We start from the raw sequence: 55,231 nt of genomic DNA, 5'->3' as shown, positions 1-55,231 counted from the left end.
CCTTGAGTCGCGAGCCGTACACGCGGGTGACGTTACTGTCGGAGAGTTCGTCGGGATCGATCAGCAATAGATTCTGTACTCCAAGTCTGGCTATCTGCTCGGCAACCGCTGAACCGGTGCCACCACAGCCAACGACCGCGACTCGAAGGTCGGCCAGCACGCGCTGAACAAGTCCGCCGAATGCCCGGATGTTGCGATCGTAAAGATCGGGAAGCGCCTCTTGTACCGCCTCCTTGTTGGCGAGCAACGCGAGCTGGGGGCCGACGATCCACAATCTGTTGATCGGCGTGACGGTCTTACCATCATCCAGGTTGCCGGTGAAGGTTATTTCGCCGCCTTCGCCGACCGCGACGATGAGGGCACCGTAGTAGTTGCTGCTCGCGCGGTCACGGAATAGGCCGGACAGCGTCCGATCGACTTCCAAGTCATGCCGACTTGGCGAAGGTGAGGCACCGGCACCCGGGTGCGTATGGAACCAGATGGGGACGCAGCCGGACTCCTCGGCAATCGCCAAGGCAGGAACGTAGCCTTCCGACCGAATTAGTAGCTGCCGCGCTTCGCGCCGTTCATAGGCGTCTTCCGGCACCTCCCGCAGCTCGCGTACCAACAGGCGTAGTTCGCCGTTGCGGACCGGGACGGGCCGAGCCAACGCGACACCCCCGGACTCGACGTCCTGGGTGGCCAGAGCACGCAAACGATCGGCGATATCGCCGGGAAGGACAAGGGTGGTCTTCATGAGACAGGCTCCATGACGCAGCGTTCCAACTCCCGGTCAATCAGGGTGACGTAGCTTTCTAGACTGTCGATGCCGGAGCGCCATTGGCCCGGTTCAAGGTGACGGCTCCATCGCTGCCATGTCCTGCCAAGATGATTCTCCATCACCTCCGTCGCTTGGATACGACGGCCGTCTTCCAGGAATAGCTCCGGCGAGAACCACCACATGTCCGGCGCCAGATCGGGGTATCCCGGCTGGAGTCGAACGAGGAGATCGGCACTGGTTTGACTGAGGCCCTGCGGTAGTGCCCATCCTTGGAGCACGAGACACGTCATCGCCCCGTCCGCAGCGATCTCGTGGGGCACGCTGCGGCGCGCAAGGTATTCGATGTCGGGTTCCGGCAGGGTCATCGATCGTCCTCTAGTTTCGGCCAGCCATAGCCTGGCCGGGGTTGATGTGGGCGGGTGCCGTGAACAGCCGCTTGCCGTTGAAGATCTCGACCACGTAGGCGTCGTCGATCTTGCGGTCGGCGTGACCTGGGAGCACCTCGAACAGGTCGCGATCTACCCCGATCGGAGGGGTTGGCAGCCTACGGAGCTGCGCACCGGTCAGCTCTTCCTGCTCAACGCAGTATTCGATCCGGTCGATCTTGATTTTGAACCCCTCAGACTTCTCTTCTTCGGGGATGTGCTGGTCACTCATAGCTTTCCTCCTTGTTAATCAACTGATACCAAGATACCACGATACCGTGATGATTGACAACCCTGGTGTCAGTATGGCAACATGTCCCCATGGAGCCCGCAAAAGCCATGACGATTCGACTGTCCGCCGACCAGGCCGAGCTGCTAGAGACAGTCGCCGCGGTAGACAACCAGCCGGTCTCGGAAGTCATCCGTGCGGCGATCTCAGAACATATAGAGAGTCGCAAACAGGATGAAACGTTTCGGCATGGCCTAAAAGACCGCATAGAACGAGCGCAACGAATGCTGGGCGAAGATCGGTAAGATTTTCTATGCATAAACCCAGCAACGTTTAGCGGTGCCGACAAATGCGCCGTGGCGAAGAACTATTCGCAATATAACACAGAAGGGATAGCTGATGCCGCAAAGTGGCGACGACAAGCCCAAGCCTAGCGACTTCCGACAGTATAGAGCCTATTTGGCCTCAGAAGACTTCGCGATTGGAGGCTACACCCCGGAGCCGACGAGCGACCTCATCGACGAGGAAGTCTGGAATGGGCTTATGACCCTTCCAACGGATGTCGCCTTGCGAACATCAGCTGAGCGCGGCACCGATATGGGGAGCCTCGCGAAAATCAGTCAGGACTGGATATTCGCTGGCCCCATGGCTCCCGACGACCAGCCGATTGTCTTCGACTCTTATCTGATAGCCAGCGAGGAGTTCGATGCTGCAGTGTTTAACGCTCTGCATGGCTTCTATCGCCCTGCCATAGGATGTTTGCGGACTGCTTTCGAGCGCTTCACAATCGCAGCAGGATTAGCTGCGAAAGGGGATACCGCCAGAGCTGCATTGTGGAACGCGGGCACAGACGAAATACCGTTCACTACTGCAAGAAAATGGCTGCCGCCGAGTCAGATTCTCCCGCCCCTTAGTCTTGGGGAGCGTGATGATCTGTTCGGCAGCCATTCCACTAGCTGGAGCCCTGATCTGTACCGGCGATTGAGCAACTTCGAACATGGGCGGGCTGGTCATAACAGCGGAGATCTGTGGTCCAGTAATGGACCGATCTACACCGACGAGGGGCTCGACGCCGTTCGCCAACTGGCAAGCGAGACTGCTGCACACTTGCATTTACTTCTCGCTGCTACATGGCCCAACTACAAGACAGGCGATGCGCTGACGAGTCTGCTCGCCATGGCGTCGTCAGAGTGGTCAGCGCATCTACCGACTATACGTAAAGCGGTGGGTGTATAAGGCGATAAGTTAAATACACAGAGAGCCGCGACATAATGCGCCTCTCTGTGCTTATTGTATTGATCGTTCATTCTTGCTTATTGTTGCTCGATATGATGATTTGGTTAAGATAGATGTAGCTGCTATAAGGGGCGTAGATTCTGGCGATACATTCCTCACTGCGCCCCCTCTTCGAATACCCACACACCGCCTCCATCAGCCGGAAACGCCACGATATCCCTCTCGCCAGCCATCTCTTCGCCGACTGCGGCGTAATCCACGTACACGTACTCCTGCAGCCCTTCCGGCGCGGCTTGCCGAAGCAGGTCCTCTACCTGGAGTGGCTTGAATAGCTGCCTGACGTAGTCAGCCATGCTCTCGAAGTGCCCCTTGTAGGCCCTCTCGAAGCGGTTGAACTGGGTCGGGTCGTCCTCGTAGACGCTCGCCCACGCCGCAAACGCCGGACCGAAGTCGACAATGCCGTTTGCCACCTTGGAGAGCAGTTCGAGGCTGTGGACATCGTCCAGCCCTATGGCACCAGTGCTGACGTCGAAGACACCGAACCCCTCGGCATTCCAGATATAGAACCGATCAGCACCATGTTCTACCGGTTCGCCAAGTACGGCGTACAGCTCGGCGGAGATGTAGTCGGGGTCGCGAGCCATGTCGAGCCAGGTACCCTTCGTGAGTTCGGCCCTCAGCGGAAGGCCGGCAGTGACGTAGATGCGCGGGTAGCGGAGTGGGTCCTGCTCATAGCTCGTTTCGGCCTCACAGTGTTGCGCCTCGTTGTCGGCTGCTGCCTGATCATCCACTGCGCGGTATGCGTTGTGTACGTTCTTGTTTGGAAATTTTTCACTCATATCACCTCCGTTTCGTTCTTGATTGGTAGTCGGCGAGCCGGATAGCAGGGACCGAGGCTCGGTCTGCTACCCGGCTGACGTTGGCGCCGGAAGGCGAGGGGTGCTCAGCCTTCCGTTTGTTCGTCACCTGCCTGTTGGCCACCGCGGCGCTGCCGAGGTCGGCGTCCGCCCTGTGGTTGTTCGGCCGAATCCTCGGCCTCCCCGGCAGGGAGGTCCTCCTCCTGGTTCGGTGGAGGTGGCGGAGAGACAACAAACAGGTTGTCGATGGCTGCCTGCCGAGCCTTGGCCTCTTCTTCGATGGCCGCTCTGGCAGCGCTGGCCCTGGCCATCAGGTCTGGATCATTCTTAGCGGCCTCGATGTAGGCATCGACGGCGGCGAAGCACTCTGCTTTCAGACTGCTGTCGCGCAGCTCGGCAATCCAGGTGAGTTGCGCGTGGCGCGCGGTATCGATCCGGATGGCAAGCGTGACTTCCTTATTGGATGGGTCTGGCATCGCTCCTCCTCGTCAGGGCGAGCGGCTGGTAAGCGCGTTGTGCTTACGGGTACGGCCGCAGGGCACTGACGAGGCGCGCCTCCGGCATTCCAGCCGCTCGGGCGAAGACGGACTGGTATTGATGCCGGAGTACGCGGTGGTTCCGGTGGAACCGTCTTCAGTTAATGACGGGCAGGGGTGGTCTCAATCGTCGAATCGGACGATGTACCGGGCGAAGGGACATCCGAGCGGACATAGCTGCAAACTGTGACGCGTCGTGAAGTATCACGCTCTGCGGCAATGATTTCGCGTTGTAGAACCAACGACACTGCGGACCTGGACACCTATCATATGGGCCGCCAGTGGCTGAGACACACGGTGTGCCAAAACAACTGAATGCTGGGATGCGATCAGATAGAGTGCTCCCCGGTCCTGATCATGTAGTGGAACAGCTGGCGTGTCAGTGAGGTGTGTCAGTGGCAGATGAGACTAAGAACGGCGAATCGGGCGACGACGAGTTGGACCTGCCTGATCTCGGCAGGTCGCCAGAGCCGATGCTCGCTTGGGAACGCGGGCTCGCGATTATCGTCGGCCTTGCAGCAGGGGTACCAGGCGTTTTCGCTGTCTTCATGTCAGGCAATCAGGCGGGGACGGCAGTTCTCCTCATCGCCGCAATTGCGTTTCTGCTGATTGGCGTGCAGAGCACCCCTTTGATCAAGCTCGCATCAGGGAATAACAGCCTTGAACTCGGCCAGCGTCAACGGATCGCCAAGGAAATCTTGAAAAAAGTAGAATCGACAAATAATCCCGCCGAGAAGGGCGCGTACGCTGAAGCTGCTGTTATTGCTGTTCCCGAGCTTGAGCAAAACAATGCGGTGCGCTCGCTCCGATATGAGAAGGCAGTCTCGGACGTCATTCTGACTTTGTCGCGCCAACCTATGGTTTCACCTCAGTAGATGGTGGACGAGATGGTAGACGCGGGGTCGACTTTCTCGTATCGCGCGATGATACGAGGATCATAGCCGAGGTAAAGTATCGTCGCCAAGGGAAATTCACCATGCGGGATCTCCAGCGAGTTCAAGACCAGGCAAAGGCGTATGACCCAGACCTTCCGGTTATCGCAATAACAAATGCGTCACTATCCGCCGAGGTTGAAGAATTCAATCGCTCCATGAGTGAACGCGATCACCCGGAAGCAGAGGTGGTGACATGGGTGGATCCGAGTGATAACGATCTGCTTGTGCGTGCTCTCGGCAGGCTGGGTCGTTAATTTTAGTCATCTTATGACGTATTATCTACATTCTCTATTGATGTCTTCCGGAGGTGCTCATATACTCTGAGAGTAAACGGAGGACTCACAAATGAATAACGCATCAACAGATTACAAAGCACACGCACTCACCGCAGTAAAGACCATCGCTGAGGTGGCGGACTATCTAAGCGGCCTGCAGGACCACGAGGGACATTTGGATGGGGATAACCCGGCTGCCGACAACGAGGTTCGCGCAATAAACGGCGCGCACGCTCTCGTAAGCTATGCTCGCTGGGTAAGCGGCGAAAGCGACTTACCAGTAAAGGTAGTGTTGACTGACCTGCTCGGCGACTTGATGCACCTCGGCGACGCATTTGGCGAAGACACTGACCAGCTCCTCATGGAGGCTGGCGGCCACCACCAGGCAGAGTGGGCTGGCGAACGATAGGGACCCCAAACCATCCGCAACACCCCGGGCTTATCCGCAGGGGTGTTGTTTAAATAAGCGCCCATTAGCTGAGCGCTTCTGTTTCGGTTAATTATTCATGAAACTGGCCCGCGTACATCATCGTACGCGGGCCCTATAGTTTCAGTTCAAGCATCTGCGGAGTCATTAAAAGGCGAGTCCGCTTCGATCGAATGCTGTTCGCGGTCGTGCTGATCCTTGTGCCGAGACAGCAGGATCAGCACAATGGCTCCCGGGAGCTGGAAACCAATGCCGAGTCTAATCACATGGAGTTTTTCGAATCGGGACGTATACTCGCTAGATGATCACCGGCTTCGGCAACCAGGCCCTGTATGCAGCTTGCCGCATACAGACAACGCACTACTACGAACCAGGAGACAAGAACAACCTGGGCAGTGGTACGGGATTCTTAGTAGGCATGGAGAATGGTCGCCATGCGCTCGTGACTAATCGACATGTGGTAGATCGTCCGTGGGAAGACTCAAAGTACGACGGTACAACACTCGCCGAATTTACGATAGACGCATGGTATGGGCCTGGGCCAGAGAAGATGGTCCTGACGCTCGATCCGTCAAAGGTCTGCTATCACCCTGATCAGTCTGTTGACATTGCGGCGATAGATATGTCAGCAACTATCAAAGCCGATTTCCCCAACATTGAGCACGTAGAAATCAATGCTGCGGGCGATACTGCGGCGCTTGAGCTGCACTACAACATCCACCACAGCATGCTTGCCACCGAGGAGCAGTTCGCAACTCAGATCGACACTGGGGAAATTGCATTCTTTCCAGGGTATCCGGAATGGTATGACAGGAAAGGTGGCCGTCCCATCCTGCGCACGGGAGCTATTTTGAGCGATCCACGTCACGACTACCGACGACACGAGGGTGAACCGAGCCATGCTGATGGCAACCACCAAATTCTGTTTGAAGCCTTCTCTACCAGCGGAAATTCTGGCAGCCCTGTGTTCGTTGGTCAGCGAGGCATCAACGTAGGGCCAGGGCTAAGCTACAGCGACGGCTTTCGACCGCCTCTTCTCATCGGCATCAACGCTGGCCACTACAAGGGGAAATTCAAAGGCAACGACGGTCAATCGTATACATACCATGCAGGGCTATCTCGCATGTACAAAGCAACTGCGATAACGGCATTGTTGCAGGAGCTTTAGTCATTATTGACAGCAATTAGCTAACTGCTAGCTTGCTCGGCTCGTTTCTGATGGATCGTCGATGCCGGGCTGTACATGATCTGGAGGATAGTGTTGGCTGGGTTTCAACCGTGGCAATCCACACCCAGCGGGGGGTAGGCCCGTATGGACAGAAAGCCCGCGACAGGGGCGGACAGGGGCCGAAACGGGGCCACCACGCCGTAGCCGTCCCATCCCACGAGATGACCACCGTTCCCGCTCGAACCGCTCGGCTCCATCTGTTTGACTGGATCGGTGGCCTCAACCAGCACCACCACCCGTTTCCGCACCCTCGACGGCCTGCAGTTGGCCGCTACCCTCGTCACTCCGGCCGATCCCCCCAGACAGGCCGCCGTGTTCGTCCACGGTGGTGGCGTCACCCGTGAGGAGGGTGGCTTTTTCACTCGCCTTGCTGCCGGCCTGGCTGACGCTGGCGCTGCGTCGCTGCGCTTCGACCTCCGCGGTCACGGGGAGAGTGAAGGTTCGCAGGAGGAGCTAACGCTTTCCGAGATCCTGAACGACATTCGCGCTGCCTTGGCGTACGTGCGGGATGCCACCGGCGCAAGCGAATTGGCGCTGCTGGGTGCCAGCTTCGGCGGTGGGATCTGTGCCTACTATGCCGCCAAGCGGCCAGCGGAGCTGTCTCGGCTGGTGCTGCTCAATCCCCAGTTCGACTACAAATGGCGCACCATCGACAGCCGGGACTACTGGCATGACGACGTCATCAACGACGAGCGGGCGAAGGAACTGAACGACACCGGCGCCCTCCAGTTCAAGTCCGATTTGAAGCACGGCCGCCCCTTCCTGAACGAGATCTTCTGGCTGAAGCCGAACGAAGTGCTCGGCGAGATCACGACGCCGACACTCGTCGTTCACGGCAACGCCGACACGCTGGTCCCGATCGAGGGCACCAAAGAGGCGATCACGAAGTTCACGGCTCCCGTCGAGCTGGTGGAAGTCGAAGGCTCGCAGCATGGCTTCGCGGTGCACGACGATCCGGAGTATCTGAACCCGAAGAGTCAGGAGTATCAGGCGTTCGTGATCCGAACGGTGGCGACGTGGCTTACGGCCGACCCGATATCACGGTGACAGCATCTCCCTGAGCTGCCGTACCTGCGGACGGTGGTTCCATGAATCGAGCGTGCGCACCACGTCTATAACGACATTCATCGTTCGCTCCGAACGTGTTTCACGTGCCACCGTTACGGACTCGGCGGCGATCTTGGCTGCTTCGTCGGGCTCGCCACTGAGCGCCAGGGCTTTCGCTTTCCGAGCCGCAAAGAAGCCCGCGTCGCGTCGGGATAGCGATCCAGTGGCCAGCGCCTCGGTGAACAACTCGGCGGCGATCTGCGGCTTACCTGCTTCGGTGTAGCAGCAGGCCGAGCGGACCAACAACGTCGTTGTGTTGAAATAACTGACCAGTGCACCGTCATCGACGCCCTGTGCGTCGTCGAGCAGCTGCTGGGCGGTCTCCAGATTGTGTGTTACTTCTCGAATTGGTTCGCCGAACATGGCCAGCCCCAAGGCTTCCTGCTGCACTACCTCGGCACGGACGCACAGTGGCAGGTTCCACGGTCCGTCTTTGGCGGCTTGGGCCAGGGTGAGCAGTGTGCCAGTATCCCTTGTCTCGTAGGCCATTTGGGATTTCTTGAGTAGCACGTAGCCCTGCATCGGCAGGCTGGCCGCGCCTTGCGCCCATTCCATGGCGCGGTCGTAGAAGAAGGTGGCGGTCAACGGATCGTGGAGATCGCGGTACAACCAGCCCGCAAATTCCGCGCCGTCCGCACCAACCGCCAGTAGCTGGCGCTGCACTGCCGGTTGGACGTCTTTCGCATGCCGACGGATCGCCCCGATCACCGCCAAGGTCAGCGGTAATGCTTCGGCCGGGCCGAGAGAACCATCATCAGCCTTGCAGCGGCTGAGCTGGGTGCGGAAGAACTCCACAGCGGGACCGTCGAAATACCGGCGGGCATCCTCCAGTGCTTGGCCGATCCTCTGCAACTCGTCAGCACGGCTCGGCGGCAGCGGACCAGTACCGTCCGCAGCCAGCCACTTCGCTAGGGCCATTGCATCGCTGGGTGTGGTATCCGAGGGCGGAGCTGCCGCCTGCTCGACACTCGGCAACTTGAACCACAGGAGTTCGCCTGGGATGCCAAGTGTTTCGGACCATCGGATCAGTTTGGAGAGCTGTTCGGGCGCCGGACCCTTTTCGATCCGGCTGAGCTGTGCCTGCGTCAGCTCAAGCCAGTTCGCCATCAGTTCCTGCGGCAGTTGTCGCCCGTGGAACGGATGAGACCGGTAGGCATAAATCACCCGCCCCAGGTGCCACGTGCTCAAGGCGTCGCGCATCTGATCGCTTTGCCAGAAGTCTGGCGGAACCGATGGCGGACTATGACGTTGCCCGCGTGACTTGGAATCGCAAGGGCTACACAGGGACTCGGCGTTGTAGCTGTTCAGCCTGGTCCCGCAGCCTGCGCAGTATCGCTGCGCCTCCGGTACCCGCGTCATGGTTGTCCGCTCCCCGGTTGACCTGCATCTTTGCCGCCATTGCCTTGGTCGGGTGACCGTACCACCCGCCCGTGAGCGGGGCTATACGTTCCATACATACCCGGTATACCCCCTTGTCGTGGCCATTTTCGGCGGAAAAACCCACTCTGACCTGGTCAGAAATCGCCGCGAGGAGAGGAGTAGATGCACATGGTATTACGCCTCGTTGTCCCCATTTTCGGCCCGCCAGCAGCAGGCAAGACCACCCTGACAATGCATCTCGGCAACGAGCCGGGACGTCGGGTCTTCCGGCTGCGCGAGCATGTCTCAGAGGAGGTGCTGGCGGCCACCGCGACCAGCAGCGAACGGCTCGGCTGGATCGATGAGTTCACGGTAGGTGAGGCAGTCCGCTCGTATTTCACTGCCGGGCAGCAGGATCCGGATATCCATACCGTCCTGCTCGACAACTTCCCCGGCTCCGCCGCTCAGGTCGACCAACTTCTCACCACACTATGGACACTGACGTCCTGCCGGATTGAGCCAATCGAGGTCGTCACCGACATCCACACGCTGAAACAGCGGGCAAAGAACCGAAAGGTCTGCCACCGGTGCGAACACGATCCGATCCACGATCCGCGCCTGCCGGCAGTACCGACAACTGATGATCCTTGGCAGTGTGCTCGCTGTGGCGGGCTCCTCCATCCGCGGCGAGGGGATTCGCCCCGACTATTCAAGGCCAGGCTGCAGCGCTACCACCAGACGGCAATCGGGATCCGAACGGCCTTCACCGATTCCGGTATTCCCGTTACTCAGCTCGACACCACCAACACCATCGAGGGGGCAGCGAATCTGCTTGCCCCTCTCCTCATTTCGCGGAGTGCATCGCTATGACCACTGTCCCCTTGCCTATGCCGAGTCTCAAGCGTGACGGCTACGGTCACGCTCGGATGCCACGTAATGCCGCTGTGCCTGAGCCGGAGCGAATCGACCGGGTGGCCTATGGCCGTTTCCGCAACGTCTACCTGTACATCACCGAGGCGTGTCAGCTGCGCTGCGAGCACTGCTACATGGGTGAGCGGTTGGACCGGGCACTGAAGATGCCCATCGGCCAAATTGCCGATACGCTCACCACCTGGCGACGCTTGGGTGGCAGCAAGCTGACCATTCTCGGCGGGGAGCCGACGCTTCATCCCTTCTACTGCGACGTGATCCGGTTGAGCAGGCAGCTCGGGTACGAGCATGTCATCACGACGACGAACGCTCAGAAACCGGCGCTCAGGCGGTTCCGGCAGCTCGGCCCGGATGACTTCGCCTATGTGCAGGTCAGCCTGGATGGTGGCAGTCGGTCCACACACGATGCGGTGCGAGGCGCGGGCACGTTTGACGAAGCGATGGAGACGACCCGCGAGCTGGCAGAACGCGGTTTCGATGTGCGGATTATCTGCACCGTGAACAAGGCCAATGAGCGAGACGTGTTGCAGCTCCTCGACATTGCGGATGTGTTGGGTGTCAGCCTAGTGAAGTTCCACGTCTTCTCGACCATCGGCACCGGACATGGAAACCCAGAGATGGCAATGACGCCGCCGGAGTGGGTGAATTTCTGCGACACCCTGAATGACGTTGCGCCGGAATACAAGACACGGGTGTGGTACCAGCCGACGTATGCGCGGCGTGATCAGATGGAGCGCTACGCCGCCGAGGGCTACCAGGGGTGCATTGGCCGGACACTGGATCGGATCTCGATCTTCCCCGATGGGCGGTGCTACGTCTGCTCGTACCTCTTCGATACGGACCTGTACTTCGCGCAGATGGTTGACGGCCAGGTGCAGTTGAACCACGGCGCCAATGAGTTCGAGCTGTTCACCAGCGTGCTCGCCGAAAGCTCCTGTGGCGGTTGCAAAGCTGGTGGCTGCATGGGTGGCTGTCCGGCCGAAGAGGTGGTGATGGGCGAATCCTCGTGTTCGGCCTACGAGGACATCGTGCCGGTCTGCCGCCTGTGGAAATCCAGTGCGAAGCCGGAGGACTGAACCTGATGGACGACATGGACCGTGTGGTCGAAGAACTCTGCTGGCTGGACTGGGACGACATTGACGAAGTGGAGCTGATGTGCCGGGAGGCGCTCAACCAGTTGGCAGCGAACCCGGGCATTGTCCGTGCCCGGCTGCATGACCTGCCGAACAGGCCGGAGCTGATGAGTCTCTGCGAGCACTACGACATCCTGGACAAGATTGTGCTGGCGAGCGAGGACGATCCGGGCGTGCGGGTACGGCTGCATATCTTTCTGCCGGGGTACTTCGACAGGCCGCATAACCACCGCTGGAGCTACGCCAGCACCATCCTGCATGGGCATTACCGGCACTATCTGTTCGGCAACGCTGAACTGGATGAGCAGGTGGAGCCGAGCAAGCTGCCGGTGCTCCACGTCCGGGAGGAACCGGTCGGCACCACCTACGCCCTGCACCACTCAATGGTGCATGCGGTGGTGGCAGAGCCGTTCACCGTGAGCCTGGTGGTCCGCGGCCCCACAGTCAAAGAGAAGTTCCTGGTCATGGACCGGCACACGAACGAGGCGTGGTGGCAGTTCGGAGCGAAGGATGAATCCGAGAGGGAGGCGGAGAAGAAGCAGATGAGCCGGACGCGGTTTGCGGAAGTGACGGGGTGGCTGGAGCAGTGGGGGCTCTTCTGATCGCACGAAATACACCTGCCCACAGCGGAATCCGCTGCGGGCAGGTGTGTGATTGCCTATGCCGTGATCGGCAGCTGGTCGATGTATGTCTTGGCCTCGTCGGCAGTCGCGAACCAGGTAAACGGCTTCTTGGAAACGCCGACCGGCTCGACAGCAAACTGCCCGTGCGAGTAATTCCACGCGACCCGATGTCCCTTGGGCTTCGCCAAGTCGATCAGCTCAAGGGCTGCGGTCGTGATCGGGTCGTACATGAGCGGGATCATCATCCCGGCTCCTCTCTTTAGTTGTTCTTCAGTTATCACGCCGGGCAACTACCTCGGAGCGGCCTTACGGCAAGTCAATGATAGCACAGGCGTTCGAAGTAACCGGCTGGCACTCTGAATGTGGTGGTCAACGGCGCGTTGGCTACGCCGAGCGGGTGGTTGGCTCCGTCATCGCCAGAAGTTCACCCAGGTTCGGCAACGGGGCATTGTGTGGCCGAGCGCATCGTAGCGACCCGCTAGCGGCCCCGAGGCGAAGGCTTTGCTCCATCGGCCATGCGGCCTGCATACCGTAGAGCAGGCCACCGGAGAAAGCGGCTCCGGCGCAGTGGGTATGGCGTACCTTCACCGGAAAAGCCGGTGCCGACACCGATTCGGATCGGCTGAGGGCAACAGCGCCGTGGGCGCCAGCGGTGACGATCACCCAGGTAGCACCAGTCCGGGCCAGCAGTGATCTGGCGAGGGCTGGTGCCGCTGCGTGTTCGGCATCATCGACGTTCGTTTGGATGAGGAGGTGCGGGTAGTTGTGGACGGCCAGAGTGACCGCCTCCGAGAGATCAGAGCCGCCCAGATTGAGCAGCATCGGCACTTCGGCGGCGCTGCCGGCGCCGATCACGCGCAGAACTGCTCGCTCGATAATCTCGTAGCCGTCGACGTAGAGGAACGAGGCGTTGGCTAACGGGGCCAGGTCCGCCTGCTCCAGGCTGGCGACGACGCCGGGTAAGTGCGCGAACCATGTGCGGGTGTGATCGTCGTCGGCAGCTACCACAATCCGTGGTGTGGTGACTTCCGACCTACGGCGGGAAGGCGTCACGTGACGATCTTCGAGCCACCGATAGATGAACCGGCCGTAGTCATCGTCGCCAATGTCATTGGTAATCAGGCGGGTTGGTGCTCCCAGGGAGGCGAGCACCGCCGCCGTCATCGAGCCATCGGCAGCTACCGACCACTCGATCGTCCTCACCTCTGCCCCGTGGTTCGGATGTGGAAATCGGGGCACGTTCCATAATTCCGCCAGCGCCAAGTAGCTGACGCACACCACCGGCCCAGACGGATTCACCATTGCTACCAGCCGTAGATCGAGAAGGATTCGCCTGCCGCAACGTGCGTCATAGCGGCTCGGCAGTAGTCGATCATGTGATCGGGCAGCGTATCCGTCGAAAACCATTGCAGCTCCGTACATTTATCTGGCTCGCGGTTGTCCGGCTCCCCCTTCCAGGAGCGCACAGTAAAGAAGAAGGCCATCCGGCCACCGGATGACGAGTTGTGCATGATGTGGCTGAAGCGCACATCCTCCGGCGCGATGGTCACGCCAATCTCTTCCTCGGCTTCACGGATCAGGGCGTCGATGACGGATTCGTCGGCTTCGAGATGACCACTTGGCAGGTGCCAGGCTCCGTCTTCGAATCCGGTGTTCTGGCGCTGGCCGAAGAGCACTTCGTTGCCGCAACGCAACAAGAGGTGGACATCACCAGTGACTTTGTGGCGGGGTGGTTTGGCTGTGGTAGTCGCGGTTGTCGCTTCGCTCATGTAGATAGTTCCTCCTTCAAATTATACGCCTGACCTGGCCGTTTGCCGATACGATACTGAATCGCCCTGAGCCTAATCGCTTCGTGGCAACCGGACTATGCGCCGAACGTATAACGCGGCAAGTAAAAGCGGTATAGCCCCTGACCAGGCCAAACGCGAATCTGATACTTCGAACGCCCACCGGGCAGGGCCAAACCGCAAGGGAGGCAACCGGAATGCGACCACAACCACGCCACATCCATATCGAAGCTCGTGCGCTGACACTCGATTACCAGGCGTCGGCCGAACAGGCTCAGAACGTCGCGGATGAACTGGCTGCCCTGGAGCTGATCGTCACCGTCGATGACGACGTGGACGCCAGCCTGCCAGCACTTCCATGCGGGGAGCTGTGGAAGTGATAGTGCCGCAACCAGATCCACCTCCGTACAAGACACTTGTGCCAGCCGATGGCGAGTAGGGATGTGACTGACCGCTGCATCAGCGGTCTCGTAGGGCCTGGCGCGCCGACGCCCGAGAGGCGGCAAGGGGGTGAACATGACGCATCATGACAGCAGCCCGACGGCACGTAGTCACATGGGGTCTCGCCAATTGGCAGCGCTGCGCGAGGAGTTGTCGGTTCGCGATCTGGCGATTCTCGAAGATGTCGAGAGGTTTCGTCTGCTCACGACCCGCCACATTCAGCGACTCCATTTCGACCACAGCCGCCACGCGACGCTCGGTGCCGCGACTAAAGCTTGTATGCGGGTTCTCATTCGTCTGAGTGGGACGCACAATCTGGTTGTTGCGCTGAACGAGCAAAAGCGGCGGAGGGGTGGTGCTCGTCGGGGATCGGAGCAACTCATCTGGCAATTGGCCAGCCGTGGCGAGGCGCTGCTTCGGCACGCTCGGGGCGGCGAAGGGCGAAGGCGCTACATGTCGCCATCGCATGAATTCGTCAAGCACACACTGGAAGTGAGCAGTCTGGGGGTCCTTCTCCGAGAGGCGGAGCAACGACGCGAGATTGAAATTGTCGAACTCGCGGTCGAGGGGTTGGCGTACCGGTACTACGTCGGACGTCAGGGCTCACGGCAATCGCTAGAGCCAGACCTGTATGCAATCACTGCGGGGGATGAATACGAGCATCACTGGTTTATCGAGGCAGACTGCGGCACGGAACGAGGGCCACATTTACAACGCAAACTGGACGCCTATCGCTCAGCGGTCGGCCTGTGTCCACAAGGCTGAACAGATGGGCCTCAATGTAGTGGGTGAATACGTCGAACCGGGGCGCTCTGCTACTGAGATCACCAAACGGGTTGAGTTCCAACGGATGCTCGACCGCATACGGCGCGAGCGTGACGTCGACTACGTTGTTGTGTACGAACTGGCCCGATTCGCGCGCAACCGGCTTGACGATGCGATTGTCATGGCTGACCTCAAGAAGCGCGGCGTCACGCTGATCAGCGCGACTGAGTCGATCGATGACAGTCCGGTCGGTCAGTTGATGCACGGCATCCTGGCTGCCTTCAACGAGTACCGTTCCCGCAAGGATGGCGCTGACGTCGCCTTCAAGATGGGGGCGAAAGCCCGGAAGGGTGGCACACTCGGGCAGGCGAAAATCGGGTATTTGAATGTGCTGCTGCAGACCGAAGACGGCCGCAAGATCCGGACGGTTGACATCGACCGTGAGCGTGGACCTTTGGTTCTGCAAGCCTGGAAGCTGTACGCCACAGGCGATTACAGCCTGCTCGACATTGAGCGCATCATGCGCGACCGCGGGCTCCGTACCCGTCGCACGCCAAAGCGCGCCCCCAAACCCGTCACGTCTAAGGAATGGGCACGGTTGTTCCGCAGCAACTACTACGTCGGCATCGTGACGTACAAGGGCGAGGAGATTCCTGGTCGTCACGAGGCGCTCTGAGGTTCTCCCCGGGTGGTGGACACCGAGTTAGCAGGATTGCTGGTCCTGCTGGAAGGATGTCCGTGTGCCTCCTCGTAAGCGTCGGTCGTTCACGGCCGAGTACAAGGTTGAGGCCGCCCACCGGGTGATCGATACCGGTCGCACGATCGCCGAGGTTGCCCGTGAGTTGGGTTTGAACGAGGCCCTTTTGGGTGGGTGGGTCAAAGACGAACGCCGCCGAATAGAGGCAGCCGCGTCCCATGGTGAGAAACCGCTGGATCCGGCCGAACGAGCAGAGCTGCTGCGATTGCGCAGGCAAGTCGCTGAGCAGGACAAGGACATCGCGTTCCTTAAAAAAGCCAGCGCGTACTTTGCGGCGATGCAGCAGAATCGGAACGGTTCGAGCTGATGGTGAAGTACGCGGCCTCCGAGATTCCACGGCCGTTCCGTGTCGAAGTCACCCGCATGGCGCGGCTGCTCGAGGTATCCACGTCCGGCTACTACGAGCACGTGAAGCGAAGTACCACAACAGATTTGATGCCGCGGCAGCAGAGGCGTACCGATCTGGAGGTGAAGATCGTCGAGTCTCACAAGGCATCGGGCGGGACCTACGGATCACCGCGCATCACCGCCGATCTTCGCGAGGGCGGCGAGCAGGTCACGGCCAAGACCGTCGCCAAGATCATGGCTCAGATCGGCCTGCAAGGCGTCAGCCCCCGCACCTTCAAGCAGAGGACCACGATCGGGGACCCGGCCGCCTCGTTCCCGCCCGACCTCGTGGACCGCGAGTTCGACCAGGGGCGCCCGGACGCAGTGTGGACGTCGGATATCACGTATCTGACCTGCGGCGAAGGTGACATGTACTTGTGCGCGGTCAAGGACGAGCACACCAAGAAGGTGCTCGGCTGGACCACCGAGGACCACATGCTCGCCGAGTTCGTCACCGACGCGGTCGACCGGGCCGCCGCAGCGCGCGAGGGTCGGTGCGTCGGCACGATCCTGCATTCGGACCGCGGCAGCCAGTACACCGCCGACGCCACCGCGAAAGCATGTCGGCGGCACGGACTGCGGCGTTCGATGGGCGCGACCGGGATCTGCTGGGACAATGCCGGCGCGGAATCGCTGTGGTCGACGTTCAAACACGAGTGCTACTACCGTCACACCTTCGCCACCAAAGCCGAACTCGTTGCCGCGGTTGACAACTGGATCAATTTCTACAATAGTCAACGGAGACACTCCGTAATCGGCATGCTCAGCCCTGCCCGATACGAGCAGTCGCTAGCTGCGGCGTCTGAAGCCGCTTAATCCCCTGTCCACCATTCGGGGAGAACCTCACTCGTCGACGAAGAGACGTTCAACCGGGTGCAGATGAGGCTCGATGAGCACGGCGTTGCCGGCGAACGGCGGCGAGTGCACCATCACTATCTCAAGGGCAGCTTGTTCTGTGGCAAGGATCGTGTCGACGGGGTGGTTCGGAGGATGATCATCCAGCGCACCCCTGGTCGGCACGGCGGGGACTACTGGTACTTCTTCTGCATCGGCAACCAGAAGAACGCCGGGTGCCACTCACCCCACCTCAACGCCGACCGGATCGAGGAGGCGGTGGTTGAATACTACAAGCGGATCGCTTTCTCGCCCCAGTTCATCGCCGTCATGCAGCTGGCGTTGGACGACATGCTGGCCGAGACCGAAGCCACCCAGCGCCTCTACAAAAAACACCTTCAGGACCAGCTCAAAGACCTGGATACAAAAGAGACCAACCTGCTGTCGTTGGCTGAGGATGGGGCATTGCCCCAGGCCAAGATCCGCTCCCGCTTGACGGACATCAAGCGCGAGCGGGACAAGCTGGAAGCCGAACTCGGCAAGGTCCAGCTCGATCTCTCGGCCAGTGCCGAGTTCCTGACCACCTGCCTGGAGCTCCTACGAAACCCCTATCGCTTGTACAAGGGAGCCAGTGACAACTGAGGCGGCGGTTGAACCAGGCGATCTTCAAGCGACTGTATGTCTTCGAAGACCAGGTCACCGGCCATGAGTTCCAGCCCGTCATCGCCGAGCTGCATGCCATCCAAGCTGGCCACGCAGCACTTGCCCGAGGCGAAGACGAAGCCACCGCGAGAGCGGTAGTTGAAGGAGTGCTTCATCAGCATCTCCCAGAAAAGCAACTCGCCACCCGGTTGGGTGGCGAGCATGCGAAGCATGTATCAGCCCTGGCTTGCGCCGTTTATTTGGGCCATGTTTCTAGTAACGGTCATATGGTGCGCCATCAGGGACTCGAACCCCGAACCCGCTGATTAAGAGTCAGCTGCTCTGCCAATTGAGCTAATGGCGCTTGTGCAGTGACCGGTGCCGGGGCCCTGTCGGCTCCGTTCCGGTGCGGGGAAAACCATAACAGGCGCGCGGTTGGAAAGTGAAATCGGCTGGTCAGGGGGTTGTTTGGGAGTGGTTCGTCGTGTTTGTGGGAGTTGGGGGGATTGTGCTGGCACAATGGGCGACGCGTGGTCTCGACCGATCTCCTGCGGGTGTGGTGGTGAGCAGCGCAGCCGGGGCTGCCCCGGATGTGCCCGAGTGAACGGGTTGGCATATGAGCAGAGTGCGGCACGGGCTCCATAGTGTTGTGGTGGTTTGCGCGGTGGCGCTGGTCGCGGCGGGGTGCGGTGGGCATGCGCGCCCGGTCAATGTGGTCAGTCGGGCGCCTTCGCTGCTCGGGACGGTTATGCCCAAGCTCGTTGTGCCGGTGGCCGATGGGGCGGTGGGGGTGCCGGTGGCCGATCCGTTGCGGGTGCGGGTGGATGACGGGCTGTTCACCGATATCGCGCTGACGAATCCGGACGGGAACCCGGTGCCGGGGAAGCTCGCGCCGGACGGGCGATCCTGGCAGAGCATCGAGCCGCTCGGATTCGGGCGCGCCTACCGGTTGCAGGCGCATGCGATCGGGATCGGCGGCGCGGCGGCGAGCACGGTGAATTTCACCACGATGGCGCCCGAGAATCGCACGCATCCGTTCATGCTGCCGGGGGAGAACGAGGTGGTGGGCATCGGGCAACCGGTGGCGGTGCAGTTCGACGAGAACATCTCGGACCGGCGCGCGGTGCAGAACGCGATCCATGTCACCACGGTGCCGCCGGTGGAGGGCGCCTTCTACTGGGTGAACGCCCGGGAGGTGAGGTGGCGGCCGGAGCATTTCTGGGCGCCGGGCACGCGCGTCACGGTGGATGTGAATACCTACGGTCGCGACCTGGGAGCGGGCTTGGTCGCCGACAGCGGAATCCACTCCGACTTCACCATCGGCGATGCCATGGTCTTCAATGCGGACGACAACACCAAGGTGGTGACCGTCGAGCACAACGGCAAGGTGGTGCGGACGATGCCGACGTCGATGGGCAAGGACTCCTCACCCACCAACAACGGCGTCTACATCATCAGCGACCGCTTCGACCATATGATCATGGACTCCTCCACCTTCGGCGTCGCGGCGACCGGACCCAGCGGGTATCGCACCAGGGTGGAATGGGCCACGCGCATGTCCTACAGCGGTATCTTCATGCACTCCGCGCCGTGGTCGGTCTGGGCGCAGGGCTCGGTCAACACCAGTCACGGCTGCCTCAATCTGAGCCCGACCGACGCCGAATGGGTCTATGAGAACGCCAAGCGCGGCGACATAGCGGTTGTGAAGAACACTGTGGGAGACGTACTTCCGGGCGACGACGGGCTGGGCGACTGGAACATCCCCTGGCCCCAATGGAAGGCGGGCAACGCGGATATCAACCGCTGAGCCGCAGCTCGCACGGGACGGCCCCGAGGGGTGCGGTTTCAGACGCGCGCGGCGACCCGGCCCCGGTGCAGACGTGCGTAGTGGCCGGGCGACTGTCCCTTCCAGGCCCGGAACGCGGTGGTGAACGCCGAGACGCTCGAATAACCCAGCTGATCCGCGACATGCTCCACGGTCAGTCCGCTCACCAGCAGTTCTTCGGCGAGCAAGCCGACAGTCTCGGTGGCCAGTTCGCGAAAAGTGGTGCCCTCGTCGGACAGTCGCCGGCGCAGAGTGCGCACGCTCAGGTCCAGATCGGCGGCGATATGGGTCTGTCCGGCGACGCGGCCGCGGCGGATCAGCAGTTCCCGGACTTGCTCGCTGATCCCGCCCCGGTTTCGGCGGCGCTGCAGCAGATCCGCGCACTGCCGTTCGTAGTATCGTGACGTGGCCGGATTGGCTTGCGGCATGGGCATTTCCAGCGTGCGGGCCTGGCCGACCAGAATGGATTTCTTGGCGCCGTAGACGATATTGTCGACGCCCAGGATCGCGCCGAACATCTCGTAGACCGGGTCCGGCTGAGCGGCCACCTCCACCCGCACGATCGGCAGGCGGATCGGCAGCACGTCCATCTGGATCGTCCAGATCGCCGCGACGTCGCGCTCGACCGCGAACCGGCGGATCTCGGGTGGCACGCCGCGGTCGTGGCGCACCAGCCAGACCTCGTCGCCGTGGTCCTGCATCTCGTGTTCGGCGACGGTGAACGACAGGTCGGCGTAGCGCATGGCGGTCTCGGCGGCCGAGCGCAGGGTTGGGGAGCTGATCGCGGCCAGGCCCAGCACACCCAGGGACGGTGGATGGCACAGCAGCCCGGCCATCATCCCCGTCCCGGGCTCGTCGCCCAGGCCGGAAACCAGGTTGCGCATGAGGGTGTACTCCTGGCCCAGGGTGATCTCGGCCGTCGGGTCGCTCAGCTGATGCTCGCCGATATCGGTGTGCCGCAGGACATCCGGCCGCCGCAGCCCGCGCCCGACGGCGTATTCCACCATCAGCGCGGCATTGGTGGTGGACCGCAGCTGCGCCGCGCGCTGTCGTATCCAGTCACTGCCCACGCTGTGCATGATCTCAAACGAGTCGTTCCGATGAGTGCGTATTCGCGTGGATGATGATCTGTGGATGTGTTACTTTTCGCCTGCGGGCGGAGGGGGGACACAAATCGTGGGTGAAGGCAAGCGCATCGTCGTCGATCACGTTGTCCACGGCTTCGGCGGGCGGCGGGTACTGGACGACATCACGTTCGATGTGGACGGCCATGAATTGGTGTGCATCGTCGGGCAATCCGGTTGCGGCAAGACGACATTGCTGCGCATCATGGCCGGATTGCTGCGCTGCGACTCCGGTGCGGTGCTTCTCGACGGCCGGGCCGTCACCGCACCGTCGGAGCGCACGGCGATGGTGTTCCAGCATTTCGGGCTCTTCCCCTGGAAGACGGTGCGCGCCAACATCGAATACGGACTGCGCAACCGCGGCGTGCGCGATCCGCAACGGGTCGATCGGCTCATCGAGACCATCGGACTGAAGGGCGCCGAGGATCGGTATCCACGCCAACTCTCCGGCGGCATGCAGCAGCGTGTGGGGCTGGCGCGGGCCCTGGCGGTCGAGCCCGAGGTGCTGCTGATGGACGAGCCGTTCGGTGCGCTCGACGCGATCACCCGCGAGCAGCTGCACGATGAGCTGCTGCGCATCTGGGCCGAGAACCGCAGCATCACCGGCATTTTCATCACCCACGACATCGACGAGGCGATCGTGCTGGGCGACCGGATCATCGTCATGGCCGGTGGCGTCGCCGCGCATATCATCGATGTGCCGATCCCGCGACCGCGCACCGCGCAGGACGCGAGGGTCCATCCGGGCTATCCTGAACTCCGCCGAAAAGTTCGGAAGGCGTTGCAGTTTGGCTGATAGTTTGCCCAGCTTACCGTGGTCCGTGCGGCGCATGCTCCTGCGCGCGCTGTCGGTCGTCGCGGTGCTCGGTGTGTGGGAATGGTATGGGCGCCACACCAATCCGATCTTGTTCACCTATCCGACGGCGATCGCGCGGGCGGGCTGGACGATGGCGTTCGGAACGCCGCCGCCGGGCAAGCCGAGCCTGTGGCCCGCGCTCGGTGAGAGCCTCACCGTATTCGCTTGCGGGCTCGGTCTTTCCATCGTCGTCGGGGTGATCGTCGGGCTGGCCATGGGGCGCAGCCGGGTGATCGAGGCGCTGTTCGAGGTCCCGATGGACGCGCTCTACGCGACGCCGACCGTCGCGCTGGTGCCGGTGATCGTGCTGTGGGTCGGATTCGGTGCGACCGCCAAGATCGTGATCATCTTCCTGTTCTCGGTCTTCGCGATCGTGCTGAACACCGCCCGCGGCGTGCGCGAGGCCGACACGCAGCTGATCGAGGTCGCCCGCTCGTATCTGGCCGGTGAGCCGGGACTGTGGCGCGATGTGCTGCTGCCCTCGGCGCTGCCGTATGTGATCACCGGCGTCCGGCTGGCGGTCGGGCGTGCGCTGGTCGGGGTCGTGATCGCCGAATTCTATTCGGCGATATCGGGTCTCGGCTTCGTCATCGTGAGCTACGCGAGTACCTTCCAGACCGCTCAGGTGTTCGTGCCGGTGGTGATCCTGATGTTGTTGGGCGTGGCGTTCACCTGGGCGCTGCGGACGCTGGAGGCGCGCCTGGCGCCGTGGAAAACCGAAACAGGGGAATGAGACACATGAGACGAGTCGCCCTGGCAGTCGCGGTTGCCGCCGCGCTGCTGGCCGCCTGCGGATGCGGCACGACGTCCTCGGCGGCGCCGGGAGCGCCCGCGACCATCACCGTCTCCCTGCCCGGACTGAAACCCGCGTTCGCCCAGTCGGATATCGCCGTCGCGCAGGCGAACGGGTACTTCGCCGAGCAGAAGCTCACCGTCCACGTGCAGGGACTGTCCGCGGGGACCGCGACGCTACAGTCGGTGATCGCGGGCGCCTCCGACATCGGCGGCTCGAGCGCGGAACCAGTGCTGGGAACCGCCGGCGCGGCCGGTCTGGTGATCATCGGCTCGTACGCGGATCGGCTGCCGGTCGTGCTCGAGACGCCTTCGGATATAACGACTCCCGACGGCCTGAAGGGTAAGCGCCTGGGCATCCAGAGCGTCGGCGCCTTCCGCGAGATCATGACCCGCGCGGTCTATCAGACCGCGCACCTGACGTCGGCGGACGTGCACTATGTGAGCGTCCCGGACACCGGCTATGTGAGTTACCTGCTCCAGCACAAGATCGATTCCGCGGTGCTGCAACAGGAACAGTCGATCGACGCCGAATCGCGCGATCCCTCACTGCACGCGCTCATCGATATGTACAAGCTGATGCCGGACTACGTCTACGGCACCTATTTCGTGAAGTCCGGCTGGCTCACCTCGCATCGCGATGTCGCCGTTCGATTCCTCACCGCGGTGACCAAGGCGCATCGGCTGATCTACAGCAATCGCACGCGGGTTGTGCCCGAGATCGTCGCCGCGACAGGCTATCCGCCCGCCGTGGTCGACCAGGCATACACCCGGCTGATCGATCAGGACGGTATCTTCCCGGTCAATCGTGGATTGGACTTCGCGCGATTCGCGTTCACGGTCGAGCAGATGCAGCAGATCGGTGGGCTGCTGCCCAACGGCGCTCCCGATATGAGCAAGGTGATCGACAGCAGTCTCATGGATACGGCCGTGGCGCGTCTCGGCGGCCCGATGAAGGGAGATCCACGATGGCATTGAGCGCGATCGCATCGGGAATGCGCTCGGCGGTCATCTTCGGGCCGAGTGATCTGCGGGTCGTCGAGAAGGCCGTGCCCCGGCCGGGTCCGGGGGAGGTGCTGCTGCGCGTGGAGGCCGCGTCGCTGTGCGGTACGGACCTGAAAATCCGTGCGGGATCGTTCTTTCCGTCCCAGCCCGCGCCGGGTACGTTCACACCCGGCCACGAATACGCGGGCACGGTCGTCGAATTGGGCCCGGCCGTCGAGGAATTCGCGATCGGTGACCGCGTGGTGGTCGAGGCGCACCGGGGGTGCATGCGCTGTCAGAACTGTGTGCGCGGCCGATACACCTCGTGCCTGAACTACGGCCGCGCCGATCTCGGACACCGGGCGATGGGCATGTCGGTGGACGGCGGCTTCGCCGACTACGTGGTCAACCACGTCTCCACGCTCTACCGCCTGCCCGACGTGGTGAGCTTCGAGGACGCGGTCATGATCACCACCGCGGGCACATCCATGTACGCGATCGACACGATGGGCCCTCTGGTGGCCGGGGAGACGGTCGCGGTGATCGGCCCCGGTCCGGTCGGCCTGACGGCCGTGCAGATCCTCTCGGCGCTGGGGGCGGCACGGGTGATCCTGACGGGCACCCGCGATTCGCGCCTGCGCCTGGGCCGCGAGATGGGCGCGGATCTGGTCGTGAACGCCCGTGACACCGATCCGGTGGACGCGGTCCTCGAGGCGACCGGTGGAGTCGGCGTGGACGCGGTCCTGGAATGCTCGGGCGCGAACGAGTCTGTGGACCAGGCGATTCGGATGTGCAAGCCGGCGGGCCGCATCGTGCTCGTCGGCTACTTCCACGGTCCGGTCACCGCCGATCTGAACCGTGCGGTGAAGACGGGCCTGACCCTGTTCACGATTCGCGGCGAGGGCAACCGTGCCGTGGGCCGTGCGGTCACCCTCGCCGAGCGCGGTCTGCTGCGCCCCGCACCGCTGATCACTCACCGCTTTCCCCTGGAAGGTATCGCCGAGGCCTTCGACACCCTCGAACAACGTCGTGACGACGCGCTCAAGGTGGTGCTCCAGATCGGGTGAGATTCGCCCGACTTGGTGTGGATCTTCCGGCGTGACCAGTGGACGTCGCCGGAGAAATCGGGACGCCTTCATGAAACTGGTCGGGCGCGGAAATTGTTGGTCTCCAAGGCTGCTCGCACGATGGCGCAGAAGATGGGTCTAGCGGACCGGACGCCGGTCGCTGCTGGGTGAGGGGCTTCGGTGAGGTCGGTTCGGGCTGCATGGTGATGAGTTCTGCGACTATGTCGCAACTTTCGTCGCCGTGAATTCTTTCCAGTGCGAGAGTCCGTGAATGGAATCGGTCGGACTGATAGTTCGCAAATTGGAAAGACGGCAGAATTAGGCTCTGCGGCTGGGTAATTCGCGTGTTCGGGCGACGAGTGACTGGCAGCATCGGGTGTTATGGACCCAGAGGAGATTCAACGAGTTACCGGCATACCCGTCGTCAGCCTGGCCATCGGTGACGCGGTCGATCCGGCGCGCAACGCCGCGGCCAAGGCGATATTCGAACGCGAGGTGGTGCGTGCCCAGGGCCCCGAGCGCGCGCAGATGGCCACCTTCCTCGCGACTATCTATGACCAGGAGGGTGACGCGGCGAGTGCGCTGCGTCTGCTGGAACAGGCGTGCCAGGACAGTCCCGCCGAACTCAGGCATCCCGCGATGCTCGGCCATGCCCAGGTCCGGCTCAATGCCGGTGACACCGCCGGGGCGCTGATCGAGTTCGACGAGCTGCTGGCCTATGTCGATGCGCAGCCGGATTACCTGCGCGACTTGAAACTTCCCGCGCTGTGCGCCGAGATGCTGCGCAAGTGCGATCCCGAGCGAGCGCTGCTGTGGGTCGAATCCGGGCTGCGGCTGTTGCTACGGATGGGCGGGGATCTGAACGATGCCCGGGAGCTTTATCACCACTACCGCGCCGTCGTCGCGGCCTGTGCGGGCAAGCGGGTCGACCAGAAACTGGTGGCGCAGGTCGATTGGTTCCTGAACGAGATTACGGCAGAAGCAGATTCGGACCCGATTGGTCGAGCCGTCCTGGGGTACTTCCCGCCCGCTGTATTCGATATCCCCGAGGACCGGGAGATCGCTGAGGCCGTCGGCTTCACCGACGCGGACAGCCAGCGGATCGCCATCGAGCGCTGTTACCGAATGCAGATATCACCCGGCATCACCAAATACATCGCCTCGATCGATACCTCGGGGCTCCGCGCCTACGCGCGCCGAAACGATATGGACCCCTGTTCCGGTGCCGTGGTGAAGCTGTATGCGGCCCAGTTGGTCCGCGACAACCGTGCCATCCGCTGGCCTCCGGAACGCAACGCCTCCTGCTGGTGCGGCTCCGGTACGAAGTACAAGAAGTGCTGCGGTGCACCGCATCTCCTCGACCCGGAGGAGACCGCGTTGCGCGAGTTCCAGATCCGAACCGGCGAGGGTTGGCGCTATTCGTAATCGCGGTTCCCGCACAAACAGAGAGGAAAAGCGCAGTGGCAAAGACGAATTGTGATCAATCGCTCGGGCGCGTGTCGTATGGCTCCATCCCGCACCTGCCCTCATCGCGTCTGGGTCCATCGGACCGCAGCCTGGGTGGTGGTCAGGTGCGCATCGCGACCGAACGTGCCCGGGATCGATTCGATGTGGTGATCGCGCAAGAGAAGCTGGACGGCGCGAATGTCTCGGTCGTGAAGGTGGCCGGTGAACTGGTCGCCTTAACCCGGGGTGGCCGTCGAGCCGCGGCCAGCCCGATGGTGCAATTCCAATGGTTCGCCGCCTGGGTACGCGACAACCAGCAGCGTTTCGACGCCCTTCTGGAGGACGGGGAACGCGCGTGCGGTGAATGGCTGGCGCAAGCCCACGGCACCCGCTATCAACTGATACACGAACCATTCGTCCTGTTCGACCTCATGCGCGGCACCACCCGCGCCACCGTGAACGAGGTCCGCTGCCGCTCAATGGATTTCACGATGCCTTGCACCATCCACGAGGGCGCCCCGGTCGACGTCGACACCGTCCGCTCGACACTCCACCCCTCCGGCCACGGCGCCCTGGACCCCGTGGAGGGCGCCGTCTGGCGCATCGAAAGGCATCACCCGAAACTCGGCAACAACGTCGATTTCCTGTGCAAATGGGTCCGCCCGGACAAGATCGACGGCCACTACATGCCGGAGTTCAACCCCGAACACACTGCGCCGGTGTGGAATTGGAAACCAAATTGCCCCCTCGTAACCAGTCCGAGAGAACAAAGCTTGCGGGGCAATCGACTCGGGAGTGTGCGATGATCTCAACTCCCTTGGATCGTCGCTACGTTCTGTCGCAGGCCGTGAGGGCAATGTGCCGCACATCGACAGCCTGCTATGCCGCGAATCGTTAGGCGTCGTGAGCTCGGGCTGTTGCAGCGATCCATCGACCGGGTCGTGGTCGGTGGGCGCGCCGGTCGGCCCGGGCGGGCGATTCTCATGCGTGGACGGCGGCGAGTCGGCAAGTCGCGGCTTGCGGAGGAGTTCGTCGAACAGGCGGATCTGCCGTTCCTGTACTTCACCGCCTCGGCACAGCGCTCGGTCGAGCTGGACCTGCGTCAGTTCGTCGAGGCGGGCATCGCCTCGACGCTCCCGGGCGCCGAGAAGTTCGCCGGTCAGCATCCGGGCGGTTGGGACGCGGCGCTGACCTTGCTTGCGTCCGCCGTTCCCGACGATCGGCCGAGTGTCGTGATCATCGATGAGATGCCCTACCTCATCGACAACGATCCCGGTTTCGAAGGCAGTCTGCAGAAGGTATTCGACCGGGAGTTGTCGCGTAAGCCGATGCTGCTGCTGTGTATCGGATCCGACCTCGCGATGATGGAAGCGCTCAACGAATACGGTCGGCCGTTCCATCAGCGGGCGAGCGAGATGGTTGTGCCGCCGCTGAATCCCGCTGATATCGCGGAGATGTTGGAGCTGCCCGCGGCCGAGGCGTTCGACGCGTTCCTGGTTTCCGGTGGCTTGCCGCTCGTTCTGGACGAGTGGCCGCGCGCCGCCACCACAGCCGAATACCTGGCCGACGCGATCACCGACCCGACGTCGGCAATGCTGATCAGCGGGGAACGGGCGCTTGCGGCGGAGTTTCCGCGGGACGCGCAGGCTCGCTCGGTGCTCGGCGCCATCGGGTCCGGCGAACGCACCCATGCGCTGATCGGCAGAGCCGTCGACCTCCCGGCGGCCAGCCTCGGTCGGGCGCTGCGCCTGCTCACCGGCAAACGCATCGTCGAGGTGTTGACGCCGATCTCGACCAAGCCGTCGCGGGAAACCCGCTATATCGTCGCGGATCCGCACTTGCGGTTCTGGTTGGCGTTCATCGGCCCGTATCTACCGGAGATCGAGCGGGGCCGAGGCGATCTCACACTCGCCCGGATTCGGCGTGGCTGGGCCTCGTGGCGCGGTCGTGCGGTCGAATCGATCGTGCGCGAATCCCTGCGGCGCATGCCGGATTCGCTTCCGCAGGACACTCAGGTGATCGGCGGATACTGGACGCGCACCAACGATCCGGAGATCGATATCGTCTGTGCGGACCGCGAACCCGTGGCGAAGAAGATCACCGCCGTCGGGTCCATCAAATGGCATGACAACAGGCTTTTCGACAGCCACGATCTGACCAGACTGCATTTGCACCGCGCCCAGCTACCTGGCGCGGACGAGCACACGCAGCTCCTGGCGGTATCCCGGGCCGGCGTCAGCGTGTCCGGTGTCACCGGATACACCCCCGACGACCTGATCGCCGCATGGAGGTGAGCGAGCGGTCCTGGGCGTCGATCACCCGCTGGCGCAAGGCGAAGTCTCCCAGCGCTGCCGCCGGACGAATTCGGTCTGCCGTCGCGAGTCGACCATGCGATACGTCGCAGAACCGCTACGTAACCTGCCGTAAATCGCCCCAGGCTGGTGACACGCCGATCCCGTCGATTACTGCTGTGGCCCCAGAACCGGTAGTTGTAGAGGCATGACCGGGTCGGAGATGGGCACCGCATGACACTCGTCGATCTGTCGGTGCCGATCACGACCGGGATGCCTGTTTATCCGGGGGATCCCGAGGTTGCGATCGGTCCGGCGCTGACTGTCGCCACCGACGGGGTGAACGTGTTGCGCCTGCACATGGGGTCGCAGTCGGGGACGCACGTGGATGCGCCGTTCCATATCGACGATGCCTTGCCGAGGCTGGATGAGCTTCCACTGGAACGCTTCTGGGGTCCGGCAACTGTGGTGGACGCCCGTGGGCTCCCGCCCCGCAGCCCCATCGGCCCCGAGCGTGTAGCAGGCGCCACCGGGATCGTGCTGATCGCCACCGGTTGGTCGGAGCACTGGGGTACCGAGACGTACCTGTCGCACCCGTATCTCACCCCGGAGGCGGCGTCCGTGCTGGTCGAGGCCGGAGTCCGGACAGTCGGCATCGACGCCCTGAGCGTCGACCCCACCCCGGTGGGCGAGGACCTACCCGCCCACCGAATCCTGTGCGGCGCGCACTCGGTGATCGCCGAGAACCTCACGAACCTGTCCCTGCTGATCGGACGCGGTCCCGTGGAGGTGTCGCTGCTCCCGATCCGGCTCGCAGGGGCCGACGGAGCTCCCGTGCGCGCCGTCGCCCGCATCCTCGCTCCGTAAACCGAACCGGTTTCCTCGCCGAGGGGACCGTCGGTTTCACGGCCGGGTTTGCCCAGTCCTTCGTCGTCGAAACCGGAAGCGCCGCAGCCCCACTCGGTATTGGCGACCGGCTCTCCCCGAAGGATCGAATGGGATGCTGCCTACTGCTGACTCACAGCCGGATGTGCTCCCAAAGGATCGACACGGGTACTGCCATGAGCCGGTCACCGAAGGATAGCGACTCGGTACCGAGGTTGCAGACGATGCCGGTGACGAATTTGTCGCCGAGTTTGTCGCGCAGCCAGGCGAGGTGCCGGAAATCAGTTGTCGACGCCGACGCCGACGCCTTGACCTCGATGCCCACGACTCGACCATCGCGGCCTTCGATGATGATGTCGATCTCCCTGCCATCCCGATCGCGGAAGTAATGGACGGCCAGGCCGCGGTCCTGGTGCGCCAGCAGTTTGACCAGTTCTGTGACGACGAAGGTCTCGAGCAGCGCGCCGACGGCCTTGTGACCTGGTTCTCGCATCGAATCGGCGTTGACACCCAACAGGTGTGCGGCGACACCGACATCGGTGAGATAGGTTTTCGACACCTTGGCGGCCTTGGTGGTGACGCTCGTCGACCATGCCGGAATCTGGATCGTCAGGAAAACCGTGTTCAGATACGACAGGTAGTCGCGAACGGTCGCCTGGTTCATCTCCACCGTTCGAGCGAGATCCGTTGCGACAACCAGACTTCCGGCACGGGCCGCCAGTAACCGCAGCAGTTGCGGCACCACCGCGCCGTGTCGGATGTTGGCGAACTGCCGCACGTCTCGCTGGATCACAGTTTGCAGATAGCCCTCGAACCACGCGCCGCGAATGGCGGCGGGGAGGCGAATCACCTCGGGGAAACCGCCTTCGACCAGTAGCTGTAGATAATCCTCGCGTGTCCACGACGATGGCGCGGACTCCAGCAGTGTCCTCGGGGAATCGACGAGAACCGAGGCGAGGTCGGTGGAGACGCCTACACGTTCGGCAACCGCAAGCGGCCACAGTTCGACGAACACCGCGCGCCCGGCAAGCGATTCCGACAGCGTGGGGATTGTGAGGAAACGCGTCGATCCGGACAGCACGAAGTGACCGGGCGAGTTGTCCTGGTCGACCAGGTACTTGATCGCAAGGACGAGTGGATCCCCACCTCGCTGCACCTCATCGATGATGATCGGTCGGTCGCCGTACCGAGCGAACTCGCGGGGATCCGCCAGGGCGGCGGCCAAGGTCTGGTCGTTGTCCAACGACCGCAGCGACCCGCCTCGCTGCTCCTGCAGCATCGTTAGCAGCGTCGTCTTGCCCGCCTGCCGGGGGCCGTTGACGATGACAATCCGCAACGCCCCGACCAGCAGGTCCAGTCGATGAAGCGCGAATCGCGGCACGAGCATGTCGGACATAACCTCATTCTAACAACGTTTTTGTCGGTCTTGTAACCGCGCTTCTGTCGAAGTTGCACCCACGTTTCTGTCGACTATTCACCGACGCTGATGTAGGAGGCGCGCCGATCAACCCGTCGACTGGCCAGCGGTGACCGGGTTGAGCAGCAGCTATCGGTGTTCAATATTGAACACGGTTCGGGGTTGACTTCAGGTCGACATCAAGTTGTTGGATTGCTGGATGAGTGTGTTCAGTGCGTCGACTGTCCGGAGTCCGAGGGAGAGGGTGGTGGCCTCGCGGTATGTGTTGTTGCGAACATTCCGGCGGGATGGGGTGGGGGTCGATACGCCGATCTGGTTTCGGGTTGACGGGGATGTTCTGGTTTTTCGGACCAAGCGGGGGCCGAAGACGCGGCGGTTGGCGAATCGGGCGGATGTGGAGTTTCGGCTGTGCGATTATCGCGGGCGGATCGTCGCCGATGGTCCGGTGATGTACGGGCGTGCCACGATTTTGGATGGTGCGGCAGCCGATGCGGCGGACCGTGCTCTGCGGCGGCGGTATGGGTGGTTTCAGTGGAAGATCGTGCCGCTCATCGCTATTCCGGGTGTGACGAGCGTTTTCAGTGTGTTGTCGTGGCGGGACAAGATCCGACTGGCGAGCACGGGTGGGACGTGGCCGGAGGCGGCGCTGGTCCGGGTGGAGCTCGGGCCGACTTCGAACGATTCTGGATCCCAATGACATTCGTCAGTGACGAGGACCTGGCGTAAGCGCTCGCTCTGTATCCAGGGGTGGAGAGCGTCTCCACCCGGCGAGCGATCTCCACCCGGAAATACGGTGGTCGGAGCATGCCTGTGGCGGGTGCGCGAACATACCGTTCCTCACATGTCTTCCATCACGCCCGATCCGGCGAAGTCTCCCGAAACACCTTCCGGCACAAAGCAGAACAATCCTGCGGTGCGGTCCATGATCACCATGCTGTTCTACGATGTCGGTCTGTCGGTGATCGCCTACTTCATCGCCGAAATGCTCGGGGCCAATACCTATATCTCCCTGTTGGCCGGCACCCTCGTCGCCGGCGTGCGGATGGCCTGGGTGGGGCTGCGGGAACGCAAATTGGATCCGTTCGCACTGTTCCTGCTGATCCTGTTCGGTGCGGGCCTGGTACTGAGCTTTCTCACCGGTGACGCTCGGTTCCTGCTCGCCAAGGACTGCGCGACAACCTGCACCGCGGGACTGATTTTCGTCGGCAGTTGCGTCATTCGTCGTCCGCTGGCCTTCTACGCGGCCCAGCGCTTCGCCCGCTCGTCGGGGGAGGAAGGCGCCGCGCGCTTCGAGGCGTTCGCGCAGACCCCCGAGTTCCGGGCCCGCTGGTATCGCGTATCCCTGGTCTGGGGTATCGGGCTGCTGATCGACGCCGCGCTGCGCATCACCGTGGCCTACACGCTCCCGATCAAGACCGCGGCCAACATCTGCCAGATACTGATGATCGTGGTGCTGGCGCTGCTGACCCTGTGGACCGTCTACTCGGCCCGTAAGGAGTCGCAGCCCAGCACACCGCCTGCTGTGATGTGAAGTCGCTCAGGTAGATTCGCGACGGTGAGCGAGATCGGCAGGACCAAGCGTTCGGCCGGGACCGCCTCACCGTCGACCGTTCGTCGTCGCTACGGCGATGCGTACGCAGCGGAGTTTGCGAATGGGGGCGGGGACCCACCTCTAGGTGACCGAGGGCTTGATTCCGTCACCAGAGAAGATCACTCCGCCGGTATCCGGCTGCTCCACCACCGCTCCCGCCCCGGCTGAATCTACCGACGAAGGGGCAGGCGGCCAATGCCTGATTCCGGGAAGGGGCCGCTGAAGGCTGCCGGATCAGCAGTTCGACGCGGCCGTGCCCGGCACCGCGATCAGGTGAGGTGGTCGTAATCTCCTCGGACCCAGGCAATATAGCGGTCGGCGGAGTGCTGGATCGCGGTGCGAGCGTTCGAATCTATTGTGTTGCCGAAGTTGTCGTAGAGGCGGTCGAATTCGAATTCGGTGAGTGTGCGGGTTATCCGGTCGACCACCGCGGCGGACAACGGGATTCGGTTCGGGTAGCTGCGCATGAAGGTGACCGAGTTGCGGTCCGGGTTGGACTGGACCGTGTCGGCGGTGAACAGGGCGCCCGCGCCGTTCGCCCAGTGGGCCACGGCGCTGCCGGGGAAGTGGCCGCCTACCTGGCGGATGGTAATGCCGGGCAGGATGTCGAGGCGGTCCTGCCATGATCGGATCACCGGGTCGGGGCGGGCGATCCACTCCATATCGGCGGCGGCCGCGTAGACGGGGACGCCGCCGAGCATGCGGCTCCACTCGACCTGCGCGCCGTAGTGGTGCGGATGGCTGGCCACGATCGCGGCGACCTCGCCCAGGGCCCGAACCTGGTCGGCGGCATCCTGGTCGACATAACCGGGTACGTCCCACATGAGGATGCCCGCGGGGGTCCGGATCAGATGGGAGCGCTGGCCGATGCCGACCTTCGGTGTCACGGTCAAGCCGAACAGATCCGGCTCGACCTCTTCGACCCGGGCCCGGCGGCCGGACTCGGCCAGTTCCCGGAGCTCGCTCCACAGCTGCCCGGCGGCGGGCACCCACTGCCGCTCGTCGGCGCAGATCCGGCAGGTCTCGGCCGCCGCGTCGTGCTCCACCCCGCAGGTCGCGCAGATCTTCCACACGTTTCAATCATTACCACCGGCGACGCCACAACGCTCGCGATCGCCGGGTCATGCCCCCGAAGTTGACTGCTCCCGGACCCGAGCGCGGGCTGTTACTGTGCGAGACGATGGCCACGATGACCTGCGTCGTGGTGATACCAGAACTGAATTATGTTTCTGGACAACATGATTCGTTTATGTCTAGCGCGCATGAGACGGATCGACCTACCTGGGTGAATACCGTGACAACAAGGGAAGTGGTCACCGATGGATTCATCGGACGTCATGCCGAGCTGGACAGGATACATTCGCTGCTGCGGGCCGGGGCGCGCCTGGTAACCCTGGTCGGCGAAGGGGGAATCGGCAAGACGCGGTTGGCCTCCGAGGCGCTCGGCCGATACCACCGGGCCTTCCGCGTGCCCACGTACTGGGTCCGGTTGGCCCGGCTGAACCGAGCCGCGGACGCGGTCACGGTCGAGGAGGAGATCGCGCGGTCGGCGATCGCCGCCGATTTCTCCGGGCGCTCGGCGCGCGCTGCCTTGATCGACATGCTGACCAGGGTCGATGCCTCCGGGCGGCCCGCGCAAACCGTCCTGGTGATGGACAACTGTGAGCATGTGGTCGCGGGGGTCGGTCAGCAGGTGGGTGAACTGCTGGAGGCGGTGCCGGGATTGACGATCCTGGCGACCAGCCGGCAGCCGCTGGGATGGGTCGACGAATATCGCGTCGCGGTGCCTCCGTTGTCGGGGCCGCAGGCGTTAACGCTGTTCCGGCAACGGGCCGAGCTGAGCGGACACGTCGTGATCGACCCCGCCGGCGTCTCGACAGCGACGGAGATCTGCCGGCATGTCCATAACCACCCGCTGTACGTGCGGCTCGCGGCCGCGCGGCTGGCGCACCGGCCGTTGGCGATGATCCTGACCGATCTGAGCGGCAAATCGGAGACCGACAAACGGATGAGCTGGCCCGGCCCGGCACGGGGAGTCGAGCCCCGCCATCGACGTTTGCGCGATGTCGTCGACTGGTCCTATCAGCTGTGCACCGACAAGGAGCGGCTGCTGTTCGAGCGGCTGTCCGTCTTCGCGCCGGGGGATGACACCTCTGCCGGTGACGGCGGCCCGGTCTCGCAGACAGGAGCGGATCTCGAGGCGATTCGGGATATCTGTTCCGATGACCCCGATTCGGCCGGCGTGGCGGGAATCCGGTTGGCGTTGGACGAGATCGAGTATCTGCTCGACAGGCTGGTCGAGCAGTCGCTGGTGACCTGCGATATCACGTCGACGACGGTCCGGTATTCGCTGGTGGAAACGTTGCGTCTGTTTGCGCGGGAGAGGCTCGCGGAGCGATCGAGCGCTCGACTCGATGAACCGGCCCGACTTGCCGAAAGCCATCAGCGGTACTACCGCGACACTGTCGTCCGGGCGCACGCCGAATGGCTGGGCAGCGAAGAACAGCGGTGGCTCGATTGGGCGCGGGCCGCCTGGCCGAATATTCTCGCCGCCCTCCGGTGGAGCCTTTCGGCGCAGGGGCAGTCCAGGGCCGCCCTGGAGATCGTCGTCGGGCTGATGGCATTGCGTCTGCCGTTCTTCGCGGGGTCGTTACGCGAGATGAGGCAGTGGGTCGAGCGGGCGGTGTCGGCCGACCGGGCGGCGGCCGAGCCGGCGATGTGCCTTCAGGTGGCCGCATTGGCGTTGGACGCGTGGATAGCCCTGTGCCAGGGATGTCACGCCGAAGCCGAGCCCATGCTGGAGAGGTGCGTCGAGCGCATTCATCCCGACCCGGAGACACGTCGCGACTGGCGTCGGCACCCCGAGATCGATATCGGGTTGCCCGCACCCTTCGAATTCGCCTGGGGCACAGAGCTCATGCTCGTGCGGCGCGATCCCGTCGCCATCGCCGTCCTGGATCGGGCGCGAGAAAAATCCGCCCTGCTGGGTGATCACGGCGCCGCGGCGATGTGCGAGATGTTCCAGGCATTGGCCGCCGCCTTCCTCGGATCCACCGAACAGGCTTTGAACATCACCCGGTCCAACTTGGCCCACGCCGAGGCCAGCCGCGCCCAGTGGCTGATTTCCTGGGGGGAGTTGGCCTTGGCGATCGCGCTGCTCAAACACGGTGACCCGCACGAGGCGCTGGCGGTCGGACGGTCGGCGCTGGAATATCAGCTTCCCGTGAATGATCAGTGGGGAGCGACCTGGGCGGTGCACATCCGGACCTGGTCGCTCGCCAGAGTAATCGCCGATTCGCCCGGTGAGCGGCGGGAATTACTCGCCGTAGCGACCGAGGCAGCACATCTCGCAGGCGGGGCGGCCACCCTGCGCGTCCGTCTCGGAGTGAACATCGACGAACTCGGTCCCTTCGCCGACGAGATGCGTTACGCCACCGGTGTCGTCCGGGGGGTGCTCGGAGAGGCGGGCTTCGACAAGGCCGCGCTGGCCGGTTCGCTGCTGCGCCCCGAACGCTTCGAGGCGCAGAGGCTCGCGGCGGGCATCATCTCGATGACGGAGATCCCGCAGGCACATCCGGCCGGGGCAAGCCTCGCGTGGGGCACGCTGACCAGAGCGGAGCGGGAGGTGGCCGTGCTGGCCGCCGCCGGATGGCCGACCACCTCCATCGCGGCGCGGCGCGGGATATCGCCCAGGACCGTCGAGACCCAGCTGGCCGCCGTGTTCCGGAAACTCTCGATCAACAGCCGTGACCGCATCGCGGAATTCGTTCCTGCCGACCGGGTCGACGGGGTGGTCAGGGAGAGGTCCCGCAGGCCCCGGCGACACCGCACGCCATCCGGCTGAGTTGACCCACGCGGCTCACGTCCCGAACGCCTCGATCAGCTCGCGGTGCCTTTTCTCCAGCACCTCGCGCATAGCGGGGTCGGTGAAGACCCACGCTCGGTCCTCGCGGACGCCGTCGAGCGCCATCCGGGCCACGTCGGCCGGATCGAGGGCCTCCGAGATGGCGTAGGACGAGGTGGGGGCGTCCGCCGGGCGGCCCGAGTCCTCGCCGAGGTGCTTCGGGCGCACCTCCCCGGACCGGAGGATATGGGTCGACACCGCGGCGGGGCAGAGGGTGGTCACCCCTACCGGTGTGTCGGCCAGCTCGTTGCGCAGCGTCTCGCTCAGCCCCAGCACGCCGTATTTGGACGCCGAGTAGAGGGCGCTGTGCCGGCTCGGCACCAGGCCGTTGAGCGAGGCGGTGTTGAGGATGTGGCCGGGCCGGTCCGCGGCGAGCATGTCCGGCAGGAACTCCTCGATCCCGTGGATCACGCCCCAGAGGTTGACCCCCAGCACCCAGCGCCAGTCGTCGTGCGTGGCCGTGGCGGCGTGCCGGGGAAGAAAGACGCCGGCGTTGTTGCACAACAGGTCCACCGTGCCGAACCGGGCGCGGGCGACCGCGCCGAGCTGGGCCACGTCCTCGCGGGAGGATACGTCGCAGCGCACCGCGAGGGCTTTCGCCCCGAGGTCCCCGGCCTCCGCGGCGACCTGCTCGGCGGCCTCGCGATCGACGTCCACGGCGACGACGGCGTACCCGGCTCGTGCCAGCTCGAGCACCAGCGCCCGCCCGATCCCGTGCGCGGCCCCGGTGACCAGCGCCGTGCCGCCGTCGAGGGCGGTCACTTCGCGCCCGCCCTCGTGGCGCCCGGTGTCCTCGGAACAGGCGAGGCCGTCTTCACCAGGAAGCCGGTGGACCAGGTGTGCGGAGCGGTAGGTGTCATCAGTTGGACCTCTGTCTTCTCTGAATTAGTTGCAGGACAACAATATTCATCACTCTCCGGCGCGCGGAACACTAGACGGCCACCTCGTCGATGGTCGGCTCCGCAGCCAGATGGTCCTCGTCCGTGTCGCTGATGTTGCCGAAGCGGATGCGGTAGAACACGAGAGTCAGCGCAATGCCGACGATGGGGATGATCGACCACAGCAGCAGGGTGGAGGTGCTGGAATGTGCGGCGAGCAGGGCGCCGCCGATGGCCGGGGCGAGCAGGCCGCCGATGCGCGAGACGCCCGAGGCCCACCCCAGGCCGGTGGCCCGGATCGCGACGGGGTAGGCGTTGGTGGAGATCACCTGCGCGCACGATGTGGCGCCGAGCACGCCCAGGCCGAGGAACACGCTCAGCCACAGGGAGGCCGCGTCGTTCTTCGGGCCGGACAGATTCCACACCATCAGCAGCAGTGCGACGATGGCGACGATCGGACCGATCACGGTGATCCCGATACCGATCCGGGTCTTGTCCATCAGATAGCCCAGGCCGACGCCGCCGATCATGCCGCCGAGCGTGGACAGCGAGCCCGCCAGGAGCGCCACGTTCTCCGGCGCACCACCGCTGGTGAGGAACGTCGGCAGCCAGCTGAAGATGTAGTAGGAGTTGAACAGGCCGCAGAACATCATGATCCAGATGACGATCGTGCGACCCGCCCTACCCTGGCGGAACAGGGCGGCGACCGGCGCACCCGGCACCGCGAGGGGGCCCTCGTAGTGGTCGTGGTGCTGGGTCGGGTCGATCCGCGCGACGATCCGCGCGACGTCCGCGTCCCTGCCCTTCGAGGCGAGGAACTCCACCGACTCGGGCAGGAACGGCCAGGTCAGCAGCAGGATGACGAGCGGGACGACGCCGGCCAGCACCATCAGCATCGCTCCGCCGTAGGCCGAGACGATCCCCGTGGCCAGCAGACCCGTGAACATCCCGCCGCCGGTGATGCCGAGCAGCACGATGGCGCTCACGGTGGACTTGCGGTGAGTCGGCGCGTACTCGGCGGCCAGCGCGAAGATGTTGGGCACGGCGGCGCCGATCCCGACGCCCGCCACGAACCGGCATATCGAGAGTGTCGCGAGCGACGGGACGAAGTAGGTCGCCATCGCACCTACGCTGAACACGATGATCCCGATCCGGATCAACGCCAGCCTGCCGACCCGGTCGGCGATCGGCGCCAGCAGTATCAAGCCGACCATCTGACCGATCAGCTCGACGATGATGGCGATCGAGAACGCCGCCGCGGCGATGCCGAAGTGCTTGGCCAGGGATGGGATCGCATATCCCATGGACAGTGAGTTGATGCCGTCGGCGCATCCCAGCATGACGCAGAGAAAGATCGCCCACTTCTGATAATTCGATAATCCGGCGTTGTCGATGACCGTGATGACACGCATGAACGCGTTCTCCCTCACCGTTGAGACTTGTGTGGATTCGGCGTTCTCGGTGTTCGGTTGTCGAGCCGCCTGTCGGAGGTCCCTGGCAGCCCAGTGGTCCTGAAGCATCATAAGCAAGTTGTGGAGAAGTTGACTCGACTTTGGTGAATTTAGTTGTGCCAGCTAGCGGTGCAGCATCATTGACATGCGCTTGCGGGCTGGTCCCGGCCGTTCGTAAGGGCAGCGTGCGGCTGGATCTATCGTCATGGCCGACCGGGTGATGCGGTGCGCCCGTTACGGTCTCGACCATTACTTATGAAATTGTGTTATATCATTATTGTAATTCGATTGCGGGCCTGCCGGGCCCGCGGGAGCCGGGATCGTTCCGGCAGAGGCGAAGGGAAGATCATGGGTGTGAACGAAGCAGGCGTGCACGACTGGCGAACCCTGCTCGATCCCGAGTTGGTCGCGGCCGCGGCGGCCGCACCGGTCGTGGATCTGTCGGATCCGGTGCGCTTCCGGGAGAACTCCCGCGCCGGCGCGGCGGTCAAGGCGGCGACCGTCGACCTGACCGGGATCGACGTCGTGGACCGGACCGTCGGTCCCGGTGCGGTCGCGGTGCGCGTGTACCGCCCGCAGCAGGTCCCCACCACCCGGCTCCCGGCAGTGTTGCATCTGCACGGCGGCGGATTCGTCAGCGGGGGACCGGATTCCTCGCACGCCAGGATGGTGGAGCTGACCCGTCTGCTGCCGGCCGTCGTGGTGTCGGTGGACTACCGGCTCGCGCCGGAGCATCCGTACCCGGCCCCGCTCGACGACAGCGCCACCGCGCTGCGCTGGCTTGTCGACGCCGCGGACGAACTGGGCGTCGACCCGGAGCGGATCGCCGTCCACGGGATCAGCGCGGGTGGCAACCTCGCCGCCGCGCTCGCCCTGCGGATGCTTCGCGAGGACGGCCCACGGCTGCGGGCACAGTGCCTGATCGTTCCGATCACCGACGACCGGATGGACTCGCCGAGTATGGCCCGCAACACGGACGCGCCGGTGTGGAACCGGGGTATCGGGGTGTTGAGCTGGCGTCACTACCTCGGCGGGACGCAGCCGGCGCCGGTCTACGCGGCGCCGGCCCGCGCAACCCTGGACGAGTTGCGCGGGCTGCCACCGGCATACGTGGCCGTGATGGGTTTGGATCCGCTGCGTGACGAGGGCGTCGCCTACGCCGGGGCCCTAGCCGACGCCGGGGTGCCGGTCGAGCTGCACGAGTTCCCGGGTACCTTCCACGCCTCGTTCTCGATGGCCCCCGACGCCGCGGTGTCCCGGCGGTTCCTCGCCGAGGAGGAAGACGTCCTGCGGCGCGCCTTCAGTTGATGGTGATCCCGGCGTCCACCTTCATCGCCAGCCCCGTGATGTAACGGGCCTCGTCCGAGGCCAGGAACGCCACGGCGTTGGCGATGTCGGTGGGGTCGACCCACGGCACCGGCAGCGCCATCTTGCCCGTCGAGGCCGTCGCGAAGTCCTCCCGGGTCGGCGCGTCCAGATCCGGTCGCCACATCTCGTACATCGTCTGGTGCTGGATCATCGGTGTGTCGACCTGGGTCGGGTTCACCGAGTTCACGCGAATGTTCTCCGCGGCGAACTCGATCGCCAGCGCCTGCATCAGGCCGTGCACCCCGGCCTTGCTGGCCACGTAGTTGGCCGTGTTGCGGGACGCGCGCAGCGCCACGGACGACGACGTCAGGATGATCGAGCCGCCGCGCCCACCGGCCCGGATGTGGGGCGCCGCGACTTTCACCGTCCGCCACACCCCCGACAGGTTGACGTCGATGACGTGCATCCAGTCCTCCTCCTCGATGTCGGCGGCGGGCACGAGCGTGGTCAGCACGCCGGCGTTGGCGACCACGATGTCGAGCCGTCCCAGCTCGGCGACGCCCTGGTCGACGGCCGAGCGCAGTTCCCCGAGCTCCCGCACGTCCGCCTTGGTCGCGATGATCCGCCGATCCTGCTCCTGCACCAGCCGCACAGTCTCGTCCAGGTCCGCTTTGTCCGCGCCCGGATAGTGGGCGTGCAGGATGTCGTCGAGCAAGTCGACGGCGATGATGTCCGCGCCCTCCTGTGCGAGCCGCACCGCGTGCGCCCGCCCCTGTCCGCGCGCCGCGCCCGTGATGAACGCGACCTTGCCCACTAGCCGTCCCACGTTGTTCTCCTTGCTTTTTCGGGTGCCTCTCACGCCTGACCGGTGAGCGAGGCGGGTACGGAGTCGTAGAAATAACCGACTCCCATGGCCGTCGACAGCCGCACGCCGTCGAGGTCTATCCGGTAGCCGGGCAGCAGGTCGAATACGGCCTCCACCTCGAGGCGCAGGAGGGTACGCGCGAGGTGCAGGCCCAGGCACCGGTGCACACCCCAGCCGAAGCCGACACTCCTGGTGGCTTTGCGGCCGAGCTCGACCTCGCGCGGGTTCTCGAACGCCCCGGCGTCCTGGTTCGCGCCCATGGTGACGAACAGGACCCGGTCGCCCTCGCACACCGGAACCCCGCCCAGCTCCGTGTCCTCGGTCGCCGAGCGGGCCAGCGAGGTGACGGGGGAGTAGATCCGGACAATCTCCTCGATCGCACCCGGAATCAGCGAGCGATCGGCCTCGAGCCGCTCCCGGTCCTCCGGGTGGCGGGCCAGATGAACCATGAGCGAGGCGAACGCCCCGGAAGTGGTATGGAAGCCCGCGAGCAGCAGGAATACGACGGTGTCGCTGATCTCCTCGTCCGTCATCACCCGGCCCGGCTCGAACTCGGTGGTGACCAGCGCACTCATCAGGTCGTCCCGCGGGTTCGCCTGCCGGTCGTAGGCCCGTGCGAGGATCTCCTCGCGGATCCAGGAGTTGCCCCGCTGGTTCTCGGCGATCACAGCCGGGTCCTGGCTGGTCTGATTGGCCAGCCCGCGAGCCATCACCCGCAGCAGCTCCACACGCATATCGGACTCCCAGCCCAACAGGCCGAGGGTGACCGCGCCCGGGGAGACGTTGCCCAAGTCCTCGACGAAGTCCCAGTGCCCGCGCTCGGCGAGATCCTTGACGATGTGCTCGATCATCGCCTTGATCGTGGGCTCGAGGCGCTCGATCTCGGACTTGCTGTACCACTTGTTCAGCACTCGGCGGTACAGCCCGTGCTCCGGTGGGTCGAGCGAGACCGGGATATGACGAGTGCCGAACGGCCCGGCCGGAATCGCCGGGCCGGTCGTGGAGGTGAAGCTCTGGTAGCCCGCCAGCCCGTCGACGGCGGGCTCGTGCCCTGTCACCACCCAGAAGCCGCCGTATGCGGTGGACCAGGCCACCGGAGCCTGCGCCCGCAGCTCGTCGAGCACGGCGAAGGGATCGGCGGCGAAGGTGCTCGAGTGGTGATCGAAGTCGGTGATGAGGACCCCGTCTGGAGTGGTCATGGGCGCCTATCTAGTTGTGCTGGACCTAACCGTTTTCCAGCGCTTATTATGCTACTTCCTATCTCATTATGATGTTAGTTTCTATGCTTTTGCATCTCATCGGCGGAACTGCCCTGGTGGCCGGTGTCGAGATCGTGCGAGGCGCAAAGCGGTTGGGCGCGAGCTGTCGAGAACGGCATCAGCCGGCCAGGCGGGTGCCGTCTCTCGCGGCGGACGGTCAGCGCTGAGCGGCGTAGCGGCCCGGTGGGAAGCCGGTGACACGGTGGAAGGCGGTGCTGAACGCGCTCGCCGAGCCGTACCCCACGCTGTGGGCAACCTCATCGATGGTCCGATCACCCTTGCCGAGAGCGTCTTTGGCCAGGGCCATGCGCCATTCCAGTAGATAGCTCATCGGAGTGGCGCCGACCCGATCGGCGAAACGCGCCGCGAAGACCGACCGGGACAGATGCGCGGTTGCCGCGAGGTCGGCAACCGTCCATGCGCGGCGTACGTCACCGTGCACGGCACGCAGCGCGGCGGCGATCGGAGGGTCACTCAGGCCGCTGAGTAGACCTCGACGAGGGGCGCCGAGCCCGGTCGGCCTACCACGCAGCGCCTCGACGAGCATGATCTCGACCAGTCGCGTGAGGACGAAGTCACCTCCGGGGCGGTCCGCGGCGGCCTCATCGCTGATCAGATCCAGCAGGTGCGCGATGCGCCCGATGCCGTCGGTGCCGCGCAGGTGGACCAGATCCGGCGCGAGGTCCAGCACAAGGCTGGAGTTGGCCGCGTCCAGCAGGAAGTTTCCGCCGACGAGACGGACCGGATCCTCGGTGCCCGAGCGGATGGTGATCGTGTTGTCCGGGGAGTCCGCCAGCAGCGCCTCCCCGTCCATCGGACGGATCCGGGGATCGCTGGCGAACGAGAAATCCGATTGTCCGCACAGCAGCAGGAAGTCGCCTGTGCTCAATTCCAGCACCGTGTCACCGCGCAACAGGTAGCAACCACCCTGCGTGACCGTGCCGAAGGTGATGTCGCTATCGGCCGGGAATCGGATGGCCCACCGTCCGGCGCACTCGATCCGCTTCCACAGCACGGCGCGTGGCCGGATCAGGCCGACCAGATCGGTCAATGGATCAGTCATCGGGACGCTCGCTCATTAATTACAGACTATCAATTATAGACAGTCCGGAATCCTGTCAGCAGGCTGGAGGTATGACTGAACAAGAACGTCGCACGGCACTGGTCACAGGGAGTTCGTCCGGCTTCGGCAGGGCGGCCGTCGAACTGTTTCGCACACAGGGCTGGAACGTCGTCGCCACCACGAGACGGCCGGATGCGTGGCAGGAGGATCCGGCCGACGACCTACTGGTCTGTGCCTTGGACATTCGTGACGCCGACTCCGTCGACGCGGCCCTGGCACAGACCGTCCAGCGTTTCGGTCGACTGGACTGCCTGGTCAACAACGCGGGCGCCGGACTCCTCTCGGTCTTCGCGGCCACGCCGATGACTGCTGTACGAGACCTGTTCGAGGTCAACGTCTTCGGCATGATGCGGGTGACACAGAGTGCGCTGCCGTACCTCTCGGCATCCAGTGGACGTGTCGTCAACGTGGCCTCCGGCTCGGGCATAGTCCCCGAACCCCTCATGTCGGTGTACGGGGCGACCAAGTTCGCCGTGGAGGGCTTCACCGAATCACTGCGCTACGAACTGGCCCCGCACGGCGTCGTCGTCAAACTCGTCGAACCCGGCCTGGTCCGGGAGACGAATTTCATCCAGAACACCGTCGAGACCTCCCAATCGGTACCCGTCCCACCCGCCTACGAGCACTACGTGCACCAGGTGATCTCCGGTTACCTGGGCGAGTCGCCCCACCGCCTGGCGACCCCCTCCGCAGTGGCCGAAGCCATCCTCGCCGCAGCCACCGACCACACCACCCAACTGCGCTACCCGGTGGGCGAGGACATCGAGGCATCCGCCCGCATGCGACACGAAACCGACGAAAAGAGCTACAACGCCTGGGCCCTCGCAAAATACGCTGCCGTTCAATAGAACACACCTCTGGTGTCGAAGCACTGCCCGGCATTGCCGGACATTCCGCCTCACAGTCGGTCTCGCCGCACAGGTCGCAGGATGAGCAAGGGCCACAGGTGATCTCGCCGTTCGTGGCACAAAATGCTCCGGGTCGAGGAGGTCGCATGCATCGGGTGTGCCGAGGTCTTAAGACGCTGGAAAGGGTTCGCCAAGAGGCGGGGCAGAGGATCTCCGGTGATCCTCGACGTCCCCGGCGTCGGACGCGTGGAACAGCGCCTCGATGTCACCGCCGTACAGCTCCCGCTCGTTTCCTTCCGGCACACCTACACTTTCGCGGCGAATGGCGCTGTCGTCCTGTCGGATTCGACGCTACGGTTCCGCCACCGCAAGGAAGTCGAAGCGGATCTGGTCGCTCACGGCTTCCGGGTTCGAGACGTCCGCGACGCCCCCGATCGTCCCGGCCGCGAACTCGTGTTCATCGCCGAGAAGACATCCTGACGGCAGCACCGAGGTTCGTACATTCCTTCGAGGCCTACGATCCGATGCTGGTCATCGGCAGCGGGGTAGTCCGCCTGACCAGGCGGTAGGTGCTCGGGAGATGTCACGGACGGCGTGTTGGGATATTCCCAACGCGGGCGCTAGGGTGGGCATATGGACAGTGAGCTGCTAGCAGTCGGCGATCGAATCCGATCCCGTATGCCGTTCGGCATGAGTCAGCGTCAGCTCGCTGTCCGAGTGAACATGAAGACCGACGCGTTGTCGCGCGCTCTCAACGGGCAGCGAGGCTTCTCGTCAGTTGAACTTGCACGGATCGCTGATGAACTTGGCGCCGACCTCTACTGGCTGATAACTGGCGAACCGGATCCGCATCGCGTCAGGGTCGCTGCTCGACACAATTGGGACGCCAGCCAGCATATTCGAATCAATCCTGGGCGACAGAGCGATGAGGAGCTACTCCAGCGTGTGGCCGCCACTTACGAAGCGGCCTTTCCGGAAGGGCCTTCGCCGAGTGCATCTCTGCCTGACAGCGCACCGGTCATGCGGAAGATGCTCGGCGAGCATTTCGTAAGATACTTCGGCGAGGTCGTCGAGGATCGGCTGGGGGTGGATGTCGTCCGCTTGCCGATGTTGTCTACCGACTACTCGCTGAGTATCGGTTCGCGGGCAATCGTTATACTCACGACAACGCCGAATTGGTTCCGGAGCAATTGGTCGTTGACTCATGAGCTGGCACATTTTGCGCTGAAACACCACAATACAGACTCCGAGCCGGGAGAGGGTGATGAGGCGCCCGCAGACCAATTCGCGGCAGAGCTGCTTTTGCCGGAGGATCTGATCAACCAGCAAGATTGGCGGCAGATGGACGAGCCGGGCGTGGCTAAATTTCTCTGGCAAACGGGGGTGTCCACCATGGCTCTGAAGAATCGATTAGCTTCGCTGGAAGTGCGGGTATCGGTGGAAGTGGTTGCCGCTCTGAAGCGGACCACGCCGAACCTGATTCGCGCTAATGCGGATGTGAGAGAACTGATCACACGTCAGCAACAGTCGGCCGCTCGCATCTTTCCGACGGTTCTGGTCGATGCGCTCCAGCGTCGGGTCGAGGCTGGTGCTGCCTCGCCCGAGCACCTCGCGTGGGTGCTGGACGTACCCGTGGACGAGATAGACTTCCCCGAGCCCACCGATGACAGCGACTTCGTAGACGCCTATGAGCGAGTTGTCGCCGCCCGGCCGAGTCATGGTGACCTGGAGGAATGGTTGACCACAAACGGCCAGCCCGCGCAGTGAATTCGACCGGTATCCGCTGGAGCACGATCGCCGAACGTAACGAAGTACGGAAACATCCATTTCGCGATTTCTCGTGTACAGAGCCACGTCCCAAGTCTGCGCAGGGGCGGACGTTGCCGCATCCGAAGCCGTGGGAATGGACCACACAAGGCATACTTCGGCAAAGTTCGCAGTGTTTGAAGGCAGGCAGCCTACTGGTGGTCGGATGGTCCGAATCCAGCAATGAAATACTCGCAATGGCTCACTTGGTTCCGGAAGTGTCAGCTATCGTGTTTTCTGCTCATGTCGCGGCAATCGGTGTGAGCAGGGTCGTGCGTGGCCAGGGTGGGAAGGTCGCCGACCGGACATTGGAAGAGGTGCGCTCCGTTGTTCTCGAGACCGCACGAGACAGCAAGGCGACCGCTGTGCTGGCGACCGCGAATATTCATACGCGAAACTTCCCGAGTCAACGACTCTTCGAGCGCGCCGGCTACGAGCCGAGATCCGTTCCCAGCGGCGAGTACCAACAATGGATTTGCCGTTTGGATGCTAGCTGATCACCGATCTGCCCCCCGCGGGGACGCCGTCGTCGGCGACGACGTCTGGTTCGGTCGCGGCGCGATGGTGATGGCCGGCGTCCGATCGGCCACGGCGCGATCAGCGCTTCCGGCGCCGTGGTCACCAGCGAGGTCCCCGACTACGGCATCGTCGGCGGTAGTAACCCGGCCCGGCTCATCCGCACCCGCTGCAACGACGAGGGCATCGCCCGATTGGTGGCGGTGACCTGGTGGGACTGGCCCGCCGAGCACATCACCGACCATGTCCGCACGATCATGTCCGGCAGCATCACGACCTCGAGGCCGCGGCGCCGGGCGTTCGTCAGTTCCCGTTACCCTCGGCGAAGAGCAGTTCATCGACGCCAACCGCCTCGTCGAACCGGGCGTGGCTGCATCGACACCCAGGACGCCACCGCCCGCAACCTGAGAACAGTCTGCGGGCGCTCATCGAGCCTGGGGGCTGTTTGCGCCGATGTAACGACCGCGAGAGAGGCGGTGGCGCGCCTTGATCGACACGTAACAAAAGCGCGCCTTCCGAGACATTCGAGTGATGTGCACCATAGTTGGGTTTAGCCGTGGTAGGTTGGCAAAAATGCCATGTGACGTGCGGAAATAGGATCTCCGCACTGGCCTGGAAGCGCCATTTTCACCCCATTCCGCCCACATGAACGTTGACGATTGCAAGCCGATTGCTATATCGTCTTGGTAACAAACGTTCACCGGGATGGAGTTCTGGTGTCGGTTAAGTCACGACGGTGACATCGACTCCGCCATTCCCGGTGTGACCATGGCCGGATGTCCCCGGCACTCGTTACAGCGAGTCGGGGCGCAGGCATGGGTAATAGACCAGATTCGTGTCGCTCGACACAGAGAACAAGCCCCCACCGCGCAGGGTCGGTTCTTCCGGTCTTGCCTTGGTTGCGCGGTGCCTGACGCAGGCCGCAGACGGCCATATCACCACAAAACCAGGACCAGTTCGCAGATGACTTCTCTTTCCATTACGGGCTCGCAGTACAACGGAGTGGCAGCGGCAATTGTTCGTGCTGTCGGCGCCATCACCCTCGTCGCTATCGCCGCGATGATCGCGTACAGCTCACCGGGGTCGCAGCAGATCGCGCTCGCGTCGTCCGTCAAGCCGCCGGCGCCGCCCGCCGCGTCGCCGTCGCCGGCGACGCTGCCCGGCGCCAACCCGGCGAATGCGGCGGCGTGGCTGCCGTATATCAACAATGCGATGAATTCGGCGGGTATCGACACACCGCGCCGCGCCGCGGCTTTCCTGGCCGAATTGGGCGAAGAGACCGCCGGCTTCGACACGTTGACCGAGTACGGCAGCGGCAAGGATTACAACGATCGCAAAGATCTCGGCAACACCCAGGCCGGCGACGGCCCGAAATACAAGGGCAGGGGCGGCCTCCAGCTCACCGGGCGTAACAACTACGCCAAGGCGAGCAAGGCGCTGGGTGTCGACTTCGTCGACCAGCCGAGTCTCGTCGCAGATCCGAGATACGCCTTCACCACCGCCGCGTGGTACTGGACGAGCAGAAATCTCAACGCCGCCGCCGATAAAGCCGACCCGCAGAACGCCGCGAGCTTCGACAAGATCTCGCAAATCATCAACGGCGGCACCCACGGGCAGGACGTCCGCCGTAACAACTACGTCCGGATTTGCCAAGCATTGCACTGCTAGCCGAGCTGGGGGCGCATCGTCTCGATCGAACCTGCTATCGACGCAGATCGACGACGACCTTGATGTCGTCGGGGCGTTTGTGCACGGCATCGGGGTATTCGCCCATCCCGACCCGCCGGGTGATCATCCGGCTCAGCCAGTCGTGGTCGGCGCGGGACAACGCCTCGGCAGCCTGCTCGTAGTGGCGGCGGGCGGCGTTGACGCTGCCGAAGGCGACCATGTTGCCGAGAACCATCATCCTGTTGATCGCATCGGTGTCGACCACGGTGGCATCGGCGGAGCTGGCGATACCCGTGAGGCACACGATGGCGTTGGGAGCCAGGATTTCGCTGAGCTGGGCCACGAGCGGGCCGTGGCCGGTGGTTTCGATGACGATGTCGGGAGCGACGCCGACGTCGCGGACGTCACCAGCGTGGAAAGTGGCGCCCAGGTCGTGAATCAGGCCGAGTTTCGGTCCGGTGTCGCTGCGGTCGAATACATGCACATCGAGTCCTCGCTGCACACCCATCAGGGCAGCGCACAGCCCGATCGGTCCGGCGCCGGTCACCAGCACCGTGCCTGGCTGCCAAGGAAATCGGGCGCCGATCCGCTCGGTCTGCTCCCATGCCTTCGCCAGGATGGACGCCGGCTCGATGAGCACTCCGCAGTCCCCGAGCGACGGGTCGAGCCGAATGGCGAACTCCGGCTCGATCCGCCACAATTCGGAACCGAACCCGTTGCGGGCCTTGATACCTCGCTCGGTGTACGCGCCGTTGGCGCAGAAATCCCAGTCGCCGTGGGAACACGGCCCGCAGGGCACCGGGTCGGGTCGGCGCACGATCCCCGCCACGAGATCACCGGGTTGCAGACCGCTGTCGGCGGGAGCGTCGAGCACCTCGCCGAGCGATTCGTGCCCGATCACGAGCCGGTCGGCGCCGGGTGGCAGCCAACCATAACCGTCCTGGACGATGTCGACATCGGTGCCGCAGATACCCAGCAGCCTGCCGCGCACCTGCACCGTCCCTTCCTCCGGGCCGGGCTCGGGGATATCGGCGATCCGCAACTGTTCCGGTTTGCCGGGTACCGCCGTGATGGCTCGCATGAGACGTCCTTCCCGTCGACCATTATCCGTGCGCCCCGACTCCACGTCCGGTATTCAGGGCGCCCGACGGTGGAATCCGGCGTCGAGCGCGACGGTCAGCGGCAGAAATGCCTGACTCACAATGAAATTCGACAGCCAATTGGTGGTCGTAGCGCTCGCTGAGTACCGCGCACTCCGTAGCTGGGGTGAGGGCGCTACTGGTACGGGAGTTGGGCGGGAAGGTCGGTGACGACCCAAGGCGGAACACGGTCCAGCTGTCGTGATACGCGGTTCAACGACTCGGGTCCCTGTCGTCAGCCGACGAAAAGTAATGGCCGTTGTCCAAATCCGCGAACAGGCTGGGCTGAGTGGGCTCCCAGCCGAGGGTCCGCCGCGTGATCAGGTTGGACACCGGGAGATCCAGCGTGACCAGATTCGCGAGGAACCCGAAGTATCCCGGCAGCATCAGTTCGTCCGCGGGAACGCTCACGGCGGGTAGGCCCAGATGGTTGCCAATGGCCTCGGCGATCTCGCGGAACGGGATGCCTCCATCCTCGACCGCGTGCCAATATGTGCCGGCCGCACCCTTCTCCAGCGCCAAGCGGAACAAGGAGGCGGCGTCGCGGACGTGCACGGCGTTCCACAGGTTCCCGCCGTCTCCGGGGTAGCCGGCGAAGCCCTTCTCCTGCGCGAGCGTGATCAGCGTGGGGAGGAAGCCTGCGTGATCGGTCGTGCTGTGCATGATGGTGGGCAGCCGCACGATCGAGGACCGCACTCCCCGCTCGGCGAGGCCGACTACGGCGGATTCCACGACGTTACGAGCCCGCAGAGTGCCCTTGTACTCGTCGCCGCAGGGAAGGGCCGGGTCCTCCTCGGTGGCCGCTCGGCCCAGACTTCCGGGCGAGCCCGTACTCCCCGCCGCGACCAGCGGCTTTCCGGTCCCCGCGAGTGCCTCACCGTACGCGAGCACGACCGGGAGTTCGGCGGCGGCCACGGCGTCGATCCCGCCGGACGGAAGCAGATCTTGCCGGTGCGCGACGTGGATGACGCCGTCGGAGGCCGCGGCCGCCTCCTGGAGCCCGTCGAGATCCTGGAGCTCGCCGCGACGCACCTTCGCGCCGATCGCGGACAGCGCCGCCGCAGCCGTGTCAGACCGGGCCAGGCCGGTGACCTCGTGCCCTGCGGTGATGAGTTCGGGAATGATGTATGAACCGGCATGGCCGGTTCCCCCAGTGACGAAAACGCGCATGCTACTTTCCTTGCGGGGTAGGTGGAGGGCTCGTGCCGTAGACCGACTGGCGAGAGTGGTGGTGCGGGTGCGCTCAGTCGAGAATGCTGACACCGAGGAAGAAATTGGTGTGCCCGACGGAGTTGGCGACAAGGCCAAGCTGCATCAGGGCGACGTTTTCCAGTGCCCGCGCCATGGGCAGCTGCCCGGTGTCCATCGGGCGCAGTCCCAGGCTCTCGATGAACGCCGACACGCGCGCCTTTGCCTGCGCGTCGTCGCCGGCGATGAACACGTCCAATAAGCGACCCTCGGCTGGGCCGGCCGCCAGAACGTGGGAAAACAGGAGGTTGAACGCCTTGACGACATGCGCGCCGTCGGGAGCGGCCTTGGCGATCTCCTGCGCGCCGGAACTACCGTCGGGGGTGACGAAGCCCTTGAAATCGGGGGAGACGGGGTTGGTGATGTCGATGATGATTTTGCCGTGCAGTGCGTCCCCGTACTCGCTGACAACCGCCGCCGCGCCGGCATAGGGCACCGCGAGGATAACGATGTCCCCGGCAGGGGCGGCGTCGGAAGTCCCGACAGTGGCGCCGCCGAGCGTGGCGGCCAATTCCTTGGCTTTGGCTGGGTCGCGGCCGATGATCTCGACGGCGTTGCCGCCGGCGAGCGCCCGTCCGGCTAGGGCGCCGGCCATATTCCCCAGGCCGATAATGCTGATACTGCTCACTGGTGAGCCCGCTTTCTGAAGCTGGATGAGACACCATGTCAAGTACCTTTTAAGACTCCATCGGCCGGAGTGGGCTGTCCAAGACCTGTTTCAGCCGTGGCGATACCCTGGAGGCATCGCCGGACCGGGAGGGCTCATGGATCTGGACCTGCGCAAGTTGCGCTACTTCGTCGCCGTCGCCAGCACGCTGCACTTCGGCCGCGCCGCCGATGAGCTGCACATCGCGCAGCCGGCGCTCAGCCGCCAGATCCGCGCCCTGGAACAGGATCTCGGCGCCCCGCTGCTGACAAGGGACAGCCACGGCGTGGCGCTGACCGACGCCGGCAGACAGCTGTTGACCGAAGCCGGCCCGCTGCTGGCCTCCGCGCACGCGGTCCGCCGCCGGGTGAGCGTGGCCGCGCGCGGCAGCCAGCGGATAACGGTCGGTTTCCGGGCGGGCATCGCGATCGCCCCGGCGGTACGGCTGTTCGCCGCCCAGCACCCGGACGTTCTGGTGGACGTGCAGCGGATCGAGTGGGACGACCAAGCCCCGATGCTGCTCGACGGCCGCATCGACATCGGCTATGTGCGGCTGCCCATCGACGAGACCGGCCTGCGCGTCGCCCCGCTGTACACCGAGCCGCGGGTGGCGGTGCTGCCCATCGGCCACCGTTTGGCCGACCGGGAGCAGATCACCGAGGCCGACCTCGCCGACGAGCCGCTGGTCTGGCCTCCCGACGCGAGCACTCAGCCCACCAGGCGCCCACACCCCAACGCCGGCTACCTGGTGCGCGGGGTAGACGAGACGCTCGAGCATGTCGCGGCCGGCCGAGGCATCTCGTTCCTGGCCCGTTCGGCCACCGTCTTCTACTCACATCCGGACATCAGCTACATACCCGTCCCGGATCTGGCACCCGACCAGGTGTGCCTTGCGATGGCGGCATCGCACACCTCGCCGACGGTCGACGACTTCTTCGCCGCGGCGCAGGCGGCGGTCGAGATCACGGCCGAATGTGGGAATTATGAAATGTGGAAACTTGGAGGCGCCGCCGCTGCACAGCGCGATTGAGCAGTTCGGCTGACAACAGCAGCGCCATGATGTCACCGCCCCTCGACTGTGATTCGGCTGAACTTCGGTACGACGACGACCTCGAAGCCGCACTCCGACAGGGCGCGGACAGCTGTCTCGATGTTGACTCGTTCCCCTCGTTCCAGCCTCGATACAGTCATGCGAGTGACGCCGAGCCGTTCGGCGAGATCGGTCTGTTGCAGCTTGCGCTCCTCTCGCGCCCATCTGACGGCTTGGCCGAACTCCGTAGCAGTGACAGCCCGAGAGTGATTCATATATCGATCATAGCCCGTTTTTAGGCCAATGATCGATATATGAATCATTCGATCGTTCTGGCGCGATGATTCATATATCGATCGTTGGTGGGAGTTGGGAGAGCCCGCGAACCGCGGCATCCTGGTCGATGGGCAGCAGATCGTGATCCGGCCGGTCGGGACAGTGGTGCGGTACGTGCTGGTTTCTCGGTGCCGGACAGCCCGTTACGCGCCCCGGTTGTGAGTTGGGGAAGCCGCACTATCGGGCGTGATGCGGCAGCGGAAACCCGAGGGGTTCCAGCTCGTCCATCAGAAATCCGACGCCGACCAATTGTTGTGGCATGCATGCCGGACAACTCATTGCACATAAAGCTCTTCGGGTGATATACCGGACAAAACGGAATCGTAAGAAAAGGCTATCGTGACTTATCCGGCAAATCGGATAATTGAGCCACCCTGCCATGCCTGATGGGATCCGAGGCGGTGTTCCCGGTCATTGGTGGCTGGCCTTTACGTGGTGGCAGCCGCAGATTGTGTCGTGCAACATCGCATAACTTCGGCGACACGACGGCCAGGTTATGGCGGTTTGTGTCGACGGGTCGCTATCGTGCCGCGGGTGACGATAATCGGATCGGGGATCCATGATGATCGGGATGTGCGAGCGGAGGCCGATATCCGGCTCGAGTCCGTAGATCGGCAGTCGGGGTTCCTGCGGCGTGCCCGCATGTTTCGGCCGGGGCCGTTGCATGCATCGATCATTATTTCCTGCGTCGTCGCGGCCAAGGCATTCACGATGTCGTACGCGGCTCTGCACGACCTTGCGATCCGTAATTTCGTCCCGTCGAACTTGGCGTCGAACATTCCGGTGGCCATCGGTGGATTGACGGTCGGATCCATCCTCGCCACAGCCTTCTTCCCTCGGCGGAGTGCCGGTTGGTGGTATACGACCGGGCTGTTCGTGCTGTCGACGGTGGTGGCGGTGGCGGGAAACATCGAGTATGCCCATGAGATCGGTGGAAACTATGTGGCCGTCGTCATTCACGCCGGAATGCCTCTGATCACGATGTTCGCGGCGCATCTGACCCTCTTGCTCTGGAACAATTACAAGCGTGACTTGAATCGGGTCGAGCCTGCTGTCGATTGTGAGCATGATGAAGAATCCGCTGAGGTGGATCCTTTCATGCACAGTATCGCGCAGCACTTGCAAAGTATCGATTCGCTGGAGTATACGGCCGGTGCGAACAATCCGGTCTATATTGGGGTTCGCGACTGAAGCCGGATCAACGGCCGCTTGTCATCACCGCACTCGGACGCATGCTGGTTTCGTCCGTCCGCTTCGGTGAGAACCCGAAACACCCGATCGAATATTCTATCCATCCTCGAAATCGGCAATGGAGTGAACAGATGTCGCCAACCGTGTGCACCACCCAGGATATAAGCCAGTTCCGCGAGGTCGCATCGCGATTGGCCTCTGTTATTCAGAGCAGCCCGGATCGTATCAACTCGCTGAACAAGTTCGTCGAAGCGGTGTCCGATCCCGATACGTTCACCGATATGATTCTCCGCTATGCGGGGCGATGGCTCACAGAGACAAGCGGTCAGTCGGTGCTCATCGGACCCGAAATGTTCTGGCAGCTGTCCTCTCCGGAGAGGCGTTCCGGTTCGCTGATCGCCGACAGTTCGCCGTGTGTCGACAACGGCTGTGGTGAACGCACCCGAAAGATGCTCCTTGTATGCGTGCTGGAGAGTCTGGCCCAGAGCCAATGGCATTCGGTCGCGGCCACCGAACACCGGGCGGCGGCGAACAACCTCACCGATTCGCGGTTGTCGGGGAGCATTGGTGAGCACACGCTCGTGAACAGCGCGGTCATCGACCGCAGGTTCGTGACCAACGGCGGCTGATGAAATGTTCGGTGTAGGGCTGTCGATCGAGGAGGCGTTCGGCCGCCGTGACGACATTGGCCTGCGCCGTTCTCTTGGGCAAGACGGCGAGGCGTCTGGCGTGATAGGCGAGTTCGGTCGTCGCGGTGTGTACGGCCTCGGCGTGGTTGTCGGCCGTGACCCTGCGTAGGCGCAGGGGCACGGCGCTGACACCGAGTTCGGTCGGCGGTCAGTGCTGTCCGGCCCACAGTGGCTGTGAACGATGGCCGCCGTCCGGCGGGCAAGAATCGGTCAGGAATCGAGAAGCCCTGGTCACCGACTGACATTTAGCGTTATCGGCATGAACATCACCACGAATCAGACCACAATCGAGTCCGTCGTCCTCGAGTCGCCCGATCCAGCGGCGGCCACGGCCTTCTACACCGCCGCATTCGGACTCGGGGACACCATACGCGTGCGGGCATCGCAGGCGCCGACGACCGGATTTCGCGGCTTCGTCTTGTCGCTCGTCGTATCCCAGCCGAGCACGGTCGACAGCCTCCTCGGCACCGCCCTCGACGCGGGGGCGACGACACTGAAGGAAGCCAAGAAGAGCTTCTGGGGCTACGGCGGCGTCCTCCAGGCGCCGGACGGGACAATCTGGAAGGTCGCGACCTCCTCGAAGAAGAACACCGGCCCTGCCACCCGAGACATCGACGACGTGGTGCTGCTCCTCGGTGTCGACAATGTCAAGACGACCAAGCACTTCTACGCCGATCGGGGTCTGACCGTGGCCAAGAGCTTCGGCAGCAAATACGTCGAGTTCGATGCCCCGGCAGGGTCGATCAAGCTGGCCCTCTACGGCCGCCGCGCCGCCGCCAAGGACGCCGGCGTCGCCCCGGACGGCACCGGTTCGCATCGGCTCGTCATCGGCGGCGGTTCCGAACCCGCCACGGACCCGGACGGGTTCCTTTGGGAACCAAACCTCTGACCCACTGCGATGGGCTGGTCACCGCAGGGCTGTCCCACCACGCCGTACGAACCCGATTCGACCCTGTCTACGTGCAGAGACTGTGCCTGCCGGGTGGTACCCGCGCGGCTGGCCCTGGCGCGGTTCACTCATACAGTCATCGTGGGAAGTGCTGACTTATCGGTGTTGAAAAGAAGTTCGGCGTGCGAACCACTCTCCGAGGAGCGGTCCACACGCCGGGACATCGGGTGGCTGACGGGACTCGAACCCGCGACACCCAGGATCACAACCTGGTGCTCTACCAGCTGAACTACAGCCACCATGCCGGTAACGAACCGGCGCGGTAGATATTAGCGTGTTTGAGCTGGCGGGACCTAATCGGCTGGCTGAGCTGGGGTGTTGGGGGTGTTGTCTGTGGATAGTTGGGTGGCTATGGCGGCGATTTCTTGGGTGGAGGGGCCGGGGGCGGGGACGAAGGCGGTGCGGCGGTAGTACTCGAGTTCGCGG

60 protein-coding genes, 2 tRNA genes and 1 pseudogene (1 of these 63 cut by a window edge) are annotated in these 55,231 nt (G+C 63.7%); 37 read left to right on the top strand and 26 right to left on the bottom strand.

Annotation, left to right across the window (positions count from 1 at the left end; genetic code table 11):
* The 3 genes in view from JZ791_RS17480 to JZ791_RS17470 are tightly spaced (at most 10 nt apart) and all read right to left on the bottom strand, a layout consistent with a single transcriptional unit that may run on beyond the window.
* Nucleotides 1-736, bottom strand: the 5' portion of a protein-coding gene (locus JZ791_RS17480; RefSeq protein ID WP_216896151.1) for a ThiF family adenylyltransferase. 644 nt of this gene lie to the left of the window's left edge; only the first 736 of its 1,380 coding nucleotides appear in the window; its start codon is at nucleotides 734-736; the stop codon falls past the left edge of the window.
* Nucleotides 733-1,125, bottom strand: a complete 393-nt coding sequence (locus JZ791_RS17475; RefSeq protein WP_216896149.1) for an E2/UBC family protein — start codon at nucleotides 1,123-1,125, stop codon at nucleotides 733-735. Before JZ791_RS17475 ends, JZ791_RS17480 begins: the two co-directional genes overlap by 4 nt.
* 10 nt (nucleotides 1,126-1,135) lie before the next feature.
* Nucleotides 1,136-1,417, bottom strand: coding sequence for a hypothetical protein (locus tag JZ791_RS17470; protein WP_216896147.1), 282 nt, complete (start codon nucleotides 1,415-1,417; stop codon nucleotides 1,136-1,138).
* 89 nt (nucleotides 1,418-1,506) lie between these two features.
* Between JZ791_RS17470 and JZ791_RS46820 the strand changes: the two genes are divergently transcribed.
* Nucleotides 1,507-1,719 (top strand): DUF6290 family protein, encoded by a 213-nt coding sequence (locus JZ791_RS46820; RefSeq protein WP_216896145.1) that lies wholly within the window; start codon nucleotides 1,507-1,509, stop codon nucleotides 1,717-1,719.
* 94 nt (nucleotides 1,720-1,813) lie between these two features.
* Nucleotides 1,814-2,650, top strand: a complete 837-nt coding sequence (locus tag JZ791_RS17460) for a hypothetical protein (protein WP_216896143.1) — start codon at nucleotides 1,814-1,816, stop codon at nucleotides 2,648-2,650.
* Between the two features lie 155 nt (nucleotides 2,651-2,805).
* Here the strand turns inward: JZ791_RS17460 and JZ791_RS17455 are convergent, their stop codons facing one another.
* Nucleotides 2,806-3,489 (bottom strand): antirestriction protein ArdA, encoded by a 684-nt coding sequence (locus tag JZ791_RS17455; RefSeq protein ID WP_216896141.1) that lies wholly within the window; start codon nucleotides 3,487-3,489, stop codon nucleotides 2,806-2,808.
* A 104-nt stretch (nucleotides 3,490-3,593) separates the two neighbouring features.
* On the bottom strand, nucleotides 3,594-3,983 hold the full coding sequence (locus tag JZ791_RS17450; RefSeq protein ID WP_216896139.1) for a hypothetical protein: 390 nt from the start codon (nucleotides 3,981-3,983) through the stop codon (nucleotides 3,594-3,596).
* 455 nt (nucleotides 3,984-4,438) lie between these two features.
* On the opposite strand from JZ791_RS17450, the gene JZ791_RS17445 reads away from it, so the two are divergent.
* From JZ791_RS17445 to JZ791_RS17430, 4 genes are all read left to right on the top strand, one after another.
* Nucleotides 4,439-4,918 (top strand): hypothetical protein, encoded by a 480-nt coding sequence (locus tag JZ791_RS17445; RefSeq protein ID WP_216896137.1) that lies wholly within the window; start codon nucleotides 4,439-4,441, stop codon nucleotides 4,916-4,918.
* Between the two features lie 405 nt (nucleotides 4,919-5,323).
* Nucleotides 5,324-5,662: a hypothetical protein gene (locus JZ791_RS17440; protein ID WP_216896136.1), complete on the top strand. Its 339-nt coding sequence runs from the start codon at nucleotides 5,324-5,326 to the stop codon at nucleotides 5,660-5,662.
* Between the two features lie 319 nt (nucleotides 5,663-5,981).
* Nucleotides 5,982-6,848: a S1 family serine peptidase gene (locus tag JZ791_RS17435; protein WP_216896135.1), complete on the top strand. Its 867-nt coding sequence runs from the start codon at nucleotides 5,982-5,984 to the stop codon at nucleotides 6,846-6,848.
* A 273-nt stretch (nucleotides 6,849-7,121) separates the two neighbouring features.
* A complete protein-coding gene (locus JZ791_RS17430) occupies nucleotides 7,122-7,955 on the top strand; it encodes an alpha/beta hydrolase (protein WP_308162960.1) in 834 nt (277 codons plus the stop codon).
* Here JZ791_RS17430 and JZ791_RS17425 read toward each other — a convergent pair.
* A complete protein-coding gene (locus tag JZ791_RS17425; protein WP_216896133.1) occupies nucleotides 7,947-9,215 on the bottom strand; it encodes an NsdA family TPR-like regulatory protein in 1,269 nt (422 codons plus the stop codon). The genes JZ791_RS17430 and JZ791_RS17425 overlap by 9 nt on opposite strands.
* 348 nt (nucleotides 9,216-9,563) lie before the next feature.
* Between JZ791_RS17425 and JZ791_RS17420 the strand changes: the two genes are divergently transcribed.
* From JZ791_RS17420 to JZ791_RS17410, 3 genes are read left to right on the top strand one after another with little or no spacing between them, the layout of a single operon-like run.
* The gene (locus tag JZ791_RS17420) at nucleotides 9,564-10,244 is read left to right on the top strand and encodes an adenylate kinase family protein (RefSeq protein WP_216896131.1); all 681 of its coding nucleotides are present in this window, start codon (nucleotides 9,564-9,566) and stop codon (nucleotides 10,242-10,244) included.
* On the top strand, nucleotides 10,241-11,380 hold the full coding sequence (locus tag JZ791_RS17415; protein ID WP_216896129.1) for a radical SAM protein: 1,140 nt from the start codon (nucleotides 10,241-10,243) through the stop codon (nucleotides 11,378-11,380). The genes JZ791_RS17420 and JZ791_RS17415 overlap by 4 nt, the downstream gene beginning before the upstream one ends.
* Nucleotides 11,381-11,385: 5 nt before the next feature.
* Nucleotides 11,386-12,039: a hypothetical protein gene (locus tag JZ791_RS17410; RefSeq protein WP_254205850.1), complete on the top strand. Its 654-nt coding sequence runs from the start codon at nucleotides 11,386-11,388 to the stop codon at nucleotides 12,037-12,039.
* Nucleotides 12,040-12,095: 56 nt separating this feature from the next.
* Here the strand turns inward: JZ791_RS17410 and JZ791_RS17405 are convergent, their stop codons facing one another.
* The 3 genes from JZ791_RS17405 to JZ791_RS17395 form a co-directional block, all read right to left on the bottom strand.
* Nucleotides 12,096-12,305 (bottom strand): hypothetical protein, encoded by a 210-nt coding sequence (locus tag JZ791_RS17405; RefSeq protein WP_216896127.1) that lies wholly within the window; start codon nucleotides 12,303-12,305, stop codon nucleotides 12,096-12,098.
* Between the two features lie 139 nt (nucleotides 12,306-12,444).
* Nucleotides 12,445-13,263 (bottom strand): carbohydrate kinase family protein, encoded by an 819-nt coding sequence (locus JZ791_RS17400; RefSeq protein ID WP_216896125.1) that lies wholly within the window; start codon nucleotides 13,261-13,263, stop codon nucleotides 12,445-12,447.
* A 101-nt stretch (nucleotides 13,264-13,364) separates the two neighbouring features.
* Complete coding sequence (locus JZ791_RS17395) at nucleotides 13,365-13,829, bottom strand: NUDIX hydrolase (RefSeq protein WP_216896123.1); 465 nt, start codon at nucleotides 13,827-13,829, stop codon at nucleotides 13,365-13,367.
* 215 nt (nucleotides 13,830-14,044) lie between these two features.
* Between JZ791_RS17395 and JZ791_RS17390 the strand changes: the two genes are divergently transcribed.
* The 6 genes from JZ791_RS17390 (at nucleotide 14,045) to JZ791_RS17370 (ending at nucleotide 17,673) form a co-directional block, all read left to right on the top strand.
* Nucleotides 14,045-14,227 carry a hypothetical protein gene (locus JZ791_RS17390; RefSeq protein WP_216896121.1) on the top strand — a complete coding sequence of 61 codons (183 nt, stop codon included), beginning with the start codon at nucleotides 14,045-14,047 and terminating at the stop codon, nucleotides 14,225-14,227.
* A gap of 136 nt (nucleotides 14,228-14,363) precedes the next feature.
* Nucleotides 14,364-15,053 (top strand): replication-relaxation family protein, encoded by a 690-nt coding sequence (locus JZ791_RS45100; RefSeq protein ID WP_254205849.1) that lies wholly within the window; start codon nucleotides 14,364-14,366, stop codon nucleotides 15,051-15,053.
* A 4-nt stretch (nucleotides 15,054-15,057) separates the two neighbouring features.
* Nucleotides 15,058-15,729: a recombinase family protein gene (locus JZ791_RS17385; protein WP_254205848.1), complete on the top strand. Its 672-nt coding sequence runs from the start codon at nucleotides 15,058-15,060 to the stop codon at nucleotides 15,727-15,729.
* 64 nt (nucleotides 15,730-15,793) lie between these two features.
* A complete protein-coding gene (locus tag JZ791_RS17380) occupies nucleotides 15,794-16,117 on the top strand; it encodes a transposase (RefSeq protein ID WP_216896117.1) in 324 nt (107 codons plus the stop codon).
* The gene (locus JZ791_RS17375) at nucleotides 16,117-17,013 is read left to right on the top strand and encodes an IS3 family transposase (RefSeq protein ID WP_216896115.1); all 897 of its coding nucleotides are present in this window, start codon (nucleotides 16,117-16,119) and stop codon (nucleotides 17,011-17,013) included. Before JZ791_RS17380 ends, JZ791_RS17375 begins: the two co-directional genes overlap by 1 nt.
* A gap of 63 nt (nucleotides 17,014-17,076) precedes the next feature.
* Entirely contained in the window at nucleotides 17,077-17,673 is a 597-nt protein-coding gene (locus JZ791_RS17370) for a recombinase zinc ribbon domain-containing protein (RefSeq protein WP_216896113.1), read from the top strand.
* Here JZ791_RS17370 and JZ791_RS17365 read toward each other — a convergent pair.
* Nucleotides 17,640-17,897 carry a hypothetical protein gene (locus JZ791_RS17365; protein ID WP_216896112.1) on the bottom strand — a complete coding sequence of 86 codons (258 nt, stop codon included), beginning with the start codon at nucleotides 17,895-17,897 and terminating at the stop codon, nucleotides 17,640-17,642. The two genes, JZ791_RS17370 and JZ791_RS17365, sit on opposite strands and share 34 nt — an antisense overlap.
* Nucleotides 17,898-17,961: 64 nt before the next feature.
* Nucleotides 17,962-18,037, bottom strand: a tRNA-Lys gene (locus JZ791_RS17360).
* A 252-nt stretch (nucleotides 18,038-18,289) separates the two neighbouring features.
* On the opposite strand from JZ791_RS17360, the gene JZ791_RS17355 reads away from it, so the two are divergent.
* Nucleotides 18,290-19,480: a L,D-transpeptidase gene (locus JZ791_RS17355; protein WP_216896110.1), complete on the top strand. Its 1,191-nt coding sequence runs from the start codon at nucleotides 18,290-18,292 to the stop codon at nucleotides 19,478-19,480.
* Nucleotides 19,481-19,518: 38 nt separating this feature from the next.
* On the opposite strand, the gene JZ791_RS17350 is transcribed toward JZ791_RS17355, so the two are convergent.
* Nucleotides 19,519-20,568, bottom strand: coding sequence for an AraC family transcriptional regulator (locus JZ791_RS17350; protein ID WP_216896108.1), 1,050 nt, complete (start codon nucleotides 20,566-20,568; stop codon nucleotides 19,519-19,521).
* Nucleotides 20,569-20,674: 106 nt separating this feature from the next.
* Here JZ791_RS17350 and JZ791_RS17345 point away from each other — a divergent pair, with 106 nt between their 5' ends.
* From JZ791_RS17345 to JZ791_RS17310, 8 genes are all read left to right on the top strand, one after another.
* Nucleotides 20,675-21,418 (top strand): ABC transporter ATP-binding protein, encoded by a 744-nt coding sequence (locus JZ791_RS17345; protein ID WP_216896106.1) that lies wholly within the window; start codon nucleotides 20,675-20,677, stop codon nucleotides 21,416-21,418.
* A 4-nt stretch (nucleotides 21,419-21,422) separates the two neighbouring features.
* Nucleotides 21,423-22,211, top strand: a complete 789-nt coding sequence (locus JZ791_RS17340) for an ABC transporter permease (RefSeq protein WP_216896103.1) — start codon at nucleotides 21,423-21,425, stop codon at nucleotides 22,209-22,211.
* A gap of 5 nt (nucleotides 22,212-22,216) precedes the next feature.
* Nucleotides 22,217-23,248, top strand: coding sequence for an ABC transporter substrate-binding protein (locus tag JZ791_RS17335; protein ID WP_216896101.1), 1,032 nt, complete (start codon nucleotides 22,217-22,219; stop codon nucleotides 23,246-23,248).
* Nucleotides 23,239-24,321: a zinc-dependent alcohol dehydrogenase gene (locus tag JZ791_RS17330; RefSeq protein WP_216896099.1), complete on the top strand. Its 1,083-nt coding sequence runs from the start codon at nucleotides 23,239-23,241 to the stop codon at nucleotides 24,319-24,321. Before JZ791_RS17335 ends, JZ791_RS17330 begins: the two co-directional genes overlap by 10 nt.
* Before the next feature lie 381 nt (nucleotides 24,322-24,702).
* Nucleotides 24,703-25,746 (top strand): SEC-C domain-containing protein, encoded by a 1,044-nt coding sequence (locus tag JZ791_RS17325; protein WP_216896098.1) that lies wholly within the window; start codon nucleotides 24,703-24,705, stop codon nucleotides 25,744-25,746.
* Nucleotides 25,731-26,573 (top strand): RNA ligase family protein, encoded by an 843-nt coding sequence (locus JZ791_RS17320; RefSeq protein WP_216896096.1) that lies wholly within the window; start codon nucleotides 25,731-25,733, stop codon nucleotides 26,571-26,573. The genes JZ791_RS17325 and JZ791_RS17320 overlap by 16 nt, the downstream gene beginning before the upstream one ends.
* 75 nt (nucleotides 26,574-26,648) lie before the next feature.
* Nucleotides 26,649-28,061, top strand: a complete 1,413-nt coding sequence (locus tag JZ791_RS17315) for an ATP-binding protein (protein ID WP_216896094.1) — start codon at nucleotides 26,649-26,651, stop codon at nucleotides 28,059-28,061.
* 231 nt (nucleotides 28,062-28,292) lie between these two features.
* Entirely contained in the window at nucleotides 28,293-28,925 is a 633-nt protein-coding gene (locus tag JZ791_RS17310; protein ID WP_216896092.1) for a cyclase family protein, read from the top strand.
* A 151-nt stretch (nucleotides 28,926-29,076) separates the two neighbouring features.
* Here JZ791_RS17310 and JZ791_RS17305 read toward each other — a convergent pair whose 3' ends face one another.
* Entirely contained in the window at nucleotides 29,077-30,339 is a 1,263-nt protein-coding gene (locus JZ791_RS17305; RefSeq protein WP_216896090.1) for an ATP-binding protein, read from the bottom strand.
* Nucleotides 30,340-30,559: 220 nt separating this feature from the next.
* Between JZ791_RS17305 and JZ791_RS17300 the strand changes: the two genes are divergently transcribed.
* A complete protein-coding gene (locus JZ791_RS17300) occupies nucleotides 30,560-31,057 on the top strand; it encodes a PPOX class F420-dependent oxidoreductase (protein ID WP_216896089.1) in 498 nt (165 codons plus the stop codon).
* 144 nt (nucleotides 31,058-31,201) lie between these two features.
* Complete coding sequence (locus tag JZ791_RS17295; RefSeq protein WP_216896087.1) at nucleotides 31,202-31,891, top strand: VC0807 family protein; 690 nt, start codon at nucleotides 31,202-31,204, stop codon at nucleotides 31,889-31,891.
* A 329-nt stretch (nucleotides 31,892-32,220) separates the two neighbouring features.
* On the opposite strand, the gene JZ791_RS17290 is transcribed toward JZ791_RS17295, so the two are convergent.
* On the bottom strand, nucleotides 32,221-33,024 hold the full coding sequence (locus tag JZ791_RS17290) for an MBL fold metallo-hydrolase (protein WP_216896085.1): 804 nt from the start codon (nucleotides 33,022-33,024) through the stop codon (nucleotides 32,221-32,223).
* A gap of 221 nt (nucleotides 33,025-33,245) precedes the next feature.
* Between JZ791_RS17290 and JZ791_RS46540 the strand changes: the two genes are divergently transcribed.
* Nucleotides 33,246-35,795 carry an ATP-binding protein gene (locus tag JZ791_RS46540; RefSeq protein ID WP_216896083.1) on the top strand — a complete coding sequence of 850 codons (2,550 nt, stop codon included), beginning with the start codon at nucleotides 33,246-33,248 and terminating at the stop codon, nucleotides 35,793-35,795.
* A 15-nt stretch (nucleotides 35,796-35,810) separates the two neighbouring features.
* On the opposite strand, the gene JZ791_RS17280 is transcribed toward JZ791_RS46540, so the two are convergent.
* On the bottom strand, nucleotides 35,811-36,617 hold the full coding sequence (locus tag JZ791_RS17280) for an SDR family NAD(P)-dependent oxidoreductase (protein WP_216896081.1): 807 nt from the start codon (nucleotides 36,615-36,617) through the stop codon (nucleotides 35,811-35,813).
* 169 nt (nucleotides 36,618-36,786) lie between these two features.
* Nucleotides 36,787-38,145 carry an MFS transporter gene (locus tag JZ791_RS17275; RefSeq protein WP_216896079.1) on the bottom strand — a complete coding sequence of 453 codons (1,359 nt, stop codon included), beginning with the start codon at nucleotides 38,143-38,145 and terminating at the stop codon, nucleotides 36,787-36,789.
* Between the two features lie 387 nt (nucleotides 38,146-38,532).
* Here JZ791_RS17275 and JZ791_RS17270 point away from each other — a divergent pair, with 387 nt between their 5' ends.
* Nucleotides 38,533-39,492, top strand: coding sequence for an alpha/beta hydrolase (locus tag JZ791_RS17270; protein ID WP_216896077.1), 960 nt, complete (start codon nucleotides 38,533-38,535; stop codon nucleotides 39,490-39,492).
* Here JZ791_RS17270 and JZ791_RS17265 read toward each other — a convergent pair.
* The 3 genes from JZ791_RS17265 to JZ791_RS17255 form a co-directional block, all read right to left on the bottom strand.
* Nucleotides 39,485-40,318 carry a mycofactocin-coupled SDR family oxidoreductase gene (locus JZ791_RS17265; RefSeq protein WP_216896075.1) on the bottom strand — a complete coding sequence of 278 codons (834 nt, stop codon included), beginning with the start codon at nucleotides 40,316-40,318 and terminating at the stop codon, nucleotides 39,485-39,487. The two genes, JZ791_RS17270 and JZ791_RS17265, sit on opposite strands and share 8 nt — an antisense overlap.
* Before the next feature lie 29 nt (nucleotides 40,319-40,347).
* Nucleotides 40,348-41,556 (bottom strand): cytochrome P450, encoded by a 1,209-nt coding sequence (locus JZ791_RS17260; RefSeq protein ID WP_216896073.1) that lies wholly within the window; start codon nucleotides 41,554-41,556, stop codon nucleotides 40,348-40,350.
* 217 nt (nucleotides 41,557-41,773) lie between these two features.
* On the bottom strand, nucleotides 41,774-42,679 hold the full coding sequence (locus tag JZ791_RS17255) for an AraC family transcriptional regulator (protein WP_216896071.1): 906 nt from the start codon (nucleotides 42,677-42,679) through the stop codon (nucleotides 41,774-41,776).
* 71 nt (nucleotides 42,680-42,750) lie between these two features.
* Between JZ791_RS17255 and JZ791_RS17250 the strand changes: the two genes are divergently transcribed.
* The 4 genes from JZ791_RS17250 (at nucleotide 42,751) to JZ791_RS17235 (ending at nucleotide 45,890) form a co-directional block, all read left to right on the top strand.
* Nucleotides 42,751-43,587 (top strand): SDR family oxidoreductase, encoded by an 837-nt coding sequence (locus JZ791_RS17250; protein ID WP_216896069.1) that lies wholly within the window; start codon nucleotides 42,751-42,753, stop codon nucleotides 43,585-43,587.
* Nucleotides 43,588-43,803: 216 nt separating this feature from the next.
* Nucleotides 43,804-44,067 carry a hypothetical protein gene (locus tag JZ791_RS17245; RefSeq protein WP_216896067.1) on the top strand — a complete coding sequence of 88 codons (264 nt, stop codon included), beginning with the start codon at nucleotides 43,804-43,806 and terminating at the stop codon, nucleotides 44,065-44,067.
* A 153-nt stretch (nucleotides 44,068-44,220) separates the two neighbouring features.
* The gene (locus JZ791_RS17240) at nucleotides 44,221-45,354 is read left to right on the top strand and encodes a helix-turn-helix domain-containing protein (RefSeq protein WP_216896065.1); all 1,134 of its coding nucleotides are present in this window, start codon (nucleotides 44,221-44,223) and stop codon (nucleotides 45,352-45,354) included.
* Between the two features lie 176 nt (nucleotides 45,355-45,530).
* Nucleotides 45,531-45,890: an N-acetyltransferase gene (locus tag JZ791_RS17235; RefSeq protein ID WP_216896063.1), complete on the top strand. Its 360-nt coding sequence runs from the start codon at nucleotides 45,531-45,533 to the stop codon at nucleotides 45,888-45,890.
* Nucleotides 45,891-46,030: 140 nt separating this feature from the next.
* Here the strand turns inward: JZ791_RS17235 and JZ791_RS17230 are convergent, their stop codons facing one another.
* Entirely contained in the window at nucleotides 46,031-46,168 is a 138-nt protein-coding gene (locus tag JZ791_RS17230; RefSeq protein ID WP_216896062.1) for a hypothetical protein, read from the bottom strand.
* Between the two features lie 647 nt (nucleotides 46,169-46,815).
* Between JZ791_RS17230 and JZ791_RS46535 the strand changes: the two genes are divergently transcribed.
* A complete protein-coding gene (locus tag JZ791_RS46535) occupies nucleotides 46,816-47,577 on the top strand; it encodes a glycoside hydrolase family 19 protein (protein WP_216896060.1) in 762 nt (253 codons plus the stop codon).
* 34 nt (nucleotides 47,578-47,611) lie between these two features.
* Here JZ791_RS46535 and JZ791_RS17220 read toward each other — a convergent pair whose 3' ends face one another.
* The 3 genes from JZ791_RS17220 to JZ791_RS17210 all read right to left on the bottom strand — a co-directional run bounded on the left by JZ791_RS17220 (nucleotide 47,612) and on the right by JZ791_RS17210 (nucleotide 50,592).
* Nucleotides 47,612-48,658, bottom strand: a complete 1,047-nt coding sequence (locus JZ791_RS17220; protein ID WP_216896058.1) for a glucose 1-dehydrogenase — start codon at nucleotides 48,656-48,658, stop codon at nucleotides 47,612-47,614.
* Nucleotides 48,659-48,929: 271 nt separating this feature from the next.
* Complete coding sequence (locus tag JZ791_RS17215; RefSeq protein ID WP_216896056.1) at nucleotides 48,930-49,886, bottom strand: SDR family oxidoreductase; 957 nt, start codon at nucleotides 49,884-49,886, stop codon at nucleotides 48,930-48,932.
* Between the two features lie 73 nt (nucleotides 49,887-49,959).
* The gene (locus JZ791_RS17210) at nucleotides 49,960-50,592 is read right to left on the bottom strand and encodes an NADPH-dependent F420 reductase (protein ID WP_216896054.1); all 633 of its coding nucleotides are present in this window, start codon (nucleotides 50,590-50,592) and stop codon (nucleotides 49,960-49,962) included.
* A gap of 136 nt (nucleotides 50,593-50,728) precedes the next feature.
* On the opposite strand from JZ791_RS17210, the gene JZ791_RS17205 reads away from it, so the two are divergent.
* Complete coding sequence (locus tag JZ791_RS17205; RefSeq protein WP_216896053.1) at nucleotides 50,729-51,640, top strand: LysR family transcriptional regulator; 912 nt, start codon at nucleotides 50,729-50,731, stop codon at nucleotides 51,638-51,640.
* A 32-nt stretch (nucleotides 51,641-51,672) separates the two neighbouring features.
* On the opposite strand, the gene JZ791_RS17200 is transcribed toward JZ791_RS17205, so the two are convergent.
* Entirely contained in the window at nucleotides 51,673-51,915 is a 243-nt protein-coding gene (locus tag JZ791_RS17200; RefSeq protein ID WP_254205845.1) for a helix-turn-helix transcriptional regulator, read from the bottom strand.
* Nucleotides 51,916-52,510: 595 nt separating this feature from the next.
* On the opposite strand from JZ791_RS17200, the gene JZ791_RS17195 reads away from it, so the two are divergent.
* The 3 genes from JZ791_RS17195 (at nucleotide 52,511) to JZ791_RS17185 (ending at nucleotide 54,745) form a co-directional block, all read left to right on the top strand.
* Nucleotides 52,511-53,167 (top strand): DUF2637 domain-containing protein, encoded by a 657-nt coding sequence (locus tag JZ791_RS17195; RefSeq protein WP_216896050.1) that lies wholly within the window; start codon nucleotides 52,511-52,513, stop codon nucleotides 53,165-53,167.
* A gap of 131 nt (nucleotides 53,168-53,298) precedes the next feature.
* Nucleotides 53,299-53,796, top strand: coding sequence for a hypothetical protein (locus JZ791_RS17190; protein ID WP_254205844.1), 498 nt, complete (start codon nucleotides 53,299-53,301; stop codon nucleotides 53,794-53,796).
* A gap of 319 nt (nucleotides 53,797-54,115) precedes the next feature.
* The gene (locus JZ791_RS17185) at nucleotides 54,116-54,745 is read left to right on the top strand and encodes a VOC family protein (protein WP_216896048.1); all 630 of its coding nucleotides are present in this window, start codon (nucleotides 54,116-54,118) and stop codon (nucleotides 54,743-54,745) included.
* Between the two features lie 226 nt (nucleotides 54,746-54,971).
* On the opposite strand, the gene JZ791_RS17180 is transcribed toward JZ791_RS17185, so the two are convergent.
* Nucleotides 54,972-55,044: transfer RNA gene (locus JZ791_RS17180), tRNA-His, on the bottom strand.
* 54 nt (nucleotides 55,045-55,098) lie between these two features.
* A pseudogene (locus JZ791_RS45085) lies at nucleotides 55,099-55,231 on the bottom strand (oligoribonuclease); the annotation flags it as partial.

The sequence above is a fragment of the Nocardia alni genome, from assembly GCF_019038435.1.
In the GTDB taxonomy this organism is placed as follows: Bacteria; Actinomycetota; Actinomycetes; order Mycobacteriales; family Mycobacteriaceae; genus Nocardia; species Nocardia alni.
Note: the sequence above shows the minus strand (reverse complement) of the source record. Positions and strands in the feature narration are given on the sequence as shown.

Coding starts and splice junctions, on each gene's coding strand:
- JZ791_RS17420 (WP_216896131.1), top strand. CDS start 9,564: ATGGTATTACGCCTCGTTGTCCCCATTTTCGGCCCGCCAGCAGCAGGC.
- JZ791_RS17410 (WP_254205850.1), top strand. CDS start 11,386: ATGGACGACATGGACCGTGTGGTCGAAGAACTCTGCTGGCTGGACTGG.
- JZ791_RS17315 (WP_216896094.1), top strand. CDS start 26,649: ATGCCGCGAATCGTTAGGCGTCGTGAGCTCGGGCTGTTGCAGCGATCC.
- JZ791_RS17275 (WP_216896079.1), bottom strand. CDS start 38,145: ATGCGTGTCATCACGGTCATCGACAACGCCGGATTATCGAATTATCAG.
- JZ791_RS17470 (WP_216896147.1), bottom strand. CDS start 1,417: ATGAGTGACCAGCACATCCCCGAAGAAGAGAAGTCTGAGGGGTTCAAA.
- JZ791_RS17405 (WP_216896127.1), bottom strand. CDS start 12,305: ATGATGATCCCGCTCATGTACGACCCGATCACGACCGCAGCCCTTGAG.
- JZ791_RS17435 (WP_216896135.1), top strand. CDS start 5,982: ATGATCACCGGCTTCGGCAACCAGGCCCTGTATGCAGCTTGCCGCATA.
- JZ791_RS17395 (WP_216896123.1), bottom strand. CDS start 13,829: ATGAGCGAAGCGACAACCGCGACTACCACAGCCAAACCACCCCGCCAC.
- JZ791_RS17190 (WP_254205844.1), top strand. CDS start 53,299: ATGTCGCCAACCGTGTGCACCACCCAGGATATAAGCCAGTTCCGCGAG.
- JZ791_RS17335 (WP_216896101.1), top strand. CDS start 22,217: ATGAGACGAGTCGCCCTGGCAGTCGCGGTTGCCGCCGCGCTGCTGGCC.
- JZ791_RS17365 (WP_216896112.1), bottom strand. CDS start 17,897: ATGCTCGCCACCCAACCGGGTGGCGAGTTGCTTTTCTGGGAGATGCTG.
- JZ791_RS17185 (WP_216896048.1), top strand. CDS start 54,116: ATGAACATCACCACGAATCAGACCACAATCGAGTCCGTCGTCCTCGAG.
- JZ791_RS17230 (WP_216896062.1), bottom strand. CDS start 46,168: ATGATCGTGCGGACATGGTCGGTGATGTGCTCGGCGGGCCAGTCCCAC.
- JZ791_RS17295 (WP_216896087.1), top strand. CDS start 31,202: ATGTCTTCCATCACGCCCGATCCGGCGAAGTCTCCCGAAACACCTTCC.
- JZ791_RS17425 (WP_216896133.1), bottom strand. CDS start 9,215: ATGCGCGACGCCTTGAGCACGTGGCACCTGGGGCGGGTGATTTATGCC.
- JZ791_RS17370 (WP_216896113.1), top strand. CDS start 17,077: ATGAGGCTCGATGAGCACGGCGTTGCCGGCGAACGGCGGCGAGTGCAC.
- JZ791_RS17255 (WP_216896071.1), bottom strand. CDS start 42,679: ATGACTGATCCATTGACCGATCTGGTCGGCCTGATCCGGCCACGCGCC.
- JZ791_RS17240 (WP_216896065.1), top strand. CDS start 44,221: ATGGACAGTGAGCTGCTAGCAGTCGGCGATCGAATCCGATCCCGTATG.
- JZ791_RS17390 (WP_216896121.1), top strand. CDS start 14,045: ATGCGACCACAACCACGCCACATCCATATCGAAGCTCGTGCGCTGACA.
- JZ791_RS17270 (WP_216896077.1), top strand. CDS start 38,533: ATGGGTGTGAACGAAGCAGGCGTGCACGACTGGCGAACCCTGCTCGAT.
- JZ791_RS17385 (WP_254205848.1), top strand. CDS start 15,058: ATGGGCCTCAATGTAGTGGGTGAATACGTCGAACCGGGGCGCTCTGCT.
- JZ791_RS17455 (WP_216896141.1), bottom strand. CDS start 3,489: ATGAGTGAAAAATTTCCAAACAAGAACGTACACAACGCATACCGCGCA.
- JZ791_RS17325 (WP_216896098.1), top strand. CDS start 24,703: ATGGACCCAGAGGAGATTCAACGAGTTACCGGCATACCCGTCGTCAGC.
- JZ791_RS17440 (WP_216896136.1), top strand. CDS start 5,324: ATGAATAACGCATCAACAGATTACAAAGCACACGCACTCACCGCAGTA.
- JZ791_RS45100 (WP_254205849.1), top strand. CDS start 14,364: ATGACGCATCATGACAGCAGCCCGACGGCACGTAGTCACATGGGGTCT.
- JZ791_RS17450 (WP_216896139.1), bottom strand. CDS start 3,983: ATGCCAGACCCATCCAATAAGGAAGTCACGCTTGCCATCCGGATCGAT.
- JZ791_RS17460 (WP_216896143.1), top strand. CDS start 1,814: ATGCCGCAAAGTGGCGACGACAAGCCCAAGCCTAGCGACTTCCGACAG.
- JZ791_RS17355 (WP_216896110.1), top strand. CDS start 18,290: ATGAGCAGAGTGCGGCACGGGCTCCATAGTGTTGTGGTGGTTTGCGCG.
- JZ791_RS17330 (WP_216896099.1), top strand. CDS start 23,239: ATGGCATTGAGCGCGATCGCATCGGGAATGCGCTCGGCGGTCATCTTC.
- JZ791_RS17250 (WP_216896069.1), top strand. CDS start 42,751: ATGACTGAACAAGAACGTCGCACGGCACTGGTCACAGGGAGTTCGTCC.
- JZ791_RS46820 (WP_216896145.1), top strand. CDS start 1,507: ATGGAGCCCGCAAAAGCCATGACGATTCGACTGTCCGCCGACCAGGCC.
- JZ791_RS17205 (WP_216896053.1), top strand. CDS start 50,729: ATGGATCTGGACCTGCGCAAGTTGCGCTACTTCGTCGCCGTCGCCAGC.
- JZ791_RS17260 (WP_216896073.1), bottom strand. CDS start 41,556: ATGACCACTCCAGACGGGGTCCTCATCACCGACTTCGATCACCACTCG.
- JZ791_RS17305 (WP_216896090.1), bottom strand. CDS start 30,339: ATGTCCGACATGCTCGTGCCGCGATTCGCGCTTCATCGACTGGACCTG.
- JZ791_RS17220 (WP_216896058.1), bottom strand. CDS start 48,658: ATGCGAGCCATCACGGCGGTACCCGGCAAACCGGAACAGTTGCGGATC.
- JZ791_RS17215 (WP_216896056.1), bottom strand. CDS start 49,886: ATGCGCGTTTTCGTCACTGGGGGAACCGGCCATGCCGGTTCATACATC.
- JZ791_RS17200 (WP_254205845.1), bottom strand. CDS start 51,915: ATGAATCACTCTCGGGCTGTCACTGCTACGGAGTTCGGCCAAGCCGTC.
- JZ791_RS17310 (WP_216896092.1), top strand. CDS start 28,293: ATGACACTCGTCGATCTGTCGGTGCCGATCACGACCGGGATGCCTGTT.
- JZ791_RS17475 (WP_216896149.1), bottom strand. CDS start 1,125: ATGACCCTGCCGGAACCCGACATCGAATACCTTGCGCGCCGCAGCGTG.
- JZ791_RS17300 (WP_216896089.1), top strand. CDS start 30,560: ATGAGTGTGTTCAGTGCGTCGACTGTCCGGAGTCCGAGGGAGAGGGTG.
- JZ791_RS17415 (WP_216896129.1), top strand. CDS start 10,241: ATGACCACTGTCCCCTTGCCTATGCCGAGTCTCAAGCGTGACGGCTAC.
- JZ791_RS17375 (WP_216896115.1), top strand. CDS start 16,117: ATGGTGAAGTACGCGGCCTCCGAGATTCCACGGCCGTTCCGTGTCGAA.